The sequence below is a fragment of the Clostridium algidicarnis DSM 15099 genome (assembly GCF_002934235.1).
GTDB lineage: Bacteria > Bacillota > Clostridia > Clostridiales > Clostridiaceae > Clostridium_L > Clostridium_L algidicarnis.
In genome coordinates this window covers 1-57,671 of the sequence record NZ_PTIS01000015.1, presented here as the reverse complement: position 1 = coordinate 57,671, position 57,671 = coordinate 1, and the positions used below count along the sequence as shown (strand labels likewise).

59 protein-coding genes, 7 tRNA genes, 1 pseudogene and 2 riboswitches (1 of these 69 running past the window's edge) are annotated in these 57,671 nt (G+C 30.5%); of the genes and pseudogenes, 40 read left to right on the top strand and 27 right to left on the bottom strand.

The genetic code is table 11. From position 1 onward, the window contains the following. Nucleotides 1–454 carry the 3' portion of a ParB/RepB/Spo0J family partition protein gene (locus tag BD821_RS10350; protein WP_104410415.1) on the top strand. Its footprint begins 398 nt before the window's first position, so 454 of the gene's 852 nt are visible here — the last part of the coding sequence; its start codon lies beyond the left edge, outside the window; its stop codon occupies nucleotides 452–454. 90 nt (nucleotides 455–544) lie between these two features. Then, nucleotides 545–1,045, top strand: a complete 501-nt coding sequence (locus tag BD821_RS10345) for a DUF4446 family protein (protein WP_029451750.1) — start codon at nucleotides 545–547, stop codon at nucleotides 1,043–1,045. A 103-nt stretch (nucleotides 1,046–1,148) separates the two neighbouring features. Here BD821_RS10345 and yyaC read toward each other — a convergent pair whose 3' ends face one another. From yyaC to BD821_RS10330, 3 genes are all read right to left on the bottom strand, one after another. Next, complete coding sequence (gene yyaC, locus BD821_RS10340; protein WP_104410414.1) at nucleotides 1,149–1,730, bottom strand: spore protease YyaC; 582 nt, start codon at nucleotides 1,728–1,730, stop codon at nucleotides 1,149–1,151. 72 nt (nucleotides 1,731–1,802) lie between these two features. Continuing rightward, nucleotides 1,803–2,858, bottom strand: a complete 1,056-nt coding sequence (gene ytvI, locus BD821_RS10335) for a sporulation integral membrane protein YtvI (protein WP_104410413.1) — start codon at nucleotides 2,856–2,858, stop codon at nucleotides 1,803–1,805. Between the two features lie 3 nt (nucleotides 2,859–2,861). Further along, nucleotides 2,862–4,016 (bottom strand): aminotransferase class V-fold PLP-dependent enzyme, encoded by a 1,155-nt coding sequence (locus tag BD821_RS10330; protein WP_104410412.1) that lies wholly within the window; start codon nucleotides 4,014–4,016, stop codon nucleotides 2,862–2,864. A gap of 274 nt (nucleotides 4,017–4,290) precedes the next feature. Between BD821_RS10330 and BD821_RS10325 the strand changes: the two genes are divergently transcribed. The 15 genes and pseudogenes from BD821_RS10325 (at nucleotide 4,291) to BD821_RS10255 (ending at nucleotide 17,808) form a co-directional block, all read left to right on the top strand. Further along, entirely contained in the window at nucleotides 4,291–4,539 is a 249-nt protein-coding gene (locus tag BD821_RS10325; RefSeq protein ID WP_029451745.1) for a putative Se/S carrier protein, read from the top strand. Nucleotides 4,540–4,561: 22 nt separating this feature from the next. Next, entirely contained in the window at nucleotides 4,562–5,440 is an 879-nt protein-coding gene (locus BD821_RS10320) for a mechanosensitive ion channel family protein (RefSeq protein ID WP_104410411.1), read from the top strand. Nucleotides 5,441–5,468: 28 nt separating this feature from the next. Beyond that, the gene (locus tag BD821_RS10315; protein ID WP_104410410.1) at nucleotides 5,469–5,648 is read left to right on the top strand and encodes a DUF951 domain-containing protein; all 180 of its coding nucleotides are present in this window, start codon (nucleotides 5,469–5,471) and stop codon (nucleotides 5,646–5,648) included. 109 nt (nucleotides 5,649–5,757) lie between these two features. Further along, the gene (rpsF, locus tag BD821_RS10310; RefSeq protein ID WP_029451741.1) at nucleotides 5,758–6,045 is read left to right on the top strand and encodes a 30S ribosomal protein S6; all 288 of its coding nucleotides are present in this window, start codon (nucleotides 5,758–5,760) and stop codon (nucleotides 6,043–6,045) included. A gap of 13 nt (nucleotides 6,046–6,058) precedes the next feature. Further along, nucleotides 6,059–6,385 (top strand): annotated as a pseudogene (locus BD821_RS10305) (single-stranded DNA-binding protein); the annotation flags it as partial. A gap of 164 nt (nucleotides 6,386–6,549) precedes the next feature. Beyond that, entirely contained in the window at nucleotides 6,550–6,801 is a 252-nt protein-coding gene (rpsR, locus tag BD821_RS10300) for a 30S ribosomal protein S18 (protein ID WP_372443416.1), read from the top strand. Nucleotides 6,802–7,001: 200 nt separating this feature from the next. Continuing rightward, nucleotides 7,002–8,792: a sensor histidine kinase gene (locus BD821_RS10295; RefSeq protein WP_104410409.1), complete on the top strand. Its 1,791-nt coding sequence runs from the start codon at nucleotides 7,002–7,004 to the stop codon at nucleotides 8,790–8,792. Between the two features lie 12 nt (nucleotides 8,793–8,804). Further along, nucleotides 8,805–9,404, top strand: coding sequence for a response regulator (locus BD821_RS10290; protein ID WP_104410408.1), 600 nt, complete (start codon nucleotides 8,805–8,807; stop codon nucleotides 9,402–9,404). A 114-nt stretch (nucleotides 9,405–9,518) separates the two neighbouring features. Next, entirely contained in the window at nucleotides 9,519–9,833 is a 315-nt protein-coding gene (locus tag BD821_RS10285) for a MazG-like family protein (protein ID WP_029451736.1), read from the top strand. A 36-nt stretch (nucleotides 9,834–9,869) separates the two neighbouring features. Next, on the top strand, nucleotides 9,870–10,880 hold the full coding sequence (locus tag BD821_RS10280) for a YybS family protein (protein ID WP_104410407.1): 1,011 nt from the start codon (nucleotides 9,870–9,872) through the stop codon (nucleotides 10,878–10,880). Between the two features lie 106 nt (nucleotides 10,881–10,986). Next, complete coding sequence (locus BD821_RS10275) at nucleotides 10,987–12,924, top strand: DHH family phosphoesterase (protein ID WP_104410425.1); 1,938 nt, start codon at nucleotides 10,987–10,989, stop codon at nucleotides 12,922–12,924. After that, nucleotides 12,921–13,364 carry a 50S ribosomal protein L9 gene (rplI, locus tag BD821_RS10270; protein WP_104410406.1) on the top strand — a complete coding sequence of 148 codons (444 nt, stop codon included), beginning with the start codon at nucleotides 12,921–12,923 and terminating at the stop codon, nucleotides 13,362–13,364. The genes BD821_RS10275 and rplI overlap by 4 nt, the downstream gene beginning before the upstream one ends. A gap of 42 nt (nucleotides 13,365–13,406) precedes the next feature. Next, nucleotides 13,407–15,308, top strand: coding sequence for a Lon family ATP-dependent protease (gene lonC / locus BD821_RS10265; RefSeq protein WP_104410424.1), 1,902 nt, complete (start codon nucleotides 13,407–13,409; stop codon nucleotides 15,306–15,308). Between the two features lie 67 nt (nucleotides 15,309–15,375). Next, complete coding sequence (locus BD821_RS10260; RefSeq protein ID WP_104410405.1) at nucleotides 15,376–16,710, top strand: replicative DNA helicase; 1,335 nt, start codon at nucleotides 15,376–15,378, stop codon at nucleotides 16,708–16,710. Between the two features lie 267 nt (nucleotides 16,711–16,977). After that, nucleotides 16,978–17,808: a YitT family protein gene (locus BD821_RS10255; protein ID WP_242971490.1), complete on the top strand. Its 831-nt coding sequence runs from the start codon at nucleotides 16,978–16,980 to the stop codon at nucleotides 17,806–17,808. Between the two features lie 176 nt (nucleotides 17,809–17,984). Here BD821_RS10255 and BD821_RS10250 read toward each other — a convergent pair whose 3' ends face one another. Genes BD821_RS10250 through BD821_RS10240 form a run of 3 tightly spaced genes read right to left on the bottom strand, consistent with a single transcriptional unit; the run spans nucleotide 17,985 to nucleotide 20,401 of the window. Next, complete coding sequence (locus BD821_RS10250) at nucleotides 17,985–18,785, bottom strand: MetQ/NlpA family ABC transporter substrate-binding protein (RefSeq protein WP_104410404.1); 801 nt, start codon at nucleotides 18,783–18,785, stop codon at nucleotides 17,985–17,987. Nucleotides 18,786–18,797: 12 nt separating this feature from the next. Continuing rightward, on the bottom strand, nucleotides 18,798–19,439 hold the full coding sequence (locus BD821_RS10245) for a methionine ABC transporter permease (protein WP_104410403.1): 642 nt from the start codon (nucleotides 19,437–19,439) through the stop codon (nucleotides 18,798–18,800). Further along, the gene (locus tag BD821_RS10240) at nucleotides 19,439–20,401 is read right to left on the bottom strand and encodes a methionine ABC transporter ATP-binding protein (RefSeq protein ID WP_104410402.1); all 963 of its coding nucleotides are present in this window, start codon (nucleotides 20,399–20,401) and stop codon (nucleotides 19,439–19,441) included. Before BD821_RS10240 ends, BD821_RS10245 begins: the two co-directional genes overlap by 1 nt. Nucleotides 20,402–20,476: 75 nt before the next feature. Next, nucleotides 20,477–20,592: riboswitch (SAM riboswitch) on the bottom strand. Between the two features lie 156 nt (nucleotides 20,593–20,748). Here BD821_RS10240 and BD821_RS10235 point away from each other — a divergent pair. The 9 genes from BD821_RS10235 (at nucleotide 20,749) to BD821_RS13480 (ending at nucleotide 29,145) form a co-directional block, all read left to right on the top strand. Then, nucleotides 20,749–21,141, top strand: coding sequence for a ribosomal maturation YjgA family protein (locus tag BD821_RS10235; protein ID WP_226104734.1), 393 nt, complete (start codon nucleotides 20,749–20,751; stop codon nucleotides 21,139–21,141). A gap of 195 nt (nucleotides 21,142–21,336) precedes the next feature. After that, nucleotides 21,337–22,089, top strand: coding sequence for a Fe-S cluster assembly ATPase SufC (gene sufC, locus BD821_RS10230; protein WP_207655278.1), 753 nt, complete (start codon nucleotides 21,337–21,339; stop codon nucleotides 22,087–22,089). 16 nt (nucleotides 22,090–22,105) lie between these two features. Further along, nucleotides 22,106–23,512, top strand: a complete 1,407-nt coding sequence (gene sufB, locus BD821_RS10225) for a Fe-S cluster assembly protein SufB (protein ID WP_104410400.1) — start codon at nucleotides 22,106–22,108, stop codon at nucleotides 23,510–23,512. 11 nt (nucleotides 23,513–23,523) lie between these two features. Beyond that, nucleotides 23,524–24,630 carry a Fe-S cluster assembly protein SufD gene (gene sufD / locus BD821_RS10220; RefSeq protein ID WP_104410399.1) on the top strand — a complete coding sequence of 369 codons (1,107 nt, stop codon included), beginning with the start codon at nucleotides 23,524–23,526 and terminating at the stop codon, nucleotides 24,628–24,630. After that, nucleotides 24,623–25,870 carry a cysteine desulfurase gene (locus BD821_RS10215; RefSeq protein ID WP_104410398.1) on the top strand — a complete coding sequence of 416 codons (1,248 nt, stop codon included), beginning with the start codon at nucleotides 24,623–24,625 and terminating at the stop codon, nucleotides 25,868–25,870. The genes sufD and BD821_RS10215 overlap by 8 nt, the downstream gene beginning before the upstream one ends. Continuing rightward, complete coding sequence (sufU, locus tag BD821_RS10210; RefSeq protein ID WP_029451715.1) at nucleotides 25,860–26,285, top strand: Fe-S cluster assembly sulfur transfer protein SufU; 426 nt, start codon at nucleotides 25,860–25,862, stop codon at nucleotides 26,283–26,285. The genes BD821_RS10215 and sufU overlap by 11 nt, the downstream gene beginning before the upstream one ends. A gap of 258 nt (nucleotides 26,286–26,543) precedes the next feature. Then, the gene (glpK, locus tag BD821_RS10205) at nucleotides 26,544–28,034 is read left to right on the top strand and encodes a glycerol kinase GlpK (protein WP_104410397.1); all 1,491 of its coding nucleotides are present in this window, start codon (nucleotides 26,544–26,546) and stop codon (nucleotides 28,032–28,034) included. Between the two features lie 93 nt (nucleotides 28,035–28,127). Then, nucleotides 28,128–28,832, top strand: a complete 705-nt coding sequence (locus tag BD821_RS10200; protein ID WP_104410396.1) for an MIP/aquaporin family protein — start codon at nucleotides 28,128–28,130, stop codon at nucleotides 28,830–28,832. 169 nt (nucleotides 28,833–29,001) lie between these two features. After that, nucleotides 29,002–29,145, top strand: coding sequence for a hypothetical protein (locus BD821_RS13480; protein ID WP_157469603.1), 144 nt, complete (start codon nucleotides 29,002–29,004; stop codon nucleotides 29,143–29,145). An 82-nt stretch (nucleotides 29,146–29,227) separates the two neighbouring features. Here BD821_RS13480 and kamE read toward each other — a convergent pair whose 3' ends face one another. The 11 genes from kamE to BD821_RS10145 form a co-directional block, all read right to left on the bottom strand. Beyond that, nucleotides 29,228–30,016 carry a lysine 5,6-aminomutase subunit beta gene (gene kamE, locus BD821_RS10195; RefSeq protein ID WP_029451712.1) on the bottom strand — a complete coding sequence of 263 codons (789 nt, stop codon included), beginning with the start codon at nucleotides 30,014–30,016 and terminating at the stop codon, nucleotides 29,228–29,230. Continuing rightward, the gene (gene kamD / locus BD821_RS10190; RefSeq protein ID WP_104410395.1) at nucleotides 30,016–31,572 is read right to left on the bottom strand and encodes a lysine 5,6-aminomutase subunit alpha; all 1,557 of its coding nucleotides are present in this window, start codon (nucleotides 31,570–31,572) and stop codon (nucleotides 30,016–30,018) included. Before kamD ends, kamE begins: the two co-directional genes overlap by 1 nt. Beyond that, entirely contained in the window at nucleotides 31,565–33,064 is a 1,500-nt protein-coding gene (gene kamC, locus BD821_RS10185) for a lysine 5,6-aminomutase reactivase ATPase KamC (RefSeq protein WP_104410394.1), read from the bottom strand. The genes kamD and kamC overlap by 8 nt, the downstream gene beginning before the upstream one ends. A 24-nt stretch (nucleotides 33,065–33,088) precedes the next feature. After that, on the bottom strand, nucleotides 33,089–34,129 hold the full coding sequence (gene kamB, locus BD821_RS10180; protein ID WP_104410393.1) for a lysine 5,6-aminomutase reactivase subunit KamB: 1,041 nt from the start codon (nucleotides 34,127–34,129) through the stop codon (nucleotides 33,089–33,091). Nucleotides 34,130–34,212: 83 nt separating this feature from the next. Next, a complete protein-coding gene (kamA, locus tag BD821_RS10175; protein ID WP_104410392.1) occupies nucleotides 34,213–35,466 on the bottom strand; it encodes a lysine 2,3-aminomutase in 1,254 nt (417 codons plus the stop codon). A gap of 113 nt (nucleotides 35,467–35,579) precedes the next feature. Then, on the bottom strand, nucleotides 35,580–36,614 hold the full coding sequence (kdd, locus tag BD821_RS10170; RefSeq protein ID WP_104410391.1) for an L-erythro-3,5-diaminohexanoate dehydrogenase: 1,035 nt from the start codon (nucleotides 36,612–36,614) through the stop codon (nucleotides 35,580–35,582). Nucleotides 36,615–36,640: 26 nt separating this feature from the next. Next, the gene (locus BD821_RS10165) at nucleotides 36,641–37,309 is read right to left on the bottom strand and encodes a 3-oxoacid CoA-transferase subunit B (RefSeq protein WP_104410390.1); all 669 of its coding nucleotides are present in this window, start codon (nucleotides 37,307–37,309) and stop codon (nucleotides 36,641–36,643) included. 1 nt (nucleotide 37,310) lies between these two features. Beyond that, nucleotides 37,311–37,964, bottom strand: coding sequence for a CoA transferase subunit A (locus BD821_RS10160; RefSeq protein ID WP_104410389.1), 654 nt, complete (start codon nucleotides 37,962–37,964; stop codon nucleotides 37,311–37,313). A gap of 4 nt (nucleotides 37,965–37,968) precedes the next feature. After that, nucleotides 37,969–38,796 (bottom strand): 3-keto-5-aminohexanoate cleavage enzyme, encoded by an 828-nt coding sequence (gene kce / locus BD821_RS10155; RefSeq protein ID WP_104410388.1) that lies wholly within the window; start codon nucleotides 38,794–38,796, stop codon nucleotides 37,969–37,971. A gap of 23 nt (nucleotides 38,797–38,819) precedes the next feature. Beyond that, entirely contained in the window at nucleotides 38,820–39,200 is a 381-nt protein-coding gene (gene kal / locus BD821_RS10150) for a 3-aminobutyryl-CoA ammonia lyase (protein WP_104410387.1), read from the bottom strand. A 183-nt stretch (nucleotides 39,201–39,383) separates the two neighbouring features. Then, a riboswitch (Lysine riboswitch) is annotated at nucleotides 39,384–39,565 on the bottom strand. 317 nt (nucleotides 39,566–39,882) lie between these two features. After that, nucleotides 39,883–41,055 carry an NAD(P)-dependent malic enzyme gene (locus BD821_RS10145; protein ID WP_104410386.1) on the bottom strand — a complete coding sequence of 391 codons (1,173 nt, stop codon included), beginning with the start codon at nucleotides 41,053–41,055 and terminating at the stop codon, nucleotides 39,883–39,885. Nucleotides 41,056–41,547: 492 nt separating this feature from the next. Between BD821_RS10145 and BD821_RS10140 the strand changes: the two genes are divergently transcribed. The 3 genes from BD821_RS10140 (at nucleotide 41,548) to BD821_RS10130 (ending at nucleotide 44,011) form a co-directional block, all read left to right on the top strand. Further along, complete coding sequence (locus tag BD821_RS10140; RefSeq protein ID WP_029451696.1) at nucleotides 41,548–42,834, top strand: adenylosuccinate synthase; 1,287 nt, start codon at nucleotides 41,548–41,550, stop codon at nucleotides 42,832–42,834. A 100-nt stretch (nucleotides 42,835–42,934) separates the two neighbouring features. Next, nucleotides 42,935–43,120 (top strand): DUF1858 domain-containing protein, encoded by a 186-nt coding sequence (locus tag BD821_RS10135; protein WP_029451695.1) that lies wholly within the window; start codon nucleotides 42,935–42,937, stop codon nucleotides 43,118–43,120. Nucleotides 43,121–43,252: 132 nt separating this feature from the next. After that, entirely contained in the window at nucleotides 43,253–44,011 is a 759-nt protein-coding gene (locus BD821_RS10130) for an acyl-[acyl-carrier-protein] thioesterase (protein WP_104410385.1), read from the top strand. An 82-nt stretch (nucleotides 44,012–44,093) separates the two neighbouring features. Here BD821_RS10130 and BD821_RS10125 read toward each other — a convergent pair whose 3' ends face one another. Together BD821_RS10125 and BD821_RS10120 are read right to left on the bottom strand one after the other, a co-directional pair. Further along, nucleotides 44,094–45,326: a BaiN/RdsA family NAD(P)/FAD-dependent oxidoreductase gene (locus tag BD821_RS10125; RefSeq protein WP_104410384.1), complete on the bottom strand. Its 1,233-nt coding sequence runs from the start codon at nucleotides 45,324–45,326 to the stop codon at nucleotides 44,094–44,096. Then, nucleotides 45,313–46,149, bottom strand: coding sequence for a carbon-nitrogen family hydrolase (locus BD821_RS10120; RefSeq protein WP_104410383.1), 837 nt, complete (start codon nucleotides 46,147–46,149; stop codon nucleotides 45,313–45,315). The genes BD821_RS10125 and BD821_RS10120 overlap by 14 nt, the downstream gene beginning before the upstream one ends. Before the next feature lie 249 nt (nucleotides 46,150–46,398). Here BD821_RS10120 and BD821_RS10115 point away from each other — a divergent pair, with 249 nt between their 5' ends. The 8 genes from BD821_RS10115 to BD821_RS10080 all read left to right on the top strand — a co-directional run bounded on the left by BD821_RS10115 (nucleotide 46,399) and on the right by BD821_RS10080 (nucleotide 47,588). After that, nucleotides 46,399–46,773, top strand: coding sequence for a CoA-binding protein (locus tag BD821_RS10115; protein WP_029451690.1), 375 nt, complete (start codon nucleotides 46,399–46,401; stop codon nucleotides 46,771–46,773). Nucleotides 46,774–46,977: 204 nt separating this feature from the next. Next, nucleotides 46,978–47,052 (top strand) — tRNA-Glu (locus tag BD821_RS10110). A gap of 8 nt (nucleotides 47,053–47,060) precedes the next feature. After that, nucleotides 47,061–47,136 (top strand) — tRNA-Val (locus BD821_RS10105). Between the two features lie 14 nt (nucleotides 47,137–47,150). Next, nucleotides 47,151–47,227: transfer RNA gene (locus tag BD821_RS10100), tRNA-Asp, on the top strand. 39 nt (nucleotides 47,228–47,266) lie between these two features. Then, nucleotides 47,267–47,341: transfer RNA gene (locus BD821_RS10095), tRNA-Glu, on the top strand. A gap of 8 nt (nucleotides 47,342–47,349) precedes the next feature. Further along, nucleotides 47,350–47,425: transfer RNA gene (locus BD821_RS10090), tRNA-Val, on the top strand. A gap of 8 nt (nucleotides 47,426–47,433) precedes the next feature. Beyond that, a tRNA-Asp gene (locus BD821_RS10085) sits at nucleotides 47,434–47,510 on the top strand. Between the two features lie 3 nt (nucleotides 47,511–47,513). After that, nucleotides 47,514–47,588: transfer RNA gene (locus BD821_RS10080), tRNA-Thr, on the top strand. A 37-nt stretch (nucleotides 47,589–47,625) separates the two neighbouring features. Here BD821_RS10080 and BD821_RS10075 read toward each other — a convergent pair. Both BD821_RS10075 and BD821_RS10070 read right to left on the bottom strand, forming a co-directional pair. After that, nucleotides 47,626–48,606: an ATP-binding protein gene (locus BD821_RS10075; RefSeq protein ID WP_029451687.1), complete on the bottom strand. Its 981-nt coding sequence runs from the start codon at nucleotides 48,604–48,606 to the stop codon at nucleotides 47,626–47,628. Beyond that, nucleotides 48,599–49,612 carry a DnaD domain protein gene (locus BD821_RS10070; protein WP_029451686.1) on the bottom strand — a complete coding sequence of 338 codons (1,014 nt, stop codon included), beginning with the start codon at nucleotides 49,610–49,612 and terminating at the stop codon, nucleotides 48,599–48,601. Before BD821_RS10070 ends, BD821_RS10075 begins: the two co-directional genes overlap by 8 nt. A gap of 199 nt (nucleotides 49,613–49,811) precedes the next feature. On the opposite strand from BD821_RS10070, the gene BD821_RS10065 reads away from it, so the two are divergent. Further along, the gene (locus BD821_RS10065; protein ID WP_104410382.1) at nucleotides 49,812–51,005 is read left to right on the top strand and encodes a peptidoglycan DD-metalloendopeptidase family protein; all 1,194 of its coding nucleotides are present in this window, start codon (nucleotides 49,812–49,814) and stop codon (nucleotides 51,003–51,005) included. A 122-nt stretch (nucleotides 51,006–51,127) separates the two neighbouring features. After that, nucleotides 51,128–52,084 carry a phosphoglycerate dehydrogenase gene (locus BD821_RS10060; protein ID WP_104410381.1) on the top strand — a complete coding sequence of 319 codons (957 nt, stop codon included), beginning with the start codon at nucleotides 51,128–51,130 and terminating at the stop codon, nucleotides 52,082–52,084. Between the two features lie 84 nt (nucleotides 52,085–52,168). Here the strand turns inward: BD821_RS10060 and BD821_RS10055 are convergent, their stop codons facing one another. The 6 genes from BD821_RS10055 to BD821_RS10030 all read right to left on the bottom strand — a co-directional run bounded on the left by BD821_RS10055 (nucleotide 52,169) and on the right by BD821_RS10030 (nucleotide 57,019). Continuing rightward, the gene (locus BD821_RS10055; RefSeq protein ID WP_104410380.1) at nucleotides 52,169–53,362 is read right to left on the bottom strand and encodes a S8 family serine peptidase; all 1,194 of its coding nucleotides are present in this window, start codon (nucleotides 53,360–53,362) and stop codon (nucleotides 52,169–52,171) included. Between the two features lie 132 nt (nucleotides 53,363–53,494). Then, the gene (locus BD821_RS10050) at nucleotides 53,495–54,400 is read right to left on the bottom strand and encodes a selenium metabolism-associated LysR family transcriptional regulator (RefSeq protein ID WP_104410379.1); all 906 of its coding nucleotides are present in this window, start codon (nucleotides 54,398–54,400) and stop codon (nucleotides 53,495–53,497) included. Between the two features lie 96 nt (nucleotides 54,401–54,496). Next, complete coding sequence (locus BD821_RS10045) at nucleotides 54,497–55,312, bottom strand: MBL fold metallo-hydrolase (protein ID WP_104410378.1); 816 nt, start codon at nucleotides 55,310–55,312, stop codon at nucleotides 54,497–54,499. A gap of 39 nt (nucleotides 55,313–55,351) precedes the next feature. Further along, nucleotides 55,352–55,783, bottom strand: a complete 432-nt coding sequence (locus BD821_RS10040) for a DMT family transporter (protein ID WP_104410377.1) — start codon at nucleotides 55,781–55,783, stop codon at nucleotides 55,352–55,354. A gap of 75 nt (nucleotides 55,784–55,858) precedes the next feature. After that, nucleotides 55,859–56,335, bottom strand: a complete 477-nt coding sequence (locus BD821_RS10035) for a dUTP diphosphatase (RefSeq protein WP_104410376.1) — start codon at nucleotides 56,333–56,335, stop codon at nucleotides 55,859–55,861. Between the two features lie 129 nt (nucleotides 56,336–56,464). Next, entirely contained in the window at nucleotides 56,465–57,019 is a 555-nt protein-coding gene (locus tag BD821_RS10030; protein WP_104410375.1) for a 2'-5' RNA ligase family protein, read from the bottom strand. Between the two features lie 241 nt (nucleotides 57,020–57,260). Between BD821_RS10030 and BD821_RS10025 the strand changes: the two genes are divergently transcribed. Continuing rightward, nucleotides 57,261–57,422 (top strand): DUF1540 domain-containing protein, encoded by a 162-nt coding sequence (locus tag BD821_RS10025; protein WP_084170492.1) that lies wholly within the window; start codon nucleotides 57,261–57,263, stop codon nucleotides 57,420–57,422. Nucleotides 57,423–57,671: the final 249 nt, after the last annotated feature.

Genomic DNA, 57,671 nt, shown 5'->3' with positions numbered 1-57,671 from the left:
TCAAGAGTTTAATTTGAAACAAGAAGAATTGAGTATAAGAATAGGTAAATCTAGGGTGGCAATTTCAAATACGCTTAGATTACTAAACTTAGATGATAGAGTACAAGATTATTTAAAAGAGGGAGTAATAACCGAAGGTCATGGAAGAGCGTTACTTGCTGTAGCTAATAAAAACTTACAATATGAGTTATCTCAAAAGATAATAGATGAGGAGCTTACAGTTAGAGATATTGAAAAGATAATAAAAGATATAAACAAAGATAATACAACTATAGAAGTTAATAAACCTATAAATCCATATTATAATGAAATAAAAGAAAAGCTTCAAAATTATTTTGATACTAAGGTTAATATTAATTTTAAGAAAAATAACAAGGGAAAAATAGAAATAGAGTATTACTCAGAGGAAGATCTTCAAAGAATTTTAGATATGATGAAAATAGAGTCAAAATAATCATAGGTAAAAGTTTAAATGATTATAAAACATGAATACTTATAAATCTTAAAATGTTTCACGTGAAACATAGAAAGGAAGGATTAGTAGTTGCAAGATATACTAAAAACAATAGGGGATCAGCAACCTTACATAATAATAGGGTTACTAGTTATAAATTTAATATTTTTAATACTTATAATTATATTATTTAAATCATTAGGAAAATTAGAACAAAAATATAGAAAGTTTATGAGAGGATCTAAAAATAAAAATATAGAGGAGTTAATAAATCTTTATTTAGATAAAGTAGAAGAAGGTAGATCCATAGCAGAAGAAGTTAAAACAATGTATGATAGTATGGAATTAAGGTTAAAAGATTGTATACAAAAGGTAGCTGTTATAAGGTATAAAGCATTTGAAGATGTAGGAAGTGATTTAAGTTTTTCTATAGCATTACTGAACTATAGTAATGATGGTGTCATAATTACAGGCATTTATGGAAGAAATGAAAGTACAACCTATGCTAAGCCTATAGATAAAGGCATATCTAGGTATGATTTATCTGAAGAAGAATTAAAAGTTTTAAATCAAGCTATTGAAGAGAAATAGCTATGAAATATGCCTCCAATTAAAACATATTTTAATTGGAGGCATATTTTATGGTTAGAAAGTAATATCTATTTTACTTAATATTAGGTGAGAGATTTAAAAGCTAATTATGTAGTTTCATTCGGGAGCCGTTTATGCATAAATCAGACTTTATTATAGCTTGATGGATAGATGTGGATATAACATCAGCTAATTTCATCACATTATATAATCTAGTGTTTTGTAGTATCATAAAATCTATACTAGCATAAATGTTTACTATTCCAGTTATGCTTAAATCACCTACAGGTGGTAAGTTCTTATTTAAAGCAGTTCCAGGATAGAGTGGTCCATTATTTATGAAAATGTTACCTACGCTATTTAATTTACCTAGACAAGCATCAATTGCAATTATATATGGAGAATTAAAGGTGGTATTAATTTCATTCATGGTTTCTGTTAAATTTTTAGCATGAATGGGATTTTTTAAAGTTCCGTAAATATTTAAGTTATTTCTAGTTAGTAAATTAAGCTTATTGCCTACTAAAGGTCCAAGGCTATCTCCAGTTGAACGGTCAGTTCCAATACATAAAAACACTATTGGATTGCCTTTATTTGATTCATTGGAAATTATATTAGAAAGATAATTTGATATTAAAACTACAGACCTTTTATCATTTGAATCAAAAGATAAATTTTCAATCATAAAAAATACTCCTTTTTTGGAATTATATCCATTAAGGAGTATTTTTATTCAACTATAAAATCAAAGAATATTTTATAGTATATCTACCTTTTTAAATACATTATAAAATACAACTAAAAACATACAAAATATTAATCCAGTAACTCCATTAGCCTTTAAACCTATGAAGGTAGCGGCTAGAACGGCTACAGGGTCTATACCTAAAGATGAAGATACTATCTTTGGCTCAACTATCTGACGTGTAATAAATACTACTAGGTATAATATGAGTAAGGCTATGGCTATGAAATAATTTTTTATAATTAGATTATAGATTATAAGTGGAAAATATATAAGTGGCATACCTAGTACTGGTAACAGGTCAAATAATGCACAAAGGATACTTAATATTAAAGCATAATTAACTTTTAGAATTAAAAATCCAGTTAAGGTTATAAGAAAAGTTATTAGTATAATGATTCCATAAGAGCCTATATAACTAAGTAACATTTTCTTACCATGGTTGAATACTTTTAAAGCTTTATCAGAGTTATTATTTTCTTTAATAGTAGAAACAAAAGGTACATTGTGTGTAACTACTTTTTTAGTGAAAAAATAAGTAGCTAAAAGTGTAAAAACAATTACCATACCTATATAGGGTATATATGCTAATATATTAATCAAATAACCTACGATAGATGTACCAATATTTACAGTTGAATTAAGAATTCCTGAAATTGAATTTAAAAAGTAATTTTTAGCTGTATCTAAAATATAAGGATCTATATCGTTAAAGTTATTTTGGAGCTTTGAAAATATATCTAGTATATTATAGTAATTAGAATCAATATAAGTTTGAATACCTTTAGTTAGTGTTATTATTTCCTTTATCATTGAGGATATGGTAAGTGATAATAAAGAAATTATTGCGGTAAAAAACACTAAGGTTGTAAGTATTGATGCCAATGATGCTTTAAGTTTAAATTTATTTACTAGATACCGCGTAGGTTTTCTAAGCAAATAAGCAAAGATTAAAGCTAGAACAAAGGGTAGTGTATAAGGTAGTGTTTTAAAGAATAATATAAATGCTAAAGTATATGCTACAAAAAATAGTAGTAGTTTATTAGTTTTATTTAAAAGTTGTGTCATAATTTAGCTACTCCTTAATATTTTATATAAACTGTCAATTGTATAGTTTATATCCTTTTTGTCATTAAAGGGTCCTATACTAAATCTTAACGTTCCTTCAGGATAAGTTCCTATGGTTTTATGTGCTAGTGGGGCACAATGTAGTCCTGTTCTAGTCATTATACCAAATTCAGAATCTAATATATATGAAACTTCAGAGGAGTCTATATCGTTAAAGTTTAAAGATATTACTGCAGTTCTATTTTTAGAACTTTTAAGACCATAAAGTTTGACTTTATCCATATTTAAAATAGAGTTTATAAATAAATCACAAAGATCATCTTCTCTTTCCTTTATTGAATTCATGCCTTCAGAATTTATATACTCTATTCCAGCTAAAAGGCCCATAACTCCAGGAGTATTCATAGTTCCACTTTCAAATTTATCTGGTAAAAAGGATGGCTGATAAACACTTGAAGATAAGCTACCAGTTCCACCAGTTATAATAGGATCACAAGCTTCACTTAATTTATCAGAAATTAAAAATCCACCTACGCCGGGAGGTCCAAGTAAACTTTTATGACCAGTAAAAGCTAGTGCACTACAGCCCACCTTTTCGAAATCAATATCTATAACACCAGCAGTTTGAGCTGCATCTATAATAAAGAAAATATCATTTTTGGCACATATTCTTCCTATAGCCTCTATAGGTTGTATAGATCCTATAATATTAGAAGCATGATTTATAACTACTAATTTTGTAGTTGGCTTTATAAGATTTTCGAATTCGTCTATATTTAAAACACCATTACCATCACATTGTAAGATATCTAAGTCTATATCTAAGTTGTCCTTTAGTTGAAATAAAGGCCTTAAAGAAGAATTATGCTCCATAGATGTAGTTATTACATGAAACCCTTTTTTTACAACTCCTTTAATTAGCATATTTAATGAAGCTGTAACGTTGTATGTAAATATTACATTTTCAGGTTTAGGGAAATTAAAAAGGGCACATAAGGATTCCCTACATTTATATATAAGTCTACTACTTTCTAAGGCTGAAGAATAACTTCCTCTTCCAGGACTTGCACCAATGTTTGTAAAGTAAGTAAGCATCTCAGTGTGTACAGAGGGTGGTTTTGGGTAAGTGGTAGCAGCATTATCAAGATAAACTTTCATTGTAAATTACCTCCTAATATTTATTAGTATACTACTATTATAATTCATAGACGTATATTTTTCAGCAATCTAATGTTAAAATATATTTTAATATTAGATTATAAGAGCCTAGTAGAAGTTTTTTAAAATAAAAGAATGATTCTAATGTTATAAGGCTTGAATCTACTTGTTTGACAATGAATTTAGCTTAAAGTATAATAAGCATAAAATATGTGAATTTTAAAATAAAAGGAGGGAAACTTTAGTGATAACAGCTTATCACTGAATATGAATTATGAAAGATTATTATTTAATAGTATTTAAAAATACACATGATGCAATAGAGTCAGAAAAGATATTAAAAGATAAGGGTGTTAAAGTTATAATAATGCCAACACCTACTTATATAACACAAAGCTGTGGCATCAGCATAAAGTTTTCAAAGGATAATTACGATTTAATTAGGAATATCATAGATAATGGTGAAATACATATAAAGAATCTTTATTACAAAAGTGAAGATAAGTTTGAGCAATTAATATAAATATTTACGTTCAGGAGGAATTATGTTATTAAGTTCTTTTTTTCAATTTAATGATCAATTTATAGGTATAGGTAGGTTTTGGATATCCATAGAAAAGCTTCAAGGATTTTTATTTAAAATATTAAATGTGGTTTTTATAATAGTTATAATGTTTATTATGGTTAAGCTTGGAACTAAGTTTATTGATAAATTTATTAAAAAGCAAAGCAAAATGAAAGTCTCACTGGATGTTAAAAAAGCTAGTACCCTTGGAACTCTTCTAAAAAGTATATTAAGGTATACAGTATACTTTTTTGGTGTAGCATCTATATTAACTCAAATAGTAGGACCTATAAGTCTTACTTTTGCTGGAATAGGTGGAGTAGCAATAGGATTTGCAGCACAAAACTTTGTTAAAGATATTATAAATGGATTTTTTATTTTATTTGAAGATCAGTTTGCAGTAGGTGACTACATTGATATTGAAGATAAGAGCGGAATTGTAGAGGGGATAGGCCTTAGATTAACTAAGATCAGGGACTTCAATGGAGACTTACATCTTATACCTAATGGTAATATAAATACAGTTACAAACCATTCTAGAGGATCAATAAGAGTTCTTGTTGATGTAGATATAGCAAGAGAAGAAGATATAGATAATGTAGTAGATATATTAAATTCTATATGTGAAAACTTCAAAAATAATGACAATATGGTAGATGGACCTAGGGTTATTGGTGTCACAGCTATAAAAGAGTTTGGATTTACTATAAGGGTTGTAGGAAGAGCTAAACCTATGACACAGTGGGAAGCTGAAAATGCATTAAGAAAAGAAATTAAAGATAATTTAGATCTGCATAAAATTAAAGTTCCTTATCCAAAGCGAGTAGTAATAAAAAGCGATAGTTTAAATAATGTTTAAAAAAAGTATGGGATGGAGAGGATAAGTAATGGATAAAACTTTTAATCTAGGTGATGTAGTTCAAATGAAAAAACAACATCCTTGTGGAAGTTATGACTGGGAAATAATAAGAGTTGGAGCAGATATTAAGATAAAGTGTAAGGGCTGCAATAGAATAGTTATGATTCCTAGAAGTAAATTTGAAAAAGATATTAAAAAGGTACTTTAATAAAAATAAGCATATTGACTTTGAAATTAAGTTATGGTAAGATTATTTGACGTGATCCCTGCTGTGATAAAATCACAGCCGTTAGTCCGGGGGGAGGAGGTGAAGTGCAATGAGAAAGTATGAAACTATATTTATATTACATCCAACAATGGAAGAAGAGGCTGTTAAAGCTAATATCGAAAAGTTTAAAGGTGTAATAGAAACTAATGGTGGAGTAGTTGACAATGTTGATTTCTGGGGCAAAAGAAAATTAGCTTATGAAATTAAGAAAGTTAACGAAGGATACTACACTTTGATAAACTTCAGTGCTAATCCTGAATTACCTAAAGAATTAGATAGAATATTCAGAATCACTGATGGTATAGTAAGACATATCATAGTTAAAGAAGAAGAATAAGGTGGTGGGTTAATTGAACAAAGTAGTTTTAATCGGAAGATTGACGAAAGATCCTGAATTGAGGTTTACTCCAGGAAACGGGACAGCAGTTACCACATTGACCTTAGCAGTAGATAGGTATAATCCTAAAGCTGCTCAAAAAGAAGCAGACTTTATACCCGTTGTGGTATGGGGAAAGCAAGCAGAAGCCACTGCAAACTACATGAATAAAGGTAAACTCATGGGAGTGAGCGGTAGGATTCAAACTAGGTCTTACGAAGCCAAAGATGGTACTAGAAGATATGTTACAGAGGTTGTAGCTGATGAAGTCCAATTCTTAGAATGGGGCAACAAGGAAGCAACATTTGGAGGCAATTCTAACCAAGGTTCGTCTTCAGGAGGAACATCCTTTGGAGGACCACAACAGTTCAGTGATGATGATATGACCCCCGTTGATGATGGGGACATTCCATTTTAATTTAAAAGTAAGGAGGAAATAGCATGAGTAGAGATCAAAAAGACGGCATGAGAAGAAGCGGCGGAGGCGGCGGCGGAAAAATGAGACGTTCTAAGAAAAAAGTCTGCACCTTCTGTATGGATAAGTCTGGAAGTATAGATTATAAAGATGTAAATAAACTTAGAAAGTTTATAACTGAAAGAGGAAAGATTCTTCCAAGAAGAATTTCCGGAGCTTGCGCTAAGCATCAAAGAGAAGTAACAGGCGCTATAAAGAGATCAAGAAACATAGCATTATTACCATTTACAACAGAACAATAAATGGTTAAAGTATAACCTCATCATAGGATGGGGTTTATTTTTTTGCTCTGTATAGTAAAACTAACTTAAAATTAGTTATTATGTAGTGCTTTTTAAATTATGTATGGTATAGACTATTGAAGCATAAACAAGTAAAGAATATACTTAAATTAATTTATAGTATAAAATTGTATAATGTTAAACTTTTAAGGAGAATATTTATGAATAAGACATTTAAAGAGAAGATAACATTAGTATATTTATCTTTAGTAATAACAATTGGTATAGTTGGTATATGCTCAGTAATTAATTTATATAATTTAAAAAACTCTATTGATGGACTTATGGTTGATAATTATAAAAGTATAAAGGCTTCCGATAACATGTCTGAATCCTTGGAGAAGTTAGATTTAATAGTAATATCTAGCATATATAATAATACCGAAGATAATATTGATGAGTTTTATAAAGAAAGCGATGAATTTTTTAAATTTTACAATATAGAGGCAAAAAATGTTACAGAAAAAGGTGAAGAAGAACTTATAAAGGAACTGTCTAAACAGTACTTAGAATATATTAAAGACTTTTCATCACTTCAAATTATTGCAAGAAATTCACAGTTGGAAGAGGCGGTAATGTTTTACAATGACACAATGATACAAACAGAAAATAGTGTAAGAAACACATTAAATGATATTAGATCTTTAAATGAACAATCTATGTTAAATAATAAAGATAAGGTAACTAACGATGCTCAAAATTCTATGTATTTAATATTAATAATTTCAACTTTTGCAGTGATAGGGGGATTTGTACTATCTAAGTATTACTTGGATAAGGTACTCAAACCAATACATCTTTTAACTGAAACTATAAAAAGGGTTAAAGAGGGCGATTTAAATCAACAATCACCAATAATATCAGAGGATGAAATAGGCGTAATGGCAAAAGAATTTAATAATATGACTAAAAGGTTATATGAATTTGAAAGAAGTACTTTAGGAAAGTTACTGGAAGAGAGAAATAAGACTATGGCTATAGTTAAAAGCTCATCTACACCACTTATAGTATTAGATACTAATTATAAGATAACCTTATTAAATAAAGCTTTTGAAGAATTCTTTAATATAGAAGAGAAGAAGGTATTAAATAAGCACTTTTTAGAAGCAGTAGATCAAGGAAAGATTTTTGATTATATATCTAGATCTTATAAAGTAATAAATAGTACTAATGAACATAAAGAACAGATAATTAATTTTCATATAAAAGGTGAGGAATATTATTTTAATGTAATCGTAACAAGGGTGGCTAACAGTGATGATGAAGAAAAAGTAAATGGAGTTGTTGTTGTGTTTCAAGATGTTACTCAATTAAAGCAGATTGAAAATATGAAGACAGAATTTATATCTACTATATCTCATGAATTTAAGACTCCATTAACCTCATTGATGATGGGAACTAGTATATTTACAGAGGGCAGCTTAGGAGAAATAAATAGTAAGCAAAGGGAAGTAATAGATACAATTAAAGAAGATTCAGAAAAACTTTTAGCTTTAGTTAATGATCTTTTAAAACTTTCAAAGTTAGAGAAAGAATTTTATAATTTAGCAAAAGGTAAGAAAATTGACTTATCTTATGAAGTACAAAATGGATTACCGGCAATAATGGGTGATTTTGAAAAGTTAACCTGGGTTGTTAATAACCTAATCTCTAATGCAATTAAATATTCTTTATATGAAGATAAAATAAATGTAAGAGCTTATAAGTCTGATTCTAAGATATATATATCAATAAAGGATACAGGTATTGGTATACCAGAAGATTATTTAGATAAGGTTTTTGAAAGGTTTGTTCAAATTCGTCCAGAAGATAGCGAAAATAAGGGTACAGGACTTGGACTTTCAATATGTAAACAAATAGTAGAGATACACAAAGGAGAAATATGGTGTGACAGTACTTTGGGAGAGGGTAGTGAATTCATCATAGCTTTACCTATAAATGAAGAAAAGTAGGAGGAATTTATTATGCAAAAGGTACTTGTTGTAGATGATACTAAAAATATAAGAATGATGTTGAGTACATGCCTAGAGTTAGAAGGGTATGAAGTTATACAATGTAAAAATGGATATGACGCCTTAGAAATTTTGGAAAAGAAAAAATTATATCTAGCATTTATAGATATAAAGATGCCAGAAATCAGCGGAACAGAAGTGCTTAGAAAAATAAGAGCAAAGGGTATATTAACCCCAGTTATAATAATGACAGCTTTTGCAACAGTAAAAAATGCTGTAGATTGCACCAAATTAGGAGCTATGGCTTATCTTCAAAAACCTTTTACATCAGATAAGATAAGATCAATATTAAAGGATTTATCTAAAGGAATATTATTTGATAAGGAAAATAATGCAAGTTATATAGATATGGCTAAAGAGCTTTTAAAAGAAGGTAAGCTCTATGATGCAATAAACATACTAAAAACTGCTTTAAGTGTGGAACCTTCAAATGCACAAATATATTATTTGCTTGGAAAAACATATGAGTCTTATGGTAATGTAAAGGAATCCATTAAATTCTTATCAGCTGCAGAAGTATTTGGGTATTCTGAATCAAATGAGAAGCTATGAGTGACGAATCTATTAACTAGTTGCATAAATATTGAAAGAAAACTACAATAGATATATATTTTAATCTTCACCTTTAAGGTATAATATCAATAAGGGAATATAGGAGGGGTTATATTGAAACAGGATAACTTTAATATAATGTCAGATATAAAGATAATAGAAGGATTAAAATCACAACTGTTATCTGTGATAGCAGAATTTTTTAAATTATTAACAAAGGGTAGTAATGTAGCTCAAGAAGCAATATTAGAATGCATTTCCGGGGCAATAATAATACTATATGTTTTAGCAGAAAGGCTGGGATATTCTTACACTGCTGTAGATGAGACAATGAAAAAGAAACTTAAAATTGGAATAATAGAAGAGGATGTAGTGGAAAAGGACGGTAAAAACCTTTCTAAATTAAATTCTCACTTAAGGGAAAGATAAATCTGATTTTAACAAGCTTTATTTTAGGAGGAAATTATGCAAAATAGAAAATACACTACAAAAGAAATATTAGAAGTAGGTTTAATGGCTGCTATTATTATTATATTTAATTTTATAATATTATATGTTCCTATTTTAGGCACAATAGTATCCATAGCTTTGCCATTACCTGTAGTAATATTATATGTAAGGCATAACGGAAAGATTGCTTTATTAACTTGTATTTTAAGTTTTATAGTTATGTTAATGTTTATAGATCCTATTAGGGCAATAATATCATCAACCAGTATATTACTTTTAGGTATTACCTTAGGATACTGTATAAAACACAAAAAAGGATTTTTTAAGACTCTTTTATATCAAACAATTGCAGGTCTTATACAAAGCTTAATTAGTGTATATATCTATATGTCATTTATAGTTAAAACTTCACTTGATGAGTATATAAATATTATGTTTATAGGGCCATTTAAGGAAAGTATTGCTATAAGTAAGGAATTATATGAAGGGTTGGGAGTGGATATTACAAGTAATCCTACTATGGATTTATTGGAATCCTTAGATACAAGAACGTTATTAATTATGATTCCAGCGGGTATTATAATTGTACTTGCTATATCAGCTTATATAAATATACTTATTTCCAATAAAGTTTTAAAGAGGTTAGGATACGAAGTTGAAGAGCCTAAATCTTTTACAAAGTGGTATTTTGATGATAAGGTAGCTGCAGGCTTTATACTTGTTATTTGCTTAAGTATTATACTTAATTCATATAATATACCTTTAGGAGAATATCTGCTTCCATTTAGCGTTACGTTATTTCAATTTATACTTTTAATAGATGGATTATCTGTTATATTTTATTATTTAGAAAAAAGATTTAATAATAAAAAAGGTATAAAAGTTTTCATAATAATTATGCTATTTATTATACAACCGCTAATTTTATTTGTTGTTTATTTAGGGCTTGGAGATATATTTATAGATCTTAGAGAAATAAATCCAAATAGCTTACGTAATACTTTTAAGAAAAGATTAAAAAAATAAATACTAAATTATATAAGAGAATTTAAGAATTCATACCTGTATTAATTTAGGAAGGCGGATTATTGTGGAGAGGTATAAAAGATTAGTAACAAATACAAAGGTTTATATGACTATTATAGGAATACTTATAGCCTTATTATTTATAAAAGGCCATTTGATAGAAGGTATTTTATTTTCTTTGATTTACGTTTGTCTTATATATTATAATTATAATAATTTAAGAGAAAAGAATAATAATTGGAAGGAATTTTTAGAAGACTTTTCTGAAAATTTAGATCAGGCTACTAAAAATATGTTAATAAATCTTCCATTTCCACTACTTATAGTAGGAGAACAAGGTAATATATCATGGTATAATAACAGGTTTTCAGATATACTAAAAGGAGAAGAGATATTAAGTAAAAATATAAGTTATTTAATTGAAGAGTTTAATATAGAAGAAAACCCAGAGTCAGATAAAACAGTTTATAACAATGTTAAAATTGGTGATGGTTATTATGATGTCCATACAAGCATTGTGAAGACGCCAGATAAGAATTATGTAGATCATTCTTTAAGAATGTTGTATTTTTATGATATAACTACTAGTAAAAAAAATATAGAAGCTAAAGAAAATATAATGTTAATTGAAGTAGACAATCTAGATGAAGTTATAAAAAGTACAGAGGAAGATATGAGGCCCTTACTTGCAGCTGAAATAGAAAGAGCAATAAATAGTTATGCTCAAAATATTAATGCTATGATACGGAAATATTCTTCTAATAAATATGTTTTATCTGTTCAAAGTCTTTATGTAGAAGCAGATATGAGACGTAAGTTTGAAATTTTAGATATAATTAGAGAAATAAACCTTGGAAATAAATTAGCAGTGACTCTTAGTGTTGGAGTTGGTAGAGGTGGTAAAAATCCTTTAGAAAACCATAACTATGCTAATAAGGCTAAAGAACTTGCCCTTGGAAGAGGTGGGGATCAGGTTGTTATAAAAAATGTAGAAAAGCTTTCATTTTATGGTGGTAATACTAAAGAAGTTGAAAAGCGTACTAAAGTTAGAGCAAGAGTGATAGCGCATTCATTAAACAATCTAATTACCGAAAGTAGCAATATATTTATAATGGGTCACCGAAATCCTGATATGGATTGCTTAGGTGCAGCTGTTGGTTTAAGTAGTGCTATAAAAAAGAAGAATAAAGAATGTTATATAGTTTTAGAAGATGGTAATAATAACATAAAATATATTTTGGATAAACTAAGTAAGCATGAGGAATATGATGATTTGTTTTTAACTGCAAAGGATAGTATGCCTAAAATTGATGAAAATAGTCTTTTAATTTTAGTAGATGTGCATAGCATGAGCTACGTACAAAATCCTGAAATAGTAAACTCTATTAAAAAGAGAATGATAATAGATCATCATAGAAGGAATCCTGATATTATAGAAGATTCTATTATAACTTATATAGAAACATATGCTTCATCAACTTCAGAATTGGTTACAGAAATGATACAATACATGTTAGATAAACCAAAGCTTACTCAAATTGAAGCAGAAGCGCTTTTAGCAGGAATATGTCTAGATACTAAGAATTTTTATTTCAAAACAGGGGTTAGAACCTTTGAAGCAGCTTCTTTTTTAAGAAGATCAGGAGCAGACACTATTGATGTAAAGAAGATGTTTGGCCATGATCTATCTTCTTATTTAAAGAAGGCTGAAATAATAAAATCGGTGGTAGTTGAAAATGATATTGCAATTGCTACTTGTCCACCAAATATACAAGATACCATAATCGCAGCACAAGCATCAGATGAACTACTAAACATCACAGGTATTAAGGCATCCTTTGTTCTTGTTAAAATAGATAATGACGTTAATATAAGTGGTAGATCTTTTGGAGATTTAAACGTACAGGTTATATTAGAATCTCTTGGTGGTGGGGGACATATGACTATGGCAGGAGCTAAAGTTAATGACTCATCTTTAGATGAAGCAGTAGAAATGTTAAAAGGTTCTATAGGTAAATACTTAAAGGAAGGTGACAAAAAATGAAGGTAATATTATTATCAGATGTCAAAGGTCTTGGGAAAAAAGGAGAAGCTGTAAATGCAGCTGATGGATATGCAAGGAACTTTTTATTTAGAAAGAAACTTGCTGAAGAGGCAACTAGTGAAAACTTGCATATATTAAACACAAAAAATGAAAATGAAAGAAAGAAAAAGTCTGCTGAAATAGAAGAGGCTCAAAAACTTGCAAACAGCCTAAAAGGAAAAGAAATAAAGATATCAGCTAAAACAGGTGAAAGTGGAAGATTATTTGGAGCTATAACAAATAAAGATGTAGCAGAACTTATTAAACAGCAATATAAAATAGATATAGATAAGAAAAAGCTAGTTATGGATACATTAAAACAAGTTGGAACTTATGAGGTAGAGGTAAAGCTTTATCCTGAAATAGCTACAAAAATGAAAATTGTTATTGCAGCACAGTAACGAGGAGGATATATATTGAAGTCAGAAAAAGGGTTATCAGAAATAGAAGAAATAGAAGAAATAGAAGAAACAGAAGAAATCTTAAATAATAAAATAGATTTAGAATCACAGATAAATGTATCTCTTGAAGTCTTAAATAATGTTTTAGATGAAGGTGCAGTAAGAGCTAGGACTGTAAAGTTTAAATTACAAAAGCATGTGAAAAGTGATGATTTATATAAAAGAGCCTATGCTTTAAATAAAATAGTAAGCGATGGTAAAGGTATAGCTAGTTCTATACCAAGTGAAAAAGAAATAGACGAAGTTATGGAAGACACAAATAAGTGGATGTCTGAAAACCTAGCAAGAAAGTATATACAAAACAAAATAGAAGAACAGGTGGAAGAGGCTTTAAGGGAAAGACAAGATAAGTATATTGATGATATGAGACTTGGAATAATAAGAAAACAAAAGGGGCCAGAAAACACTAAAACCCTTAAAAAGCATGCTGATCTAGAAGCTTTAGATTCTAGAAAGTTAGGCAGAAGCCTACAGACATTTTTAAGACCAGAAAGCTTTGATGAAATCATCGGACAAGAAAGAGCTATAAAATCATTATTATCAAAGATATCATCTCCTTATCCACAACATATAATACTTTATGGACCTCCAGGGGTTGGTAAGACTACAGCAGCTAGGCTCGCACTAGAAGAGGCAAAGAAGCTCCAGCTTACTCCATTTTCAAAGGATGGTAAGTTTATAGAAGTAGATGGTACAACTTTAAGATGGGATCCAAGAGAAATAACTAATCCACTTTTAGGATCAGTACATGATCCCATATATCAAGGTAGTAAAAGAGATTTAGCCGAAGTTGGTATACCAGAACCAAAGCCAGGCCTTGTTACAGATGCTCATGGTGGAGTTTTATTTATAGATGAGATTGGAGAACTAGATTCCATACTTCAAAATAAACTTCTAAAGGTATTAGAAGATAAAAGGGTAGAGTTTTCATCTTCATATTATGATCCAGATGATGAGAATACACCTAAGTATATAAAGTATCTTTTTGAAAAGGGTGCCCCAGCAGACTTTGTTTTAATAGGAGCTACAACTAAAGAACCAAGGGACTTAAATCCAGCTTTAAGATCTAGATGTACTGAAGTCTACTTTGAACCACTAGCTTCAAAAGATATAGAAAAGATAGTGGAAAATGCAGCAGATAAACTTAAGGTTAAATTAGAAGATGGAGTTTCAGAACTAATTAGTAGATACACCATAGAAGGAAGAAAAGCTGTAAACATGTTATCCGATTGTTATGGATATATACTTTATGGAGAAAAACAAAATAAAGATGATATATATATAACTAAAAAGGATGTTGAAGAGGTAATAGCAATAAGTAGATTTACTCCTTATGATACATTAGAAGATAATAGAGGAAAATATGAAATTGGACATATATATGGTTTAGGTGTAAGTGGTTTTATAGGTTCTACTATTGAAATAGAAGCATCTGTCTTAAAGGCTACAGAAAAAGGCAAGGGAAGAGTAAGGTTTAATGATACTGCAGGTAGTATGGCTAAGGACTCTGTATTTAATGCGGCGGCTGTAATAAGAAAAGTTACAGACAAAGATATTAAAGATTATGATGTGCATGTAAATGTCATAGGTGGAGGAAAGATTGATGGTCCTTCAGCAGGAGCAGCTATAACAGCTTGTATAATTAGTGCATTACTAGAAAAGCCATTAAGACAAGATATAGCCCTTACAGGTGAAATATCTATTAGAGGTAAAGTAAAACCTGTAGGTGGAATATTTGAAAAGATATATGGGGCTAGAAGAAAGGGTGTAACCCTTGTATTAGTACCAAAGGATAATGAAAAAGAGATACCTTCAGGACTAACTGATATAGAAGTTAAATCAGTAGATACAATAGAAGATGTTTTAGAAATAGTATTTAAATAATAAGGTAATAAGACTCCTCTTTACTGAAGATGGAGTCTATATTACATTTTAAACAGGAGGGGTATGGATGGAAGCGCCCATAATGAAAAGCTTACCTCAAAATACGGAAGCGGAACAATCAGTTTTAGGATCAATGATAATAGATAAGACATCCATAGCTCAAGCAGTAGAGGTTCTTAGAAGTGAGGATTTTTATAGGGATGCGCATAAGGTTATATTTCAAGCTATATTAGAGCTTTATCAAAAGGATGCACCAGTAGATATGATAACCTTAATAGAACACTTAAGGTCTATTGAAAAGCTCGAAAACTCTGGAGGGATAACATACATAACAGAAATAAGTAATTCTGTTCCTTCCACTGCTAATCTACAATCTTATATAAAGATTGTAGAAGATAAGTCTATGTTAAGAAAGCTAATAAGGTCTTCTACAGAAATCATAGAAAATAGCTATAATAAACAAGACAATGTAGAAGAAGTATTAGATTTTGCAGAAAAGAAGATATTTGATATAGCAGAAAAAAGAACTACTAGTGATTTTGAATCTATAAGCTCAGTTTTAGAAAGAGGATTTTTAGAAATAGAAAGGCTATTTAACAATAAGGGAGATATCACAGGAGTACCTACAGGATTTCCTGAATTAGATAGTAAAACCTCAGGATTTCAAAGCGGTGATATGGTTCTTATTGCTGCTAGACCTTCTATGGGTAAAACAACATTTGCTTTAAATATAGCCCAATATGCTTCATTAAGAGCAAATAAAAGTGTGGTTATATTTTCACTTGAAATGTCTAAAGAGCAGTTAGGTTATAAGCTTTTGTGTGCTGAAGCTAATGTAGATATGCTAAAACTTAGGACAGGGAATCTTGAAGATCAAGACTGGGAAAACATAGCTAGAGCTTCAGGACCTTTAGCGGCATCTAAAATATATATAGATGATACACCTGGTATAACTGTAATGGAAATGCGATCTAAATGTAGAAGAATAAAAATAGAGCATGGAATAGATATGATAATTATAGATTACTTACAGCTTATGTCTGGATCAGGAAGTGAAAGTAGGCAGCAAGAGGTTTCAGAAATATCAAGATCTATAAAAGCATTAGCAAAAGAGATGAAATGCCCTATAATAGCACTTTCTCAGTTGTCTCGTGCTCCAGAGCAAAGAGCAGATCATAGACCAATGCTCTCAGACCTCAGAGAATCAGGTTCCATAGAGCAAGATGCTGATATTGTTATGTTTCTTTATAGAGATGAATATTATAATAAAGAAACTGAAGAAAAAAACATTGCAGAATGCATAATATCTAAGCAAAGAAACGGTCCTGTTGGAACTGTTAAATTAGCATGGCTTGGACAATATAGTAAGTTTGGAAGATTAGATATAATACATCAAGAATAAAAAAGGCGAGGGTATCCTCGCCTTTTTTTATTAGTAGGATTTATAATGCACCAAATTTTATTTGAAAGATGCTTTTATATAACTACTTTTTTAATCAAACCTAGTGTATAATCATAATGTAATAAAATATTGATTTAATATTTAACTTTTCAATGGTTATATTAAATCAATATGAATAGTTATGCACAAAACTGTAAAGGTTTACATAAGTATTCAAAAATAATGCATAAAGTGGGGATTTTTATGAATAAAGTGACAAGAAATATTATGGATTACGCTATTATAACCTTTGGGATACTTTTAGTATCTATAGGAACTTACTTCTTTTTAATGCCAAACAACATAGCAGCCGGAGGTGTTAATGGACTTGCTATGATATTAAATAAACACATTCCAGCCCTTGCAGTAGGTACATCCATGTTTTTTATGAATATAATACTTTTTATAGTAGCATTCATATTGATAGGTAACTCTTTTGGTGCAAGGACTATATATGCAAGCTTATTATTATCTGGGTTAGTTAGAACCTTTGAGGTTATATTCCCACATAACGTACCCTTTACTAATGACATTTTACTTGAATTATTTTTTGGTATATTAATTCAAGGAGCGGGTATGGGAATAATATTTAACAAAAACGCATCTACAGGAGGCACTGATATTATAGCTAAGATTTTAAATAAGTATTTCCAGATGAATATAGCAAAAGGATTGTTATTATCTGATATTGTAGTGATAACATTAGCTGCATTTACATTCGGTCTTCAAGAAGGCTTATATGCTCTTATGGCTGTAACATTAAATGCAGTAGTTATAGATAGAATGATTGAAGGGCTTAATTCATGTATAGAAGTTAGAATAATAAGCCTTAAAAAAGATGTAATTGAGAAGTTTATATTAGAAGAAATAGGTAGGGGGGCTACCACCTATTATGCAAAGGGAAGTTATTCAAAGGGCGATATACAAGTTCTTTGTACCATAGTTGATAATAGGGAATTTATCAAAATAAAGAATTTTATAAAGGTAGAAGATCCAAAGGCCTTTGTTAGTGTAACAGATGTTTTTGAAACCTTAGGAGATGGATTTAAGACTTTTTAAAACTAAAGGAGGGAAGATTTCCTCCTTTAGTTTTCTATTAGTATTTAGAAGATATATTAGTTTTAGAAAAGTTATTTATGTTATTAATATAATTAGCTATTTTTTAAGAATTTAGAGTATTTATAAGTGAAATAAAAGTTTAATAATATAAATCAATTTGTAAGGGATAAGGTTATCTAGAATGCAGGGATTATAGACCCCTTATATTTATCTTCTATAAATTTTTTTATTTCAGCTGAGGTTAGTGCCTTACTTAGGGCCTTTATAGCATCGGAGTCTTTATTGTCCTCTCTTACTGCTAAAATGTTAGCATAAGGAGATTCTTTAGATTCAATAGCTAAGGCATCTGTTAGTGGATTAAGGTTTGCCTCAAGAGCATAATTTGTGTTTATTACAGCAATAGTAACATCATCAAGCACCCTTGGCAATTGAGGGGCCTCTAGTTCCTGTAATTTTAAATTTTTTGGGTTTTCTATTATATCATTTATAGTTGCGAGTTCTACATCATTTATTTTTATTAATGATTTAGACTCAAGTAACTTTAAAGCTCTTGAACTATTAGTTGGATCATTTGGAATAGCTATTGTATCTCCCTCTTTGATGAGAGATATATCTTTTATCTTTTTAGAGTATATGCCAAGAGGTTCAAGATGGACTTTTGCAGTAAAGGTTAAATAAGTACCTCTTTCTTTATTAAACTTTTCAAGGTATGGAGAGTGTTGAAAGAAATTTGCATCTATTTCTTTTTCTGTAAGGGCTGTATTTGGGGTAACGTAATCTGTAAATTCTACTATCTCTAAATTATAACCTTCTTTTTTAAGTAGTGTTTTAGCTTCTTCTAGTATTTCACTATGAGGCACGGGACTTGCACCAACCTTTATAGTGTTCTTATTACCTTCTTTAGAATTGCTTGAACAACCTATAAGTATTGAAGGTATTAATAATAATGAAGTTAGTAAAATGGTTAGTTTTTTCATTGTATATTCCTCCTATGAAATTAATTTTTTATATAATATATTTCCAAGTGCTTGAATTAACTGAACTAATATTATTAAAATAATTACAGTTATAATCATGACGGAAGCTTTAAATCTGTGGTAGCCATATCGTACGGCTACATCTCCAAGGCCACCAGCACCAATGGAGCCAGCCATAGCTGAGTATCCTATAACATTAATAACCGTAAGTGTTATACCAGATACGATAGAAGGTAAAGCTTCTTTTATCATAACTTTAAATATAATTTGCATATTGCTAGAGCCGAAAGACTTTGCAGCTTCAATTATTCCATAATCTACTTCGTTTAAAGAATATTCAATAACCCTTGCAGCAAAGGGCATTGCACCAATGGTTAGGGGTACTATAGCCGCATTTGTCCCAATACTTTTTCCAACTATAAATTTAGTGAAGGGTGCTATAGATATCATTAATATTAAAAATGGCATAGATCTTAAGATGTTTATAATAAAATCTAAAATGTTATAAAGTAATTTATTTGGGTTTAGCCCTTTAGGTGATGTTACAACCAGTATTATAGCTAGGACAAATCCTAAAATCACAGCAAGGATTGTAGAAGAGACCACCATATATAAGGTGTCTAAAAGCGCAGGTAGTATAATGTTTTGAATCATTAGTCTCTCACCTCCCAGAATATATTATTTTTGTCTAGATATTTTAGTATGATATCTTTATCATCATCTTTTATATTAATAGTAAGAGTGCCAAGAAGTGAGTCTCTAAATCTTTCAACCTTGCCTTCAATTATAGAAAAGTCTTTATCTAAGTCTCTAGCCATAGAAGTTATAATGGACTTGCTACTAGATTCTTTTGGAAAAAACATCTTAATATTTATGCCTTGAAGGTTTATGGGTAAATCATCATTACCAATAAAGGTCTTTAAGCTAATATCAGGTTTTAAAAAGAGATCCTCTACACTTCCGTTATATAAAAGCTTTCCGCTATCAATAAGCGCAACACTATTGCAAATTTCTTTTATAACCTCCATTTGGTGAGTCACTATAGCTATGGTTATACCAAGATCTTTATTTAATTTGTTTAATAGGGATAAGATATCTTTTGTAGTTTTAGGGTCTAAAGCTGAAGTAGCCTCATCACAAAGAAGTATTTTAGGCTCTAACGCAAGGGCTCTTGCTATAGCTATTCTTTGTTTTTGACCACCACTTAACTTAGAGGGTTTAACGTGGGCCTTATCAGTTAGTGAAACTAGATCTAATAATTCATAGACCCTTTTATTTATTGACTCTTTGCTATAGCCCCAAGTTTCTAAGGGAAGTGCTATATTTTCATAAACTGTTTTTCTATTTAATAGATTAAAGTTTTGAAATATCATACCTAAGTCTTTTCTAGCAATTCTAAGATCTTTATAATTTAGGGCTTCTATATATTTATCATCCACCTTAATACTTCCAGATTCATAGCTTTCAAGTCCATTTATACATCTTAATAGTGTTGACTTCCCAGCACCGCTATAACCTATTATTCCAAACATATCACCTTTTTTTATGTATAAGTTTATGTCTTCTAGTACAACTAATCCTTCATATGACTTTTTCAAGTTCGTTATTTCAATCAAAATTACCACCCCATCTATATTTATATATAAAAAAACACCAGAGAATAAACTCTGGTATCTGAAACCACGCTCATTCTCTTATCTCTCAGTAATTAAACTGCAGGATTTAGCACCTTGTATTCATAACTTACATTATGAATACTGGTTGCTGGGCATCAAAGGGCCAGTCCCTCCGCCACTCGCGATAAGATATTAAAATCTATTAAATTTTAAAATTAATTATATATGCTATGAGTTATATAGTCAAGGAAATTTATAAAATAGTTTCTATAAGAAAGAAGATTAGATATTTAAAAATATATGTTAATATAAACAATATATAGTACAAAATAAGGGGATATTTTAATATGAAAATGAATAAGCGTAATAGAATTAACTATGGAATTTTAATTATAACAGTGGTTTTACTTGGAATAGGTTCAAGAAAATTTGGATATATACTTCCAAGATTTGTTGCCAGTTATGTAGGGGATACTCTTTGGGGGTTGATGATATTTTTAATAATTGGTTTTTTATTTAATTATTTGGATACTAATATGGTGGCTATAAGCTCCTTAATATTTTGCTTTTTTATAGAATTTACTCAGTTATATCACTCACATTTTATAGATAGCATAAGATCAACTGTAATAGGGGGATTAATTTTAGGTTTTGGATTTTTGTGGAGTGATTTAATTTGTTATAGCCTTGGAATTATAATAGGGGTTTTAATTGAAAAAGGTATTGTTTTGAGTAAATAAGATAAATATATATTATGGGTTATTTAGATGGTTATCTTACTTTATATAAGATAAATAAGATAATATATTTAGCATATATAAAGGAAAATTACTTTGACTAATCCCGACCAAAGTAGTATGATATAAATATATAATATCATGGTGGTTTGCTAGGATATTATATGTTTATATAATGTTAATAAGGAGATGAAAATAGTGACAGAAAGACTTTTAGATATAAAAGACCTTCACGCTTCAGTGGATGATAAAGAGATATTAAAGGGTGTTAACCTTACTGTAAATAAAGGAGAAGTTCACGTTATTATGGGACCAAATGGTGCAGGAAAATCTACTCTTGCATATACTTTGATGAACCATCCTAAATATACTGTGACAAAGGGAGATATAATATTAGACGGGGAAAATATAAATGGTCTAAAGACAAATGAAAGAGCTAAAAAGGGATTATTTTTATCATTCCAACATCCAGAAGAGATACCTGGAGTTACTGTACAAAACTTTCTAAGAACATCTAAAGCTGCGGTAACTGGAGCACCATTAAAGATGATGAGCTTTAGAAAAGCACTTAAAGAAAAGATGGAACTTTTAGAAATTGGAGAAGATTATGCTAGCAGATACTTAAATGTAGGATTCTCTGGTGGTGAAAAGAAGAAAAATGAGATACTTCAAATGTCAATTTTAGAGCCTAAACTTGCAATTCTAGATGAAACAGATTCTGGTCTTGATGTTGATGCTATAAAGGTAGTAGCAGAGGGAGTAAATAATCTTAAGAGCGAGGATAGATCAATAATAGTTATAACTCATCATAATAAGATACTTGATTATTTAAACCCAGATTTTGTTCATATTTTAGTTAATGGGAAGATAGTAAAAACTGGAGATATGAGTTTAGCTAGAGATATAGAAACTAATGGTTATGAGTCTTATAAAGACCATGTAGTTGTGTAGGGTGGTGAGATAATAGATGGATAGAAAAAAGACTTATGTAGAAGATGTAGATAGAGGTATATATGATGTTAAAAATGAAGTTAGATATACCTATAAATCTAAAAGTGGTTTAACACCAGATATTATAAAAGATATGTCAAAAGAAAAAAATGAACCACAGTGGATGACTGAATTTAGACTAAGATCTTTAGAAATTTATAATGAATTAAAGGTTCCTACCTGGGGTCCAGATTTAAGTGACTTAGATATAGATAATATTATTACCTATATAAAGCCAGATACAGATATGAAATCAGATTGGAATGAGATTCCAGATGATATAAAAAAGACCTTCGATTTATTAGGAATACCAGAGGCTGAAAAGGAATCTTTAGCTGGTGTAGGAGCACAATATGACTCAGAGGTGGTATATCACAGCATAAAAGAGGATCTTGTAAAACAAGGCGTAGTATATACAGATATGGAAAGTGCAGTTAAGGACTACGAAGATATAGTTAAAGAGTATTTTATGAAATGTGTACCTCCAAATGATCATAAATTTGCAGCACTTCATGGAGCTGTCTGGTCTGGCGGATCCTTTGTATATGTCCCAGAAGGCGTTGAAGTAGATATACCACTTCAATCTTACTTTAGACTTAATGCTCCTGGAGCAGGACAATTTGAACATACATTAATAATAGTTGAAAAGGGAGCCAAACTTCACTTTATAGAAGGCTGTTCTGCTCCGAAGTATTCTGTTAATAATCTTCATGCAGGATGTGTAGAGCTTTTTGTAAAAGAAGGGGCTACACTTAGATATAGCACTATTGAAAATTGGTCAAGGAATATGTATAACTTAAATACTAAAAGAGCCATAGTAGAAAAAGATGGTACTATAGAATGGATATCTGGATCCTTTGGATCAAAAGTATCTATGCTATACCCTATGAGTATTCTAAAAGGCGAGAGGGCTAGATGTGAATTTACAGGCATAACCTTTGCAGGAAAGGATCAACATTTAGATACTGGATGTAAGGTAGTGCATGCAGCCCCTTATACTTTATCTAATATAAATTCTAAGTCTATATCAAAGGATGGCGGAATCGCTATATATAGAGGAGCAGTTAGGGTAACAAAAAATGCTCATCACTCTAAGTCTACAGTATCCTGTGAGTCCTTGATGTTAGACAATATATCAAAATCGGATACTATACCTGTAATAGATATAATGAATGATGAAGTAGATCTAGGACATGAGGCTAAAATTGGTAGGATAAGTGATGAGGCTATATTCTATCTAATGAGCAGAGGTCTTAGTGAAGAAGAAGCAAAGGCTATGATAGTTAGAGGGTTTGTTGAACCTATAGCAAAAGAATTGCCATTAGAGTACGCAGTAGAAATGAATAACCTTATAAAATTAGAATTAGAAGGGGTTATTGGATAGGGGATGAGAAGATGTTAATGAAAATTAATGAAATGAATAGATTACCAGTTATAACTTGGAGATGGCTTAAAGTTAATGAATTAAATCTTAGTGAACTTAATATACCAGAGATAAAAAAGTATGACAAAAGAATTTTGAAAACTTCTTCTCATGGGAACATTGTAATAAAACATGAAGTTGAAGTATCAGACTTTGACCAAAGTGAGGAAAAGGTTACAGAATATGGGGTATCAGAAGAAGTATTGAAGATAGCTAAGGAGTATTCGAACACAGGAATTTCTATTTATGCACCTAAAGATGAAGTTTATAAAGAGCCAATTAGAATAGAATATATAATGGATGAAGATAACTTTGCAGTATTAGATAATAATATTATAGTGGCACAAGAAAATAGCGATATAACTGTTGTAATAGAGTACAAAACTGAAGGAGAAGTTCAGGCATTTCATAATGGTATAACTAAGATATATGCAAAAAAAGGATCAAAGGTAAATCTTATAAAGGTTCAATCAATGAATGACAAGTCACACCATTTTGATTCTAATGTTGGATTTATAAGTTATGGAGCTGAAATAAATTATATATCTGTAGAACTTGGTGGTAAGGTTAGTGTAACAAACTATGTTAATGATCTTCAGGAAGACACAAGTAAATCAGATTTAAAGTCTATATATTTAGTAGATAAAGATAGGATAGTAGATCTTAGCTATAAGATGAATCATATTGGTAGATGGACAAATAGCAACATAGAAACAAGAGGGGTTTTAAAAGATAATGGTAAGAAGACATTTAGAGGAACTTTAGATTTTAAAAAGGGATCATCTAGTTCAAAAGGTTCTGAAGAGGATATTTCATTACTTTTAGATCCTACAGTAAAATCTTATGCAATACCTTTGCTTTTATGTGATGAAGATGATGTTCAAGGTGCTCATGCAGCTAGTGCAGGTAAGGTTGATTCAGATAAACTGTTTTATCTTATGAGTAGAGGTTTTTCTGAAAAGGAAGCAAAGCTTTTAATAGTTCAAGGTTCTTTTAAACATATAATAGATGAGGTTCCAGTTGAAGATATAAGAAAACAAATTGAAGAAAAAATTCAAGGAAGGTTAATTAATGAATAATATTGATTTTTTAAAGATTAATAAGATAAGAGAAGATTTCCCTATTTTATCAGAAGAGATAAATGGACATCAACTTGTATATTTAGATAATGGAGCAACAACTCAAAGACCAAGTGTGGTAATTAATGCAGTAAAGAATTATTATGAAAATTCAAATGCAAACCCTCATAGGGGGGCTCATACACTTAGTATAAAGGCTACCGACATATATGAAGGTACAAGAGAAAAGGTAAGAAAATTCATTAATGCTAAAAGCACATCAGAGATTATATTTACTAAAAATAGTACTGAAGCTTTAAATTTATTGGCTAATTCTTATGGTTTGAACTTTTTAGAAAAGGGAGATGAAATCCTTATATCTATTGCTGAGCATCATAGTAATTTAATACCCTGGCAACAGATAGCAAAGAGGAAGTCATTAAAACTTAAATATGTTTATGTGAATGATGAGGGAAGAATTGAAAAAGAAAAGTTAGAAGAAGCATTAAATGAGAATACAAAAATAGTGTCCATAGCACATATGAATAATAGCTTAGGTGTAATAAATGATATAGAATATATAATAGAAAAGGCTCACGAAGTAGGAGCTATAGCTATAGTGGATGGAGCCCAAAGTGTGCCCCATATGGGAGTAGATGTTCAAAGAATTAATGCTGACTTTTTAGTGTTCTCAGGTCATAAGATGCTAGGACCTATGGGTATAGGCGTTTTATATGGTAAAGAAGAAATTTTAGAAAAGATGCCTCCCTTCTTATTTGGAGGAGATATGATAGAATATGTATCTGAAGAAGAAACTAGTTTTGCTGAGCTTCCTTATAAATTTGAAGCAGGAACTCAAAATGTAGAAGGAGCAGCAGGGCTTAGTGCAGCTATAGATTACATAGAAGACCTTGGATTTGATTTTATTAAATCAGTGGAAGAGGATCTAACAATGTATGCTCTACAGGAGTTGAAAAAGATACCTTATATAGATATATATGGTCCACTAGATACTACTAATAGGGGTGGAATAATATCTTTTAATGTTAAAGATGTGCATCCACATGATGTGGCTACAATACTTGATAGTTATGGAGTTGCTATAAGAGCAGGACATCATTGTGCTCAGCCTTTTATGAAATATATGAATTTAAATTCTACTTGTAGGATTAGTTTTTATTTTTATAATACAAGAGAAGAGGTTGATATATTTATAGAAGCTATTAAAAGTGTAAGGAAGTGGTTAGGATATGGATCTTAATGAATTATATACAGAACTTATATCAGAACATAATCAAAACAAAGAAAACAAAAGACATATAGAAAATCCAGACCACATAGAACTTGGGCATAATCCAAGTTGTGGTGATGAAATATCTTTAGAGTTAAAATTTGATGGAGATATAATAAAGGATGCTGCATTTACAGGCCATGGTTGTGCTATATCCCAGGCGTCTACATCTATAATGATAGATTTAATTAAGGGTAAGAAAAAGGAAGAAGCCTTAAAGCTAGTGGATATGTTCTTAGCTATGATAAAAAAGGATATAAAAGATGATAATGAACTTGAAGAATTAGAAGATGCCATAGCTTTTAAAAATATTTCTAATATGCCAGCAAGGGTTAAGTGTGCAGTTCTTTCTTGGCATACACTGAAAGAATCTATAAATGAATAATAAAGATAAAGTAATAAATCACCCTTTAGTAAAATATAATAGACTAAAGGGTGATTTATTAATTCAAAGTACAATTTATCTAAATATATCAAAAGTTGAATAGAAAACTATTGAAATTTGCAAAGGTTTACAGTAGAATATAAAGAAGAATATAATATTCATGGCAGAGAATATGAGCCGTTTAAAATGAAGATAACCTTTGTTTTATTAGGCTTTTTATTTTTTACATTATTTACAAAATGGAAGGGTGGATGTAACATGGGCAAATATGTAATGGCGCTAGATCAAGGAACAACCAGCTCAAGATGTATACTTTTTAATGAAAAGGGGCTTATAGTGGGTTCTGCTCAAAAAGAATTCAAACAAATTTATCCTAAAGGTGGATGGGTAGAACATGATCCAATGGAAATTTGGTCTTCACAATTTTCAGTGGCTATAGAGGCCATAGCTAAGATAGGTGCAGATTCAACAGACATAGCATCTATAGGGATTACAAATCAAAGAGAAACAACTGTTGTATGGGACAAAAGAACAGGAATACCTGTTTATAACGCTATAGTGTGGCAATGCAGAAGAACAGCAGAGTATTGTGATGAACTGAAGGCTCAAGGTTATGACAAAATGATTAAAGAGAAGACAGGCTTATTATTGGATGCATACTTCTCTGGAACAAAGGTAAAGTGGATATTAGATAATGTGGAAGGTGCTAGAGAGAAAGCAGAAAATGGTCATTTATTATTTGGTACTATAGATTCTTGGCTTATATGGAATTTAACTAAAGGCAAGGTACATGTTACTGATTATTCAAATGCTTCCAGAACATTATTATTTAACATACATGAATTAAAATGGGATGAGGAATTATTAGAATTATTTAATATACCAAAGCAAATGCTTCCAGAAGTAAAACCATCGAGCTTTGTTTATGGAAAGACAGATAAGGTTTTATTTGGTCATGAAATACCAATCGGAGGGGTAGCTGGGGACCAACAAGCAGCATTGTTTGGACAAATGTGTCATGAAGCAGGAACTGCTAAAAATACTTATGGAACAGGATGTTTCTTACTTATGAATACAGGGGACAAGGCTGTTGAGTCTAAGAATGGTCTATTAACAACTATTGCCTGGGGAGTAGATGATAAGGTTGAATATGCATTAGAAGGAAGTATATTTGTTGCTGGTGCAGCGATACAGTGGTTAAGAGACGAGATGAGAATGTTAAAGACTTCAGCAGATTCAGAGGAATATGCAAATGAGGTAGAAGATACTGATGGTGTATATTTAGTACCTGCTTTTGTTGGACTTGGAGCTCCTTACTGGGATCCTTATGCAAGAGGAACTGTTGTTGGACTTACAAGAGCTACTAAAAAGGAGCATTTTGTAAGAGCTACATTAGAATCTTTAGCATATCAAACTCATGATGTATTAAAAGCAATGCAAGAAGATTCAGGAATAGAACTTAAAGCTTTAAAGGTAGATGGAGGAGCATGTGCAAATGATTTCTTAATGCAATTCCAATCAGATATTTTAAATGTACAAGTAGATAGACCAGAAGTAATAGAAACTACAGCTCTTGGAGCAGCTTATTTAGCAGGACTTGCTGTTAGTTACTGGAAGGATAAAGAAGAAATAGCTAGAAACTGGGCTATATCAAAGTCGTTTACTCCTTGTATGGAAGAAGAGAAAAGAGTGGGCTTACTAGATGGATGGCATGAAGCTGTTAAAAGATCAATGAATTGGGTTAAATAACAAAGTTTAATTGAAATTACCTAATTAAAAATATTTAATTAAAGATGACTTTTCCATAAGACAAAATAAATAATCTTAAAGGGGGATATTTAAATGTCAACATTTATGGCAGAATTATTGGGAACTATGATTTTGATTTTACTAGGTGATGGAGTTGTTGCGAATACTGTACTTAAAAAATCAAAGGGTGAAAATTCAGGATGGATTGTAATTGCAACGGGTTGGGCAATAGCGGTTGCAATTCCGGTATATATATTTGGACCTATAAGCGGGGCACACTTTAACCCTGCAGTAACCATTGCATTTGCGTCTATAGGGAAATTTGCTTGGTCAGAGGTTCCTATGTATATAATAGCTCAATTAATTGGAGCATTCCTTGGAGCAGTTTTAGTATGGCTTGCTTATCTTCCACATTGGGAAATTACTGATGATAAGGCTGGAAAGCTTGCAGTATTTTCTACAGGCCCAGCTGTTCGTAACACTAAAGGTAATTTAATAACTGAAATTATAGGAACATTCTTTTTAGTATTTGCTTTGCTTGGAATGGCAAATACTAAAATGGTAGATGGTTTAGCTCCTATGGTTGTTGGGCTTATAATTCTTGCTGCAGGATTATCATTAGGAGGACCAACAGGTTATGCTATTAATCCAGCAAGAGACCTTGGACCACGTATAGCGCATGCTGTATTGCCTATAAAAGGTAAAGGCGATTCAGACTGGGGTTATGCTTGGATACCAATTGTAGGACCTATAATTGGAGGACTTATTGCAGCAGTTCTTTTCAATGTAATGTTTTAATATTATTACTGTTTAAAAAATAGGCTATTTCTAAAAGAAATAGCCTATTTTTTAGCATAAATTTAATTTCCACTTAAAGGTCTTAGTAATAACTTTAATTAGTGGATTTTTTGTTAAAGAGTTGGATAAGATAATTTTATATAGATTAACTTCATGAAAGGAGAAAACTATGAATAAAGATTTTCAAAATAAAAATATAAATCAGAGCATGGAACAAAAGAGCAAAGAAAGTAGGGAGTCTAAGACGGGCTATAAAAACAGAGGGAATTGTGCATTAGAAGCAGGTATAAGAAATACTAAAGGGAAAAGATAAAAGTTAATTTCAACTTTTTATAGAGGTAATTTAAAAATAAATAGGCATATTTATTTTTAATATAAATATGCCTATTTATTAATTATATAAGATCTCTTTTAACCATTTCTGTTACTGAAAATGTTGCTACATCATCAGCATACTTACCAGGTCCAAAGCCAGCATCATAGCCTAATTCTTTAGCTAATTCATGGCTTATCCTAGGTCCACCACATATAAGTAGGACCTTGTCTCTTAATCCTTCAGCTTCTAGAAGTTCTACAAGTTCTGTAAGGTTTTGAATATGAACATTTTTTTGTGTTACTGTTTGTGACACTAAAAGAATGTCGGCTTTAAGCTCAATAGCCTTTTTTACAAATTCCTCATTAGGAACTTGGCTACCTAAATTATAAGCTTCTATCATCTCATATCTTTCTAAACCGTAATGGCCAGCATAGCCTTTCATATTCATTATGGCATCTATTCCAACGGTATGAGCATCTGTACCAGTGCTAGCACCTATTATAACTATTTTTCTTTGAATATTTTCTTTTATATAATCATTAACTTCTTCCATGGATAAGGTATCAACTTCTACAGTTTGTACATGGATAGATTCATAATCTACAGTATGAGTTAGGGTTCCATATACAACGTAAAATGTAAAGTTCTTATCTAAGGCAGCATGATGCGCAACGTTAGGCTCTTCAAGGCCCATCTTTTTTGCAAGTATTTTAGCGGCCTCAGCACTTTTATCATTATCAGGTAAAGGTAAGGTAAAGCTTAGTTGAACCTTACCATCATTCATAGTATCTCCATAGGGTTTTACTTTATTTAAATCTAAAACTGTATCTGTACTTCTTTTTTCGGTAGAGTATAATCCACTGCTCATTATCTATCCCCCCCTAACATTAAATCTATGAATGGGTTAAAGTATTCCTTTGATTTTTCTGATACACCAGCAAGACCTTTTCCACCATTTATTGGCCTTTTTATCCCTGCAAACATACCTTTTTCTAGAGTTTTGAATAGACCTTCACCTTCAATTTCAGATAGTAGCTCAGAAGACTTGCTTAATACTTCATTAGCTCTTTCTTCCATCTTACCGCCATTTTTAAATTCAAGTTCGTCACCTAGGTCTTCCATACTATTAAAGATATAGCGAGCATTGTCTATGGAAAGTGCTCTATCGGACATAAGTGGTGTATGTATGGCCTCAGTAAGCATTCCTAAAAGATGGATCTTTTGATTAGTTAATACGCTTACCATATTAAAAAGTGCGTTTTGAACAGTACCTTTAAATATATCTCCTGTCATAAACTTTGTAGGAGGCATATATTTAAGAGGTGCTCTTGGAAATATTTCTCTAGCCATTTGAGCTTGAGCTAATTCGTATAAAAAGGCATTTTTAAGATCCGGATTCATTTCGAAAGCATGACCTAAGCCCATCTGTTCTTCAGGAAGTCCAGCAACTAATGCAAACTGCTCGTTAATAAATTGAGAAGCAAGTACAGTATGGGCCTCTTCAAAGGCATCTGAAGTAGTAAGATAATTGTCCTCACCTGTATTTATTATTACACCTGCAAAGCCATTTATAACACGTGAAAAGTATTGGTCTACAAGAGTTCTTTTCATATTTATGTCTCTAAATAATATTCCATAAAGAGCATCATTTAACATTACGTCTAGTCTCTCTAAGGCGCCCATAGCAGCAATTTCAGGCATACATAATCCAGAACAATAATTACAAAGTCTTATGTATCTACCAACTTCATCTCCAATTATATCAAGGGCTTCTCTCATTTGTCTAAAGTTTTCTTGTGTTGCAAAGGTACCCCCGAATCCTTCAGTAGTTTCTCCGTAAGGCACATAATCTAAAAGGCTTTGGCCAGTAGTTCTTATTACAGCTATTATATCAGCACCTTGCTTTACAGCTGCAACTGCTTGAGTTATATCTTCTTTAATATTTCCAGTAGCAACTATTACATATAAATAAGGACCTTTTTTATCTCCAAGCCTTGAAAGAACTTCTTCTCTTTTATTTCTATTTGCCTTGATTTTTTCCACATATATTTTTGCTATAGGCATTATAGTAGCTTTTATTTCAAATAAGTCTTTAGACTCTAAGGTAGTTAAATCTAGCTGACCTTTAGCGACTTTTTCAGCTATTTCTTGAGGTGAAAGACCTGTATTTAACATAGCATTACCGATAAAATAAGCAGCACCTAAAGAAAGAGCATCGTTTTTTACTATGTTATCTACAACTACATTTGGTAAAGGAACACCAACGCTATCGATGCCATCTATACCAAGAAGTCTACAGACTGTTCTTTCTACAGCTACAGTTGTATGTAAGTCTATAAATTCTTGTGTATCTAAAGCTATGTTTTTAGCGTGTGATCTAGCCTTAGCTACTGTTTCAAAGTTTAAGTTTAATTTACTATTCATAATCTTCCTCCTCATTATTTAAATTTTTATAATAATATTTTTGAGCTATTTCTACGATTTCTGGTTGAAGGCCTAAAAGTATAGATATATTTAATGCATCTTTAGGTACCTTATTAGTGTTAGATACCTTTTCTAGGCTATAATCCATATGTTCTTGAATTATATCAATAGAATTAGTTTTATTAAGAACAATTTTTCTTTTTAAATCCTCAAAACATACATTTTTAAGACCCATCACTTGGTAGTGAATCATGTCATCAGTAACTATATTATCATAGTGGGTAGAGACTACGCTAATAGAGGTTGTTGTATTTAAATATTGGCATAATGATCTAACTAAAAATGATCCTTCTTTAGGATTAGTGCCTCTTGCAAATTCATCTAAAGCTATAAATCCTTTTTTAACTTTAGTATGTTCTATTACATTTTTAAGCTCTATTATTTCAGCACCAAAGGTACTTAGCCCCTGTGATACTGATTGAAGATCATCAGATATAAAATATATAAAGTCTAGTATAGGGAATTTTGCATAATCCGCAAAAACAAAGAAACCTAGTTGTCCTAAAAGTAAATTAAGGACTATAGTTTTAAGTGTCACACTTTTCCCGCCCATATTAGCACCTGTAATTACAGCAACTCCAGAATTAAGTGATATGTTTATTGGTGTAAAAGGAGTATTTTTAGATTCTAATATATGTTTAACTTCTGGGTTAAAGGAATTAGTGAAGGTAACTTCCATATTATCTGATATCTCAGGTTTTGTAGCATTATAATTTAAAGCTAATTTCCCTTTTGCAATTAAGAAATCTAACTTACCCATAGAATAAATGTTATTTTTTATAGTATCAACGTATGAGTTTATTTTTTTTGTTAAACTCATTCTTATGATTAGTTCTTCAGCATCCTCTTCAATAACATATTTTAGTCTTTTTTCTTTAAGTATAATAATCTTTTCTTCATCATCAGAGTATAATATTTCATCTTCTAATTTTCTTTTATTGAGTCGGATATCTTTTAACTTTTTAGAATAACTATCATATATTTGAAATGTGGGTAACCTTTTATTGTCAGGGTCTAATAAATTTAAAACAGGGCTTAAATCAAAAAAGTTTATTCCAGTTATATTAATTGAATGATTAAAATCATTATAAATGCTATACAATTCTTCAGATATCATACAAAAACTTTTAATTTCAAAAAGCTCTACATCATCTAAGGTATTAAGATTTGAACATCTTACAACTGAGTTTCTGATATCTTTTACCTTTGATAAGAGTCTTTCTATGGATCTATAAGTATTTCTTTTTTCCATATAGCTAGTAGTTATTTTTTCTATATTGTTTAGTTCTGTTACTAGTAATTCTTTATCTTGTTGTTTAAAAGGAGCTATATTCTTTTTGAGATCCTCACCAAAGGGTGTAATAGCATCAAGTTTATCAATTACGAAGGTGTACCCTACCTGTTCTCGTTGTTTCTTATCTAAAAAAATCATTACATTCACCTTCTTTAAGTTTATTTATGCATTATATTCTACATCAAATACTGGTAAATCTACAGATTCTCTTAGCTTATTTAAAAAGATGTCCTTGTTAAATTCATAGCCATAAGGAGATTTAGGGTTACAGGTTACAAATAAAACATTTATTGGAGATAGGCATCTTATTTGACCACCAGTAACTATAAACTTTTTATAAATTTCTTCTGATAAAAATAGCTTTGTACCATCTTCAACTAAAAAGATTACTCTTTTATAAAGATCTGTAGATCTAATTATATCAAGTAAAAGTTTATCCGATAATATGCCTTTAATAAAAACATAGGATACATTTTCAGTAAGATTATAAACTATATCTTTACCGGAATCTAAAGAAGTTAAAGCATTGAGATTTTTTATGCTTTTATTCTTATAAATTATGCTTATTCTCTGTGATTCTAATGTGTTATTACATAAGGCTACTATGTATGAATCCTCTTCTTCTGGTATAGACAATAGTCTTATTGTATGTGCTGTTTTTTCTATAACACTATACATGTTTTTTGATAAAGAGGCACCTGTAGATAAGATGGTAGCTTCTGTTATGCTTGGGGATGCAAAGGTTCGTCTACCTAGTGCACCATCAACTAATACTTTTTCACAACCTAGGTTTAAAAGATCATTAGAAATCATGGACATCTGTGAATTTACAGATGGTCCTCCAAGATCTACATATCCATCGCTTAACGATTTAACTATTATTACCTCACCCATAGGAGTTTGAATTCCTGTGGTATTTATTATTTCTTTAGTAATATCACTATTATCTAGACATTGTCTTACAGTGGCTATGTAACTTCCTCTTCTTACATATATCTTAGGTTTTTTTGTAAGTGTTACAACATCTGTACCTTCTCCATCACGGCCTATAGAAGTAATTCCAAGGGGCATTATAAGTTCCATGGAATTTTGAATAATATAGTTAAGTACTGTAGTTTTACCTACATTTTTATCCATTCCTATTATAGATATGGTTTTAAAGTCTTCTATAAGGCTCATTATAGTATTGCGGTTATTATCCATTTAAACACTTCCTAAACTCATGATAAAGGGTGCTCTTTGCCTTAGTTTAAAACTAAAGCAAAGAGCATTATTTATTATACAGTTTATCTATGATTTCTTTTCTTTCGTTGAAGTCCTTCAGGTTCTAAGGATATACCATTTCCTTGAACTAGACCTGCTATTCCTATTAGCTTTTCATTAGACTTTTCATTTTTACATACATCACAGTTACAGGTATCAACATAACTTTCAGGTTCAGTATAAGTAGTTATAACACCTTCAAAGTTTCTTAATATAACCTTGTTTGGAGATTGAGATATTACGTAATTAGGCATTACAGGTGTCTTTCCACCACCTCCTGGTGCATCTACAACGAAGGTTGGTACGCAATAGCCTGAGGTATGACCTCTTAAGCCTTCTATAATTTCAATTCCTTTTGATACAGGTGTTCTAAAATGCTCAAGTCCCATAGATAAATCACATTGATATATATAATATGGTCTAACTCTTATTTTAACTAGGTCTTGAACTAATTGTTTCATAACATGTACACAGTCATTTACACCTCTAAGTAGAACAGATTGATTACCTAAAGGTATTCCGGCATTTGCCATTTTAGCGCAAGCAGCTGTAGACTCCTCTGTAATTTCATTTGAATGATTAAAGTGAGTATTTAACCAAATAGGATGATATTTTTTTAGCATATTAACAAGGTCATCTGTAATCCTTTGAGGTAGAACTACAGGGATTCTTGATCCTATTCTTATAATTTCTACATGAGGAATTTCTCTTAATCTTTTTATTATATATTCAAGTTTTTCATCTGATATTAAAAGTGCATCTCCACCAGATAATAGAACATCACGTACCTTTGGGGTGTCTCTAATATAGTCTATAGCCTTGTCTATTTGATCCATTGGTAATGACTTATCATTTTGTCCTGCAAATCTTCGTCTAGTACAGTGTCTACAATACATAGAACATTGGTCAGTAATAAGAAGAAGTACACGATCAGGATATCTATGAGTAAGCCCAGGTACTGGAGAGTCTTCATCCTCGCTTAGTGGATCTAATAAATCTGCATCAGATCTATGAACTTCAGCGCCAGTTGGTATAGCTTGTTTTCTTATTGGATCATTAGGATCATTAGGATCTATAAGGCTTAGGTAATAAGGGGTTATAGCCATTCTTAATGAGCCTAGGCATTTTTTAACTCCTTCTTCTTCTTCAGATGTAAGCGGTATGTATTTCTTTAGTTCTTCTAGGGTCTCTATTCTGTTTTTAAGTTGCCACTTCCAGTCATTCCATAATTCATCAGGGATATCCTTAAATAATTCAAAGCGTCTATTTACCTTCACTTTTAAAACCCTCCTAGTGTTATTTTAAGATTTTTATTAAAAATTTTATTTAATACAAATAATGTTTTATGCTCAACCGTTACCCTTTAGAGGTGGCAACATACTGTCCGATTTTAAATATACAACTTAGTGAATATTTCCCTTAAGATTTTACTTTCTCTAAGTTCAGATAAAGTTATTTCAGCATGACCTTTTGTATAACCATTTCCAACTATCATAGTAATATCTTTACCTGCACCTTCAGCTCCTAATGCTGCTTTTGTAAAGCTTGTAGCCATGGAGAAGAAATAAACAATACCCTCATCTTTAACAGGTAATATACAGGACATTTCAGTGTTTGCAACGTTTACGCAATTAACAGAAACATCTACTTCTTTACCATTATTAGCTTCTAAGGTTTTATTTAAAACTTCTATAGGTTTTGTTGCATCCGTAGCAATTACGTTATGACAAAGTCCCCATTTTAATAAATTTTCAACATCTGAACCTTCTCTATCCATAGCTATTACCCTACCTGTTGGTCCAACTCTTTTCATTGCTTCGTAGCAACAAAGCATACCTGATTTACCAGCAGCTCCAACTATTAAAATGCTTTGACCTGGTTTTACAAGTTTTGCAATTTGTGCTGGTGCTCCTGCAACATCTAAAGCTGCTAATGCTAAGTTTTCAGGTAAGTCTTCAGGAAGTTTAGCATAAAGACCACTTTCAAAAAGTATAGCTTGACCTTTTATGTCTATTCTATCTATGTCTTTATGAACTGCTATTATTTCTTCAATTTTTAAAGGTGTCAAAGATAAAGATACAAGGGAAGCAATTTTATCTCCAACTTTTATATCGATGTCTTTTAAGTCTTCTCCAACTTCAGATACAGTACCAATAAACATTCCACCAGAACCTGTAACGGGATTTTGCATTTTGCCTCTTTGCTGAACAATTTCTATTATTTTAGCCTTTATCTTCTCTATGTCATGATTAGCTTCTTTCTCGATTTGAGTGAAGCTTGCAGAATCTATATTTAAAGACTGAACATCTACTAGAATTTCGTTTGAGTATATTTCCATATCATTGTTAATCTTTTGTGCAGCTTGAGTTAAAACCCCTTTAGGCTCTATAACCCTATGTGTTCCATATTTGCAACCCTTATTCATTACGTGATACCTCCAAAATAATATATTTAATTTTCATCCATTATCTTTAAGTCTTTAGCCACAGTAAAATCAGCCTCTGTGAAAGATCTTATTTCTTCTAAGTTTGTATCCTTTTGTATTTCCGTAAGTATTAATCCATCTTTCGTTACTTCTAGAACACAAAGTTCTGTAACTATCATAGTAACTACAGATTTTGCAGTTAGAGGCAACCTGCATTCCTTAAGTATCTTAGGATTGCCTTTTCCCATGTGTTGCATAGCTACTATAACCTTTTTAGCACCAGTAACAAGGTCCATAGCACCGCCCATTCCAGGAACCTTTTTACCTGGTATTATCCAGTTAGCTAGATTCCCTTTTTCATCTACCTCTAATGCTCCAAGAACTGTAACATCAACATGTCCACCTCTTATTAGTGCAAATGAAAACGAACTATCGAAAAAACAACCCTTTGGAAGAATAGTTACACATTGACCTCCAGCGTTTACGATATCCTTATCTTCCAGCCCACTTTCAGGGGATTCACCCATTCCAATCATTCCATTTTCTGATTGTAATAAAACATGAACATCTTCTGGTATATAATTAGCTACCATAGTAGGTAGTCCTACACCAAGATTTACAAGTTGACCATCTTTCATTTCTTTGGCTACTCTTTTTGCAATAATTTGTTTAGCTATTAAGGTATCTTGGATCATTTTATGCCAACTCCTTTATAACATAGTCTACAAGTACACTAGGGGTATGAACGTTTTCTGCATCTAAGTTGCCTAGTTTAACTACCTTTTCTGCTTCTACAATAACAATATCTGAAGCCATTGCCATAACGGGATTAAAGTTTTTTGTGGTACCTCTATAAAATATGTTTCCAGATTCATCTACTATTGTCCCTCTTAATATTGACATATCAGCCCTTAAAGGAAGTTCTATTAGATATTCTTTACCATCTATAGTTAGTTTGTCCTTCCCGTCTTCTACAATTGTTCCAACACCTGTTGCAGTTATTACAGCACCAAGTCCTGACCCGCCAGCTCTTATCTTTTCAGCTAGAGTACCTTGAGGAATAAGTTCTGCTTCAAGTTTACCTTCATTCATAAGTCTTCCTGTATCATTATTTCCACCTATATAAGAAGCAATTAACTTTTTAATTTGCCCATTTAAAAGTAACTTACCAACGCCAGTTCCTGGGTAACAAGTATCGTTAGTTATAACAGTTAAATCTTTTATATTTAAATCTACAATATAGTCTATAATGTCATGAGCAGATCCGCAGCCTAGGAATCCACCTATCATTATTGTCATACCATCTTTAAATAAATGTTTTACATCTTTCAGTTCAACTATTTTATTCATAATATTAACAACGCTCCTTAAGACCTAATATTTTTCTAGTTTCACTCGGATTTGCAATTTCTCTTCCAAGCTCATTTGCAAGTCTTACAACTTTTGAAACTAATTCTCCATTAGATTTTGCAAGTACACCCTTTGATAAGTAAACGTTGTCCTCATAGCCAACTCTTACATGACCACCCATTATAATAGCCATTGCAGCCATGGGAAATTCATTTCTACCTATGCCAGACACTGTAAATGTGCTTTCAGAAGGAATACTACCAGCCATAAATACTAAGTCTCTAGGTGAAGCTGATATACCTCCATTTACGCCTAAAACAAAGTTAAAGTGCATAGGAGACTTTATAAATCCTTTTTTTTGAAGTCTTATAGCCATATCTATCATACCTTTATCAAAAACTTCAACTTCCGGTTTAACTCCAAGCTTTATCATTTTTTCACCAAACTCTTTGATTGTATTTTCAGTATTAACAAATACCTCATCACCGCCAAAGTTGCAAGTTCCACAATCTAGTGTAGCCATTTCAGGACTAAGATCTACAGGTTGTAATCTCTCTTTATTACTCATTCCAACAGCTCCACCAGTGGAAGGCTGAATTATAACGTCAGGACATCTTTTTTGAATCTCTTTAATACAGGCTCTGAATCTTTCTTTATCTTGAGTAGGAGTTCCATCATCTTCTCTTACGTGAAGGTGAATTATACTAGCCCCAGCTTTATATGCCTTTTCAGCCTCTATCCCTATTTCTTCCACTGTATAAGGTAAGCTAGGATTATGCTCTTTTGTAACCTCAGCTCCACATATAGCAGCGGTAATTATAAGTTTATCCAATTGTATATGCCACCTTTCCTTTATTATTTTCTTTGGTTTTTCTTTGGAACAATGCAGGTTCCAGTGGCCTTACATACAATTATTGGTTCTTCTAATATATCAGCAGCAGAAGCGCTTATGTCAGGTCTTGGTACTATAACCTTTCTTGCTTCAAATGTCATTTTCCTTGAAGAATTTCCACAGTTAATTATTTCACCAGTAGCCTCAATATAATCTCCAGAATAAACTGGTGCTAAAAAGTCTACAGAATCGTAAGATCTAAAAAGACCTTCATCCCCATCGTTAGCTATAAGAAGCTCCGTTGCAACGTCCCCAAATAATTGTAACATCTTAGCTCCATCAACTAAATTACCGCCGTAGTGAGCATCGGCTTGACTCATTCTTATTCTAATTGTTGATTTCAAAATAGTCCCTCCTTATTAATTTTCATTAAATATATTTTAAATTATAGCAATAACTATTAAGAATTATTGTATAAATTTTAACAATAACAACAAGTCAAAGAAAATAAATTGTCATTATTTAAAGGGTTTTATATTTATAGGATATAAAAAAGCTATCTATGCAATGAAAATTTAGGTTTTCATCGCATAAATAGCTCTCCATGTCTTTAATCATGGCAAGGATAAAGCTTTCTGAACTTAATCCCCAAGATATTAAGTAAGAACAAATAATATCTTTCGGCAAATAAACCCTTCATTTTTAACGTTGGAGGTTCTTCTCCTTAATATTTAAAAACTACCCACTTATTTGCGCCTCTATTTATGAATTTAATTAATTTAATGGTAATATATTAATTCTAATTGGTAATGAAAAGGTTGTCAACATATTTTTAAAAAGTTTATGTTTTATTACAGTAGATAATATTTTAATAAAAAATATTATCATGTAAACTTACTTAGTATATATAGTAATATAATAATAACAGTACTTATATATATACAAGTATTACTATAAATGTTACACAAATTCAATATTTATTTTTAAATAAAGGCAAGACCTATAAAATATAGATCTTGCCTTTATGAACAATTATTGAAGTAAAGATAGTTTATTAATTATATTAATAAAGAGTGTTATAAATATTTAAATTCTAGCCACCCCAGTTTTTATAGCAGCAGCTTTAACAGCCTCAGCTACTTTAACTTGAACATCTTTATCAAAGGACTTAGGCATTACATTATCTTCATTTAATTCATTTTCAGGAACAGAACTTGAAATAGCGTAAGCTGCTGCAAGCTTCATTTCTTCATTTATACTTGAAGCTCTTACATCTAAAGCACCTCTAAATATTCCAGGGAAGGCTAATATATTATTTATTTGATTTGGAAAATCAGATCTTCCTGTTCCAACAATTCTTGCCCCTGCCTTTTTAGCATCATCCGGGAATATTTCAGGAATAGGATTTGCCATAGCAAATATTATAGCATCTTTATTCATAGATTTTACAAGCTCTTCATTTAAGGTATCAGGAGCAGAAACACCTACGAATACATCTGAATCTTTCAAAACATCTTTTAGGGAACCTTGTTCTTTATTTGGATTAGTAATAAGGGACATTTCAGATTTTGAAGAGTTAAGATTTTGTCTTCCATCAAAAATGGCACCTGTTCTATCGCAAAGTATGACATTTTTAACACCAGATGATAGTAAAAGCTTAGTAATAGCAACGCCAGCAGAACCAGCACCATTTACAATAACTTTTAAGTCTTCTAATCTTTTATTCACTACTTTTAATGAATTTAAAAGTGCAGCTAGAGTAACTATAGCAGTTCCATGTTGATCATCATGAAAAACTGGAATATCTAATCTTTTTTTAAGCCTTTCTTCAATTTCGAAACATCTTGGAGCAGATATATCTTCAAGGTTTATTCCCCCAAAAGTAGGAGCAATCCTAACTATGGTTTCTACTATTTCATCTGCATCTTTAGTATCTAGTACTATTGGTATAGCATCTACATCACCAAAGGTTTTGAAAAGAACTGACTTACCTTCCATTACAGGTAATGATGCCATGGGACCTATATCTCCAAGGCCTAAAACTGCAGTACCATCAGAAATTACAGCTACAGTATTCCACTTTCTAGTGTATATGTAAGCTTTGTCAGGATCCTTTTGTATCTCTAGGCAAGGCTGAGCAACTCCTGGTGTGTATGCTAAGCTTAAGTCGTTTGCATCTTTTACTTCAACTCTAGATAAGATCTCTAACTTACCTTTTTTTTCTTCATGAAATTTTAAAGCGTCATCATAAATAGTCATTTATTATTACCCCTTCCTTAAAAACAATTTAATATAACATTTATTACACTTACAATTTTAATAGTAAATGAAAGTATAGTTTACACATGATATTATATCACTAATTGCATTGACATTTAAGGCTATATTGCCAATAAGTTTACTAAATATTAAGATAAGTACAAATAGGTAGAAGATTTCACTAGAGGCTTGCATGAAACACTTAAAATATAAAAAAATTTAAAATACGATAAATCATTAAAGCCTCAAATTAAACCGAACTATATGATAAAATAAATAATTAATATTCGCATTTGTTATTGACTTGAATTATTCACTTTGATAATATATTATATGAGGAATTAAAAGGAAAATTATTATAACATTATTGCTTGAAAAATAAATTTAAAAGTAATTTTTATAGTGTTTTTATAAAGATGACGATTTTTAAATATTATTCAAAAATAAGGTAATAATTAATAATATAATATAATTTGAAAAGGAGTGATATTAATGTCAGCTTTTGTAGTGCTAGGCGCTCAATGGGGAGATGAAGGAAAAGGTAAGATGACAGACTACTTGGCAAAGTCAGCAGATGTAGTTGTAAGATACCAAGGGGGAAATAATGCAGGGCATACTGTAGTAGTGGGTGAAAAAGAGTATAAGCTACATTTAATACCTTCAGGAATACTATATGAAAACACTTTAAATGTAATAGGAAATGGTGTAGTAGTTGATCCTAAGGCTTTATTTGATGAAATAGAATACTTAGAATCTTTAGGTGAGACTATAAATGGAGAAAAATTAATAGTTAGTGATAGGGCTCATGTAATATTGCCTTACCATAAGGTACTAGATAGTTTAAATGAAAAGGCAAGAGGCAAGGATGATATAGGTACTACAGGAAAAGGAATAGGACCATGCTACACAGACAAGTTTGAAAGGTCTGGTATTAGGGTATGCGACCTTATAAAACCTGAGGTATTTAAAGAAAAACTAAGAGCTAATATAGAAATTAAAAATAAATATATAGTTAAGGTTTTAGGTGGGAAAAAATTAAGTTTTGAAGATATATATGAAGAATATAGTGCCTATGCAAAGAGGCTGAAACCTTTTGTACAAGATACATCTGTAAGAGTATATAATGAAATAAAGAAAGATAAAAGAGTATTATTTGAAGGTGCTCAAGGTATGCTTTTAGATATAGATTATGGAACATATCCTTATGTTACCTCCTCTAACACTACCGCAGGGGGAGTATCTAATGGTGTAGGTATAGGGCCAACCATGATAACTAATGCTATAGGCATAGCTAAAGCTTATACAACTAGGGTTGGTAAAGGTCCTTTTCCAACAGAACTTATAAATGAAACAGGGGACTGGATAAGAAAAAATGGACATGAATATGGAGTAACTACAGGAAGAGCTAGAAGATGTGGATGGCTTGATACTGTAATATTAAAAACTACAGCTAGAGTATCTGGACTTACAAGCTTTGCTGTGACTAAGATAGATACCTTAGCAGGACTTGAAAAGATAAAGATTTGTACTGGATATAAATTTGAAAATGAGGTAATAGATTACTTCCCAGCAAGTCTTGAAGATCTTGCTAAATGTGAACCAGTTTATGAAGAGTTTGAAGGATGGAATAATTCGGTAGCAGAGGCTAGGAGCTACAATGATCTTCCAAGTAATGCTAAAGTGTATTTAAATAGGATAGAAGAATTAACAGGAATAAGAGTATCTATAGTATCTGTAGGTCCCAAAAGAGATCAAACAATAATGGTAGGTGAAATTTAAAATATATTATTGTTAATTTAACAATATCTTTATTGTATATAAGATTTCTCTAGGGTATAATAAATATTATATCCTGAAAAGAAAAAAGGAGTTGATATACATGGAAATTTCAAAAGAAATGACTATTGGAGATGTAGTTATGGAGTATCCAGAATCCGTTGAAGTCTTGATGAGTTTTGGGATGGGTTGTGTTGGATGCCCGGCATCTCAAATGGAAACATTAGAAGAGGCAGCTATGGTTCACGGGTTTGATATAAAGGAACTACTTAGTGCTCTTAATGGTTAATAAAATCTAATATATATAAATAAGTGATTTACTTTTGTCTTTACATATAATTAGACTAAGGTAAATCACTTTTGTAATTTATATGGTTAATTTATTACAAAGATATAATATAGTTTATTTGGAGGGGTTTAGATGAGAGGTATTATTACAGCAAAACAATATGAAATATATTATCATGACATTGATTATAATAGGAACGCTCTTATAACATCTTTGGTGAACTTTTTTGGAGATGTAGCTACCTACCAAAGCGAAGAATTAGGTATAGGTCTTGACTATCTAAAATCTAATAATGCAGCTTGGGTACTATATAAGTGGGATATAGATATAGTAAGGTTCCCTAAATATGGTGAAAAAATCATAGTTAAAACTAGCGCATATTCACTTAAAAAGTTTTATGCATTTAGGGAGCATGAAGTTTGTGATGAAAATGGTAATATTATAGGTACAGCAAAATCAGTATGGTTCTTAATAGATATTGAAAAAAGAAAACCAATTAGAATTTTAAAGAGCCTATATAAGGCTTACAATATTGATGAAAAATGTAATGAAGAATTGAATATAGATAAAATTAAAAATTTAACTAAAGTAGATAATGAGGAAAACTTTACCATAAGGTATAGTGATATAGATACTAATAGGCATGTAAACAATGCAAAATATATTTCCTGGGCTATAGAGGCTGTTCCATTAGAAAAGATGCTTAAATACACGCTAAAAAGAATTAAAGTGGTATATAAAAAAGAAACTAGATATGGACATAGCATAACCTCACAAGTCCAAATATATGATAATGGAGATACTATGGATTGTATACATAGAATTTTAGATGATGAAGGAAAAGAAGTTACCCTATTAGAGACATCTTGGATAAGTAATCAAGAGAATTAATTTAAAGTAAGGGGAAATGATGAGTGTATTGGTTACATCTTCATCATTTCCCCTTAAATTTTACAACTTTTATATTATTATATTATAATGACTTAGCAGCTACTGCAGCAGAGCTCCAAGCCCATTGGAGGTTAAATCCTCCACAATCTCCATCTACATCTAATAACTCACCACAAAAGAATAAATTTGAAACAATTTTTGATTCTAATGTTAAGGGATTTATTTCAGTTGTGTCTACACCTCCACAAGTGACCTGAGCATTTGAAAATGAATTGGTATCAATTACTTTAAATGTCCAAGCCTTTAGCTTATTTATTAAAGTTTGTCTTTTCTTCCAATCCAAATCATAGCAAGGTGAGTGTATATCCAGAATGTCACATTCCTTTAAAAATATAGGTATTAGTTTTTTGTTTATTATACCTATAAAAGACTCATAAATACTCCTATAAGAAAAAACCTCGAGGTGATTTTCTAAAAATATACTTAGTTCTTCCTTTGACATATTAGGCATCATATCTATTTGTATATCTACATCTTTTCTTTTACTTAACCCTTTAGATGCTATCCTACTTAGTTGAAGGATAGGAGGGCCTGAAATTCCGTAATCAGTAAAGAGTATTTCTCCAAGTTCTTCTCTCACAATCTTTTTATCTACTAATATAGAGGCTTTACCATCAAATTTTATGCCTGACATAGCCTTTAGATTATTATAATCTAATTTTAATTGAACTAAAGCAGGAATGGTATTAATTATTTTGTGACCTAAACTTTCAGCTAATTTATATCCAGAACCATCAGAACCAGTCTTTGACGCTGATTTGCCACCTGTAGATAATATGAGCTTTTTACAAGTAAAACTTTCACCTGAAGATGAAGTTATGGAAAATCCATTTTTAGATGGAGTTATTTTAGTAACTTTGTTTTCAAGATATATAGGAATAGCTTTATCATCTAATGACATTCTTAGTATATCCAGTACTGAAGTTGATTGCAAAGACATAGGATACATCTTTCCATGGTCTAATAGCGTTAGGGGAAGCCCCATAGAGTAAAAGGTACTTATGGTATCTTCTACTGTAAAACTATCTAACACAGCCTTAAAAAGCTTTGAATCTTCACTATGATAAGCTAGGTAGGGAGAAACTATATTTTTATTTGTTATATTACATCTACCATTTCCAGTAGTTAAAATCTTTTTTCCTATTCTATTGCTACCTTCTAAAATAGCAACATCGTGACCGAGGTCCTTAGCTATTATGGCTGAAAATATGCCAGAGGCACCTCCGCCTATTATTAAAGTATCATGATATATCATGCGAGTCCTCTCTTTCATCTTTTATAGGTATATTTGAATTAAGACCTTCTATATAAAGAAGGTCTTTTCTATCTTCTTTAACATTGAATCTTTTTCTTAAGTTATCCACTTCATCTATATTAATATCGGTATAAATTACACCTTCAATATCTGACAATGAGGTTATTATATTACCTAAAGGATCTATAATCATGGAGTCACCTGAATAATATGTGTTACCAAACATACCAACCTTATTTACCCCAGCTATATAGCATTGATTTTCTATAGCTCTAGCCTTTAATAAGGTTATCCAGGCATCCCTTCTTTTCTGAGGCCAATTAGCAATGACTAATATAATATTAGCCTTTTTGCTTAGTATTTGGTAAAGTTCAGGAAATCTTAAATCATAACAGATTGTACTACCTATTATAAGGTATTCTAATTTAGTTAGAATAAACTCATCTCCACCTTTGTAATACATAGATTCTTTACCATAAGAAAATGGGTGTATTTTTGAATACTTGCTTAGTATGGTTCCATATTTTGATATGATAACTAAATTATTTAATCCCTTATCTCCATGGTATTCTATATATCCAAAGGCTAAATTAATATTGTATTCCAAAGCTTTAGTAGAAAACCAAGATACTGAAGGCGAATCTAAAAGAGGCCCTTCAAGCATATCTTTTAAATTCATAGAAAATCCAGTAAGAGTCATTTCAGGAAATATTAAAAAATCAATAGAATTTTTCTTAGCATCTTTTAAAAGTTTTTCAACCTTAAGCATATTTAAATGTTTATCTTCAAAGATTATATCCATTTGAGCTAAACCAATCCTCATAATTTCACCTCGTATATTTATATTGAAACCCATGTTGCTAAAAACATTCATATTATTATAAATATAATTTTACAATAGGTTAAGAATAAAGACTAGAGTAATTAATAATCTTAACAATATATTAAAACATAAATTCAAATAATAGGGTATACTTATATTAATATATAAATAAAATGTAAGCTTAATAAATTTTATAAAAATGTTTTGATCTAATTCAGTTATAATAACTAAAAGATTGGAGGAATAAAGATGGAAGCTAAAGATTTTATGAAATACAAGAATTGGGTAGTTGTTGGAGATGTCTTAAATGATGGTAAGTATGCAAATAAGATATTAAAAAAGTTAAAAGAAAATGATTATAATGTTGAAGGAGTTACCTATAAGTCAGAAATGGATGGTGCTTATAAAACATTGAAAGAAGTAACCTATACCATAGGGGTATTAGATCTTTGCATAAATCCTATAAAAGGAATAGATATAGTAAAAGAAGCTCATGAAATGGGTATAAAAAATATTCTTATACAACCAGGTGCAGAAAGTGACGAAATAATAGACTTTTGCAATCAAAATGATATTATAGCAATAAAAGGTTGTGCTCTAGTAGAACTTTCTAAAATGGAATAAAGACTTTTAATATATCTATGAACAATAACTAAACATAAGATATATTTAATGGGCTTTATGGCTTTTAAAGGGCTATAAGGCCTTTAAAATGACAAAAACAGATGAAATATAAAGTAATTAAAAAATAAATGTTGACAGAAACAGATTTATTATGTATTATAGTCTATGTCAGGTTTCCCAATAAGCAACCGACAAGTAATATGAGGCTCCTTGGTCAAGCGGTTAAGACACCACCCTTTCACGGTGGTATCAGGGGTTCAATTCCCCTAGGAGTCACCATGTATTATGGGCGCATAGCTCAGCTGGGAGAGCATCTGCCTTACAAGCAGAGGGTCACAGGTTCGAGCCCTGTTGTGCCCACCATTTTATATGAATATGGCCTAGTAGCTCAGTTGGTTAGAGTGCCGGCCTGTCACGCCGGAGGTCGAGGGTTCGAGTCCCTTCTGGGTCGCCATATAAAATATAAAATAAAACATAATACAATACTTAATGAGGCTCCTTGGTCAAGCGGTTAAGACACCACCCTTTCACGGTGGTATCAGGGGTTCAATTCCCCTAGGAGTCACCATATATAATGGGCGCATAGCTCAGCTGGGAGAGCATCTGCCTTACAAGCAGAGGGTCACAGGTTCGAGCCCTGTTGTGCCCACCATTATATACGGCCTAGTAGCTCAGTTGGTTAGAGTGCCGGCCTGTCACGCCGGAGGTCGAGGGTTCGAGTCCCTTCTGGGTCGCCATTTGCTGGCATGGCTCAACGGTAGAGCAGCTGACTTGTAATCAGCAGGTTGTAGGTTCAATTCCTATTGCCAGCTCCATAAAAAAAAGACTTCTAATTTTTAGAAGTCTTTTTTTTTATGTTATTTTATTTAAGTTTTTTGATACTCTTATATCTTCGCAATAAAACTTATTTATATCAAAGTTTCCAAGAAGCCTTGAGGTTATTCGTTCTGAGTACTGTTGAAGGAGTTGTTCTAAGGTTAAATTAGTTGATATTATCATTCTCTTTTTAGTAAGTAATCGCTTATTTAAAAGATTAAACAATTCTGCTCTTGTAAAGTCTGTAATTGATTCTGAACCTAAATCATCTATTACAAGTAAATCACAGTTAAATATTAATTCTTCTAAAATCTTATTTGAATTAAATTTAAGATCTCGAAGATCTTTTATTAATTCATCAGATGTCTTATATACTACAAGATACCCTTTATCAAGAAGTTCTTTTGCTATGCAGGTAGACAAGAATGTCTTACCAGTGCCAGAATTGCCATAAAATAAAAGGTTATCTGAGTGAGATTTAAAATTATCTATATATGCTAAAGATCTATCATAAATCTTTTCTATGTTTTTTCTTGGAGTATCTTTTTCATTACCTATTTTATGAGTAGGATACAAATTAAAATCAAAAGATTTAAAGTTGTTTGTTCGTGTAAGCTCTTGTAGCTGAGAATCTTTATAATGAAGTTGTATTAACTTTTGTTTATAACAAGTGCATTTAGAAGCGCCTATAAATCCAGTATCTTTGCATTTAGGACATCTATAATTTAGATTTAAATAATTAAGACTATATCCTAAAGTTACTAGCATTTCTGACTTTTTTACTCTAAGATCTGTGATAGAGGATTTAAGGTTATTTAGATATTCATCCCTATTATCAATATCTTTCATAGAACTAATTGCAAGCTCAACAGAAAGTTTACCTATTTTATTTTCTATATCTAATATTCTAGGATCTCTTTTTTCGATTTCAGCCCTTCTTTTTTTAAGAGCCTTTTTCTCTTCTTCTTGAATATTTTCATATATTCTAATTACAGATTCTTGATATCCTTTAATCATCCTTATCCCATCCTAACAATTTTCTTTCTAATTCATCAAAGTCATAGGTTCTTTGTTCGAAATTATTGAAGTTACTATTTTTACTATTTTTGTTGTTGTTATTATAGTTATTATTATTGTAGTTGTTATTATTACCTTTGTTATAAGTTGATGCTCTTTTTAGGTCCTTTGCAGCAATATCTTCTAAAGTTTTTATATTATCTTTGTTCCAACTAGAGAGTATACCATCAATATATTTAAAGTCGGCTCTATTTAATCTTTCAAAGCAAATAGTACAAGCTTTTTCAATTATTTCAATAGAAAACTTATACTGATTTACCCATTTACTAAGCATTTCCTCTTGAGGTTTCATTATATCAGCATCTTTTATGCCCAAGTAATCCAATATCTGTCTATATTTAATCCATTTATCTTCATGTCTTTTAATATATAATTGGGCATCTTCTATAGTTTTTATGCCAGCATCAAACCATGACAGAGCAACCTTTTCGAAGTACCTATAATCTGTTTTACCTTTGGATATACAATATTGAATAAGTAAAAATATCATTTCAAGAGAAAAGTTTAAGTCTTTTTCCCATCCTATATAGGTAGACATTTCTTTTGGAGATAAAGGTCTTGATAGAAGCTTTTCTATTTCTTGCAACATATCCTTTACGGAAGAATTGTTTAATTCTTCTAAAAGACTTACTTTAGAAGTGGCTTGATCCTCTCCAAGATTAATAAATTCTATATTAAAATTGCCCATTTTATCTATTGGAATAATCTTCAAGACGCCTTCGTCATTCCAATAATTTAGAGCGTTCATTATATCTGATTCTAATAAGTTTAAAGCGGAGGCAAGGATGGTAGAATTTACTCCAAGTTCGCCAGAAACACTGTATTTTAATAATAATAAATACACTTTTATAAATTCGCCTCTAGCTTTTGGCATATAACTTTCTATAAAAATGTTACTTACAGGGGTAGTGCTTAAAGCTGTATTTTTAAGCATGAAGGTACTCATTAAATCCCAACCTTTCTAAAGTGCAATACTGATTTAGATTGCTCTAATAATTTTATAGTAAAGCTATGATTATGTAAATAGTAACACAAAATGTTTACATATGAATATTTTTATGATAAATAGGGTAAAGTAAAAGGGACTGTATAAAAATGAAGATTAAATATACCTTAAAGTCTTCCATAAAGAAAGGAATACAAAAATGAAGAAAAGATATATTAGTATCATAAAAACTTCAATTATTATATCACTGTTTATAATTCCACTTTTAGTTATATACATAAATTCGGGATATAATCTAGCTTATGCAGCATATGTTGAAGGTAACTGCGTAGCTTATTATAAAGATAAAGAAAAAGTTATAGATATTTACAATAAGATCTTAGATAAAAATAAAGATATAAAAATAAATGAAGGCATAAAATTTGAAAGGATTATTACGAAAACTTCATCCTTAAATAACTATGATAGCATAGTTTCAAATATAAAAGCTAGTTTAGATAAAGAAGTAGATTGTTTAGTTTTGAAGATAGATGAAATAAATTTAGGTATATTAAGGGATAAAGATAGATGTGAAGATTTATTTAATTTAGTAAAAGAGCACTATATAAGGGTAAATGATTTAAATAAAGAAGATATAATAAATACATCTATAAATAATAATATATATTACATACCTTACAGAGCTTATGAGTCTCAAATAAAGACGCCAGAGGAGATATATAAGGTAATAAAAGAATTGGATAGTAGCAAGGAAAATCCAATAATGTCTGTAAATATTATTGGTATAAAAAATGATATAGAAGATATAAAAGAGGATACAACCATTAAAAGTACAGATGAATATTATATGGGTGAATTTAAAGTACAGGAGTTAGGAAAGGAAGGTAAAAGACGTATAGAAAAGCAAGTAAACATTACAAATGCAAAGGTAATATCAGAAACTATGATAAAAGAGGAAATAATAGAAGCACCGAAAAATAAGGTAATACTTAAAGGAACTAAAAATCCTATAGGAACTACTATTTCATTTCTAGAAAGGCCATCTAGAGGAGCAATAACATCTAACTTTGGTGCAAGATGGAACAATGAAAGTCATCATGGAGTAGATATTGCAGGAAATACAGGAGACCCTATAGGGGCCGCCCTAGATGGAGTAGTTAATAAGGTAGGGTATGATAGTATCTATGGTAAATATATAAAGATAGATCATGGCAAGGGCATAGAAACATTATACGGACATTGTAGTTCAATAAGTAAAGGTAAAGGGGACACTATTAAAAAAGGGGATGTTATAGGCAGGGTTGGAAGTACAGGAAGAAGTACAGGACCACATATTCACTTTGAATTAAGGTTAAATGGAAAGGCTGAGAATCCCATGACCTATATGAAATAACCAAATATAAGTGTTGAACTCCTTCTTATTATAGGTAAAATGGTATTAAGGTATTTAATCTAATACCAAAGAGCGTACATTTTATAAACCATTAAGATATTAATAGAGGGAGATGAAAGGTTATGGCAGATAAGTTAAAGAAGTGTTTAGTAACGTACAATTATGGTAGTGATGAAATAAAAAAGATGGAAGAGCTGGGTTATGAGATAATAGTTAAAAAGGAACATAAGTTAACCTACGACACGGAGTTTGAAGACGTAGAAGTTTTAGTTTGTTATGATCCTTTCGAGAGCTTAGATATACTAAAGATGAAAAGATTAAAATGGATACAATTATCCAGTATTGGAATAGATCAGTTACCAAAAGATAAAGTTATAGAAAATAATATAATAGTAACAAATAACAGAGGGGGATATAGCATACCTATGGGTGAGTGGGTAGTGCTAAGCATATTACAAATTTATAAAAAACAAATGGATATGCTTAAAAACAGATTAGATAAGACATGGAAGATGGATACATCTTTACTAGAATTTTATGGTAAGACAGTAGGGTTTGTAGGTACTGGAAGCATTGCTATGGAAGCAGCTAAAAGACTTCAAGGATTTGGAGTAAGGGTAGTTGGTATGAATACTAAAGGAAAAGAGGTAGATTATTTTGACAGCTGTTATAAAAGAGAAGCAATAGATGAGATGTTAGCTATAAGCGACATCGTTGTTATAGCTATTCCTGAAACAAAGGAAACCTATCATTTATTAAATAAAGAAAGATTTTTGATAATGAAAGATAATGCAGCCATAGTCAATATAGCCAGAGGGAGCATAATAGATGAAGATGCATTAATCGAAGAGTTACAAAAAGGACGATTTATTGGAGCTGCGTTAGATGTGTTTAAAGAAGAGCCGTTACCAAAGGAGAGCTTATTATGGGATATTGAAAGGGTATTAATAACTCCTCATAACTCATGGGTATCTGAAAAAAGAAATACTAGAAGATTTGAAACAGTTTATGATAACTTAAAGAGGTACTCAAAGGGTGAGAACCTTTCAAATGTAGTGAATGTAAAAAGAGGATATTAAATAGGCCATATCATAGGGGTAAAAAATATCAGGTTCCTTATTAAGTTTAGAGGTTGCAAGTTTAGTTGCAACCTCTTTTCAGAATTATGGTAAAAGGTTATTTATATTTATTATTCCATTTCCTTGACTAGATTTTGATATAGGTGCAAGTTCTGAGGATACCTTTATTAAAGATAACAAGTCTTTAAAGGTTAAGGCAGGGTTGTTTTCAAAAAGCAAAGCACATACACCTGATACATAAGCTACGGCACATGAGGTTCCAGTGTAAGAAGTGTATGGAATATCCAAGGTTTTAGGGTATAGCTTTTTTCCATTTCTTTCAGAAATATACTCTGTATCAGTATTTAAAGAACATAAATCAACGCAGTTAGCAGCTATATCTGGTTTACCTATTTTTTTATTACCATTAGAAGAAGAAAATCTGAATTCTTTTATACTATCTTGAATATTAACACCAGATACGGTTATGCAGTGAGGTATTAAACCAAGACCAATAATGGTTTCTTCGTCTACATTTATGCTCCCGGAAGGAACTATAGGTACTAAACCAACCTTTATACATTTTTCAAATAGTATAGAAAAACAATTAATTATAAATGGGTTATATTCTAAAATTTCAAAGGGCAAGCACAAAACCTTTATATTATCTTTTTGAGACCTAGTTAAAATATCATCTATAGCAAACAATATGTCAGAAACGTAGGCTCTACCAAAGCGATTAAATGCTTTATAACAATATATAAGTGAATTTTCTGCAATACCTTTAAATTTACCTTCAGAACTATGACCACTACCTGAAATTAAGCCAGATATAAAGGTACCATGACCATTATCATCATAAGGATACTTAAATCCATCTAAAATATCTAAAAAATATTTAATCTTATTTTTAGGTAATAAAAGATCGGGGTGAGGGTAAATGCCACTATCTACGAGCCCTATACCTACATTCTTACCTGTAAGGTTATAGGTATCGCCAATATAAGCTTTATTAGAATGAATTACGCTTCTTCCACAAAGGAAGGCAAAACTATCAAAGGTTATAAATGAAACTTCGGGATATTCGGATAGTCTCAATATTAACAAAGGAGATATGGAAGCAGAAATTATATTAATATTGTAAATAGACTTTAAAACTTTTCCACCACCAGATTTTATCCTCTTTTCTATATTTTCTTGAAGGTTTTTACAATGAATTATAACCCTATAATTTTTATATAAGTTTATATCTATAGCCTTTTTTAAGTTGACATCAATTTTACTTTTCCATAAGAACATATAAAGACCCCTTTTTAGCATTACAATATATATTATGAAGTATACAAGAAAAGTAGTATTTATTCTAAATAAAAGCCTCCTACTTAAAAATAAATTAAGTAGGAGGCTTTTATGTTTACATAAGTAATGTGCCTAGGAAGGGAAGTTATTTACATTGAACTCTTTAATACAAAATTCAAAAAAAGCATTGGCTGTAGGTGTTAGTGTACGTTTTGAATTAAGTATAAGATATATATATCGCTTAAGATCTAAATCTTTTATCTTAGACATATTAAGCTTACCGCTACTTACGTAATCGAGCCCAACGTTTTGTGAGACTATTGAAACACCTGTACCAGACTTTACAAATTGTATTAGTGTGTCCATGTTATTTATCTCACATAAGATATTTAACTTATTTTGATCTAAGCCATTTGATAGAAGGCTATCTTCAAAGGTTTTCCTAGTTGCAGAGTTTTTTTCTCTCATTATAAATTTGTAGTTAAACAAATCTTCTATGGTGATTTCTTTTGGTATATTCATAGAAGGGCTTGATATTAGCACTAGGTTGTCCTCTACTAGACAATAGCTTTTTATTTTATCAGTTTTCCCCACATCTCCAACTAAGCCCACTTCGCAGTCTAAATTAATTATATCTTCAATAATTTCTCCAGAATTCTTTTCACTTATATTAAAGGCTATTTGAGGATATTCTGTACTAAATTTATTTATAAGACTTGGAATTATGGTGTGACAGGGAGTTGTACTAGCAGATACATTTAGCGTACCACAAATTTTATTATTAAAAGCACATAAATTTGTTATTGCATTATTTCTAGTATTTATAATGTCTACAGCGTAATTTAAGAATGACCTACCCGCTGGAGTTACATTAACTTCTTTAGAGTTTCTGTCAAAAAGTTGAATATTTAGCTCCTTTTCTAAACTAGAAATATGAGAGCTTATAGTAGGTTGAGATAAGTATATACTGTTTGCAGCTTTTGAAAAGCTTTTAAGTTTTGCCACTGATATGAAGGCTTCTATTTGTTTAAAATCCATAAAATTCAGTCCTCCCAAAAGTAATAAATATATATATATTATAGTCTATTAATGTATATATTAATAGGTAGTATAGATATTTCTAATAAGGTAATATTATATTAACGAAGTTTTACCTACATTAACTATATCTATAGTGTTATCTTTTATGGATTTTAATATGTTTACAGTATCTAAATCATCTTCTAATGACAATATAAAAGTATTATAATGGATGGGCAACATTTTCTTTGACTTCATCATTTTATACATTTTATAACTTTCTAGTGGAGTACAGTGCATCTTATCAAAGCCTTCAGGCAAATAACAACCTACAGGCATAAGAGCTAGATCACTTTCTATTTCCTTGAAGTTTTCTGTAAAAGCAGTATCACCAGCAAAAAACACACTTTTGTCTTTACAACTTATAAGATAAGCATTGCTACTATGATCTTTTCCTAGGTAATATCTTCTACCATCATGGTTTGCAGCTATACATTTTATGGTGATGTCACCATTTTGATGTATTTCTCCTTTGGATATGCCTATTACATTTTTAAATCCTACAACTTTTATAGATTTTACATAGGATTTAGGGCAAAGTACTATTACATTTTTATTCATTTTTATTAGTGAATAAAAATCAATGTGATCCATATGGCCATGAGATAGTAATATATAATTAATATTTGAATTTACTAGATTCATAGAAGGTTTAATCTTCCTTTTGAATTGACCTACGGAGCCAATAACAGGGTCTGTTATAAATATATTATCATAAAGATTTATCATAACAGAAGCATGGCCTATCCATTGTACAGAATTAGTTACTAAAGATTCACTTAATGGAGTTGAAGTTTCTTCAAAATAATTTTTGAGATTTTTATAGTGAAGTTTCATAAGAAACTTTGTATTAAAACTTATTTTATCCATACTTTTTAATATGTTTATAATAACACCACCTTTAAATTATTAAGGTTTCCACTTAAATATTATAATACCTATAACCATTATTGCAATACCTATTATCTTACTAAATCCAAAAGAAACCTTATTTGTATCAAACATTCCCCAAAAGTCAATTAATGCTGCAGATAATAACTGAGCTACAAGTATAATTGATATACAATAGGTAGGTCCCATGGATGAAATTCCTTTCATTACTGTATATATTATAAGAACACCTAAAACTCCACCTAAAAGATAAAGTTTGTTTACTGACTTAATTTCTTTTATATTGCCAGAGCCTAAAAAACATATTAGTAAAATGGTTAATATAAGCCCGCTACCTTGAACTATTAGATTTGTTTCTAAAAGCCCAATCTTTTCTCCGAGCCTAGTATTGAAAACACCTTGTAGGCTCATAGCAATTCCAGCTACTATTGAAAAAAATATACCTAACATAAAAATCACCTCTATAAGTATTATTTCCAAAAATAAAAAAAAAACTCTACCAAAGGTAGAGAAGTTATTTTATGATTATTTAATTTTTTTATTATTAGAAGTATTTTTTACTATGTAAGAATTTTCTATTTGATTTAAAGAAAAACCTAATCTAAGACCTAAACTTAAAAAGTCTTCAAAAAGTGTTGTGTAGTGATCTTTAGAGGATGTGACCATTAAATCATTTATATCTACATATAGGTTTAAAAATTGTTCTGAAATATTATAGTCATTTGGTTTAAGTTTTGGTGAAATATTGGTATAAAGTTTATCTAGACCTAAAGTTAATATTAGATGAAAACAATCTATATAAGAATCTAATAATACACCCCTTTTAGAAGGTTTTGCATCGGACCAATATTCAAAGCTTTTAGTTTCATTAGCAAGTTTACCTAGTTCCACTAATAGAGCTAAAAAGTTTTTTGAATTAGGGATACTTTCATCTAAGTTTTTGGAAGCATATATTTTTTCATTTAAATCCTTTTGTAACTTAAATAAGTACTGTAAATTCATAACAAAGCCGCCTTTCTTTCAATAGCAATTTTCTCACTAATCCATTGTAACTAATTATCATAAAAATTGAAAGTTCAGAAAACGATTACCAAAAGAAAAGTTAAAAATATTTATATTTTCATCCAAGTACTAGGGCAAAAAGGTTTTTAATGGATAGCTTTTAATAACCATATCTCTCTTATTATTAATTGGTTTCCAAAGTTCTATTCTTTCTATCTTTGCTAATTTATAGAATCCATCATCTTGTGTTTTATGACACGCGTTCAGAAATTCATTTTTTGACCATTCTCTTGAAGCAAAGTTTGTATTTGCAAGTGAGATGTGTAAGTCCCAATTAGAGGCATCTTTCCTTACGTTAAACCCATTTAGTTTTAATTTATCATTTATAGTCCTATTTAATCTTTCTATATATCCTTTGTTTTCAACTCTTAGATTTACAGATTTATAAGGCTCGTTAAAACATATAACATCATCTATTTCTACTTTAAATCGTTTATATGACTTTAATATTCCTTTAAGAATTTCATCTAATTTATCGATATCAGGATCATCTATAACCTCTAAAGTTATATGCAGTGTTGGAAGGTTTCTATATAGATTGTATTTTTTACTTAAGTCTTTTTGAAGACCTTCTATAGATTTATAGGAATCTTCATCAAATAATGCTACTAAATAATATTTCATTGTCATCCCCCAAATTTTATATTTTAATTCATATTTTTAATAATAAGTTGAATTATAATTTTTTTAATCCATAATATATAAAGGCTATAATGTATTAAGTTATTATATATTATATCATATTGATATTAGAGTGAGTAATATATTAATTTAGTAAAATTAATATGTTATTTGAATAATAAAAGATATAAATACAAAAGATATAATCGTACAATTAAAATAATGTATAAAAAGGAGGATTAACATGGAAGTTAATAAGAGTATAGGATGTAATGTTTCGGAATGTAAATATCATTATAAGAAGGATAGCTATTGCACTTTAAACAAAATTGAAGTAGTTAAACATGAACCTATGGCAAAGACAATTGAATGCACTGATTGTGGCAGCTTTGAAACTATGAAATAACATTATATTCAAAAAGGGTAATACAAAAAGAACTATTATGATAGAGCTTGTTTAATCATAATAGTTCTTTTTATTTATAGTGTTAAAAGTAATTTTCATATGTAGTGATTTTAAAAGAATTAAAAGGATTAAATGTTTATTGATTAACTTGTAAGTTAGAGTATAATTTTAGTAGGCAGAACTAGTATAAAAAACTATATAAATAAAAGGAGATGCAAAAACATCTCCCCAATACATAAATTATCCATT

Excerpts from the sequence above, each read along its gene's own strand:
- yyaC (WP_104410414.1), bottom strand. The coding sequence starts at position 1,730 with ATGATTGAAAATTTATCTTTTGATTCAAATGATAAAAGGTCTGTAGTT.
- ytvI (WP_104410413.1), bottom strand. The coding sequence starts at position 2,858 with ATGACACAACTTTTAAATAAAACTAATAAACTACTACTATTTTTTGTA.
- BD821_RS10330 (WP_104410412.1), bottom strand. The coding sequence starts at position 4,016 with ATGAAAGTTTATCTTGATAATGCTGCTACCACTTACCCAAAACCACCC.
- BD821_RS10325 (WP_029451745.1), top strand. The coding sequence starts at position 4,291 with ATGAAAGATTATTATTTAATAGTATTTAAAAATACACATGATGCAATA.
- BD821_RS10320 (WP_104410411.1), top strand. The coding sequence starts at position 4,562 with ATGTTATTAAGTTCTTTTTTTCAATTTAATGATCAATTTATAGGTATA.
- BD821_RS10315 (WP_104410410.1), top strand. The coding sequence starts at position 5,469 with ATGGATAAAACTTTTAATCTAGGTGATGTAGTTCAAATGAAAAAACAA.
- rpsF (WP_029451741.1), top strand. The coding sequence starts at position 5,758 with ATGAGAAAGTATGAAACTATATTTATATTACATCCAACAATGGAAGAA.
- rpsR (WP_372443416.1), top strand. The coding sequence starts at position 6,550 with ATGAGAAGAAGCGGCGGAGGCGGCGGCGGAAAAATGAGACGTTCTAAG.
- BD821_RS10295 (WP_104410409.1), top strand. The coding sequence starts at position 7,002 with ATGAATAAGACATTTAAAGAGAAGATAACATTAGTATATTTATCTTTA.
- BD821_RS10290 (WP_104410408.1), top strand. The coding sequence starts at position 8,805 with ATGCAAAAGGTACTTGTTGTAGATGATACTAAAAATATAAGAATGATG.
- BD821_RS10280 (WP_104410407.1), top strand. The coding sequence starts at position 9,870 with ATGCAAAATAGAAAATACACTACAAAAGAAATATTAGAAGTAGGTTTA.
- BD821_RS10275 (WP_104410425.1), top strand. The coding sequence starts at position 10,987 with ATGACTATTATAGGAATACTTATAGCCTTATTATTTATAAAAGGCCAT.
- rplI (WP_104410406.1), top strand. The coding sequence starts at position 12,921 with ATGAAGGTAATATTATTATCAGATGTCAAAGGTCTTGGGAAAAAAGGA.
- BD821_RS10260 (WP_104410405.1), top strand. The coding sequence starts at position 15,376 with ATGGAAGCGCCCATAATGAAAAGCTTACCTCAAAATACGGAAGCGGAA.
- BD821_RS10255 (WP_242971490.1), top strand. The coding sequence starts at position 16,978 with ATGGATTACGCTATTATAACCTTTGGGATACTTTTAGTATCTATAGGA.
- BD821_RS10250 (WP_104410404.1), bottom strand. The coding sequence starts at position 18,785 with ATGAAAAAACTAACCATTTTACTAACTTCATTATTATTAATACCTTCA.
- BD821_RS10245 (WP_104410403.1), bottom strand. The coding sequence starts at position 19,439 with ATGATTCAAAACATTATACTACCTGCGCTTTTAGACACCTTATATATG.
- BD821_RS10235 (WP_226104734.1), top strand. The coding sequence starts at position 20,749 with ATGAAAATGAATAAGCGTAATAGAATTAACTATGGAATTTTAATTATA.
- sufB (WP_104410400.1), top strand. The coding sequence starts at position 22,106 with ATGGATAGAAAAAAGACTTATGTAGAAGATGTAGATAGAGGTATATAT.
- sufD (WP_104410399.1), top strand. The coding sequence starts at position 23,524 with ATGTTAATGAAAATTAATGAAATGAATAGATTACCAGTTATAACTTGG.
- BD821_RS10215 (WP_104410398.1), top strand. The coding sequence starts at position 24,623 with ATGAATAATATTGATTTTTTAAAGATTAATAAGATAAGAGAAGATTTC.
- sufU (WP_029451715.1), top strand. The coding sequence starts at position 25,860 with ATGGATCTTAATGAATTATATACAGAACTTATATCAGAACATAATCAA.
- glpK (WP_104410397.1), top strand. The coding sequence starts at position 26,544 with ATGGGCAAATATGTAATGGCGCTAGATCAAGGAACAACCAGCTCAAGA.
- BD821_RS10200 (WP_104410396.1), top strand. The coding sequence starts at position 28,128 with ATGTCAACATTTATGGCAGAATTATTGGGAACTATGATTTTGATTTTA.
- BD821_RS13480 (WP_157469603.1), top strand. The coding sequence starts at position 29,002 with ATGAATAAAGATTTTCAAAATAAAAATATAAATCAGAGCATGGAACAA.
- kamE (WP_029451712.1), bottom strand. The coding sequence starts at position 30,016 with ATGAGCAGTGGATTATACTCTACCGAAAAAAGAAGTACAGATACAGTT.
- kamD (WP_104410395.1), bottom strand. The coding sequence starts at position 31,572 with ATGAATAGTAAATTAAACTTAAACTTTGAAACAGTAGCTAAGGCTAGA.
- kamC (WP_104410394.1), bottom strand. The coding sequence starts at position 33,064 with ATGATTTTTTTAGATAAGAAACAACGAGAACAGGTAGGGTACACCTTC.
- kamB (WP_104410393.1), bottom strand. The coding sequence starts at position 34,129 with ATGGATAATAACCGCAATACTATAATGAGCCTTATAGAAGACTTTAAA.
- kdd (WP_104410391.1), bottom strand. The coding sequence starts at position 36,614 with ATGAATAAGGGTTGCAAATATGGAACACATAGGGTTATAGAGCCTAAA.
- BD821_RS10165 (WP_104410390.1), bottom strand. The coding sequence starts at position 37,309 with ATGATCCAAGATACCTTAATAGCTAAACAAATTATTGCAAAAAGAGTA.
- BD821_RS10160 (WP_104410389.1), bottom strand. The coding sequence starts at position 37,964 with ATGAATAAAATAGTTGAACTGAAAGATGTAAAACATTTATTTAAAGAT.
- BD821_RS10145 (WP_104410386.1), bottom strand. The coding sequence starts at position 41,055 with ATGACTATTTATGATGACGCTTTAAAATTTCATGAAGAAAAAAAAGGT.
- BD821_RS10140 (WP_029451696.1), top strand. The coding sequence starts at position 41,548 with ATGTCAGCTTTTGTAGTGCTAGGCGCTCAATGGGGAGATGAAGGAAAA.
- BD821_RS10135 (WP_029451695.1), top strand. The coding sequence starts at position 42,935 with ATGGAAATTTCAAAAGAAATGACTATTGGAGATGTAGTTATGGAGTAT.
- BD821_RS10130 (WP_104410385.1), top strand. The coding sequence starts at position 43,253 with ATGAGAGGTATTATTACAGCAAAACAATATGAAATATATTATCATGAC.
- BD821_RS10125 (WP_104410384.1), bottom strand. The coding sequence starts at position 45,326 with ATGATATATCATGATACTTTAATAATAGGCGGAGGTGCCTCTGGCATA.
- BD821_RS10120 (WP_104410383.1), bottom strand. The coding sequence starts at position 46,149 with ATGAGGATTGGTTTAGCTCAAATGGATATAATCTTTGAAGATAAACAT.
- BD821_RS10115 (WP_029451690.1), top strand. The coding sequence starts at position 46,399 with ATGGAAGCTAAAGATTTTATGAAATACAAGAATTGGGTAGTTGTTGGA.
- BD821_RS10075 (WP_029451687.1), bottom strand. The coding sequence starts at position 48,606 with ATGATTAAAGGATATCAAGAATCTGTAATTAGAATATATGAAAATATT.
- BD821_RS10070 (WP_029451686.1), bottom strand. The coding sequence starts at position 49,612 with ATGAGTACCTTCATGCTTAAAAATACAGCTTTAAGCACTACCCCTGTA.
- BD821_RS10065 (WP_104410382.1), top strand. The coding sequence starts at position 49,812 with ATGAAGAAAAGATATATTAGTATCATAAAAACTTCAATTATTATATCA.
- BD821_RS10060 (WP_104410381.1), top strand. The coding sequence starts at position 51,128 with ATGGCAGATAAGTTAAAGAAGTGTTTAGTAACGTACAATTATGGTAGT.
- BD821_RS10055 (WP_104410380.1), bottom strand. The coding sequence starts at position 53,362 with ATGTTCTTATGGAAAAGTAAAATTGATGTCAACTTAAAAAAGGCTATA.
- BD821_RS10050 (WP_104410379.1), bottom strand. The coding sequence starts at position 54,400 with ATGGATTTTAAACAAATAGAAGCCTTCATATCAGTGGCAAAACTTAAA.
- BD821_RS10045 (WP_104410378.1), bottom strand. The coding sequence starts at position 55,312 with ATGGATAAAATAAGTTTTAATACAAAGTTTCTTATGAAACTTCACTAT.
- BD821_RS10040 (WP_104410377.1), bottom strand. The coding sequence starts at position 55,783 with ATGTTAGGTATATTTTTTTCAATAGTAGCTGGAATTGCTATGAGCCTA.
- BD821_RS10035 (WP_104410376.1), bottom strand. The coding sequence starts at position 56,335 with ATGAATTTACAGTACTTATTTAAGTTACAAAAGGATTTAAATGAAAAA.
- BD821_RS10030 (WP_104410375.1), bottom strand. The coding sequence starts at position 57,019 with ATGAAATATTATTTAGTAGCATTATTTGATGAAGATTCCTATAAATCT.
- BD821_RS10025 (WP_084170492.1), top strand. The coding sequence starts at position 57,261 with ATGGAAGTTAATAAGAGTATAGGATGTAATGTTTCGGAATGTAAATAT.